Annotated in this window: 52 protein-coding genes, 4 tRNA genes and 1 riboswitch (1 of these 57 only partly in view); of the genes, 36 read left to right on the forward strand and 20 right to left on the reverse strand. The window is 63.7% G+C overall.

From position 1 onward, the window contains the following. A partial coding sequence (locus JZZ72_RS11050) for an Ig-like domain-containing protein (RefSeq protein ID WP_210014463.1) occupies nucleotides 1-4,993 on the forward strand: 4,993 nt, incomplete at its 5' end. Between the two features lie 124 nt (nucleotides 4,994-5,117). Here the strand turns inward: JZZ72_RS11050 and JZZ72_RS11055 are convergent. Both JZZ72_RS11055 and JZZ72_RS11060 read right to left on the reverse strand, forming a co-directional pair. After that, on the reverse strand, nucleotides 5,118-5,540 hold the full coding sequence (locus tag JZZ72_RS11055) for a YbaN family protein (RefSeq protein ID WP_370409172.1): 423 nt from the start codon (nucleotides 5,538-5,540) through the stop codon (nucleotides 5,118-5,120). Next, nucleotides 5,494-6,081: a UPF0149 family protein gene (locus JZZ72_RS11060; RefSeq protein ID WP_054916593.1), complete on the reverse strand. Its 588-nt coding sequence runs from the start codon at nucleotides 6,079-6,081 to the stop codon at nucleotides 5,494-5,496. The genes JZZ72_RS11055 and JZZ72_RS11060 overlap by 47 nt, the downstream gene beginning before the upstream one ends. A gap of 245 nt (nucleotides 6,082-6,326) precedes the next feature. Between JZZ72_RS11060 and recQ the strand changes: the two genes are divergently transcribed. Together recQ and JZZ72_RS11070 are read left to right on the forward strand one after the other, a co-directional pair. After that, complete coding sequence (gene recQ / locus JZZ72_RS11065) at nucleotides 6,327-8,459, forward strand: DNA helicase RecQ (RefSeq protein WP_043864126.1); 2,133 nt, start codon at nucleotides 6,327-6,329, stop codon at nucleotides 8,457-8,459. 118 nt (nucleotides 8,460-8,577) lie between these two features. Continuing rightward, complete coding sequence (locus JZZ72_RS11070; RefSeq protein ID WP_043864125.1) at nucleotides 8,578-9,012, forward strand: MarR family transcriptional regulator; 435 nt, start codon at nucleotides 8,578-8,580, stop codon at nucleotides 9,010-9,012. Here JZZ72_RS11070 and JZZ72_RS11075 read toward each other — a convergent pair. After that, entirely contained in the window at nucleotides 9,009-11,198 is a 2,190-nt protein-coding gene (locus JZZ72_RS11075; RefSeq protein ID WP_043864124.1) for a patatin-like phospholipase family protein, read from the reverse strand. The two genes, JZZ72_RS11070 and JZZ72_RS11075, sit on opposite strands and share 4 nt — an antisense overlap. 70 nt (nucleotides 11,199-11,268) lie before the next feature. Here JZZ72_RS11075 and JZZ72_RS11080 point away from each other — a divergent pair, with 70 nt between their 5' ends. After that, complete coding sequence (locus JZZ72_RS11080) at nucleotides 11,269-11,553, forward strand: SelT/SelW/SelH family protein (protein ID WP_054916592.1); 285 nt, start codon at nucleotides 11,269-11,271, stop codon at nucleotides 11,551-11,553. A 1-nt stretch (nucleotide 11,554) separates the two neighbouring features. Here JZZ72_RS11080 and JZZ72_RS11085 read toward each other — a convergent pair whose 3' ends face one another. Continuing rightward, the gene (locus JZZ72_RS11085) at nucleotides 11,555-12,439 is read right to left on the reverse strand and encodes a DMT family transporter (RefSeq protein WP_210014464.1); all 885 of its coding nucleotides are present in this window, start codon (nucleotides 12,437-12,439) and stop codon (nucleotides 11,555-11,557) included. A gap of 139 nt (nucleotides 12,440-12,578) precedes the next feature. Here JZZ72_RS11085 and JZZ72_RS11090 point away from each other — a divergent pair, with 139 nt between their 5' ends. Continuing rightward, nucleotides 12,579-13,397, forward strand: coding sequence for a UDP-2,3-diacylglucosamine diphosphatase (locus tag JZZ72_RS11090; protein ID WP_210014465.1), 819 nt, complete (start codon nucleotides 12,579-12,581; stop codon nucleotides 13,395-13,397). 25 nt (nucleotides 13,398-13,422) lie between these two features. Here the strand turns inward: JZZ72_RS11090 and JZZ72_RS11095 are convergent, their stop codons facing one another. Continuing rightward, nucleotides 13,423-13,734, reverse strand: a complete 312-nt coding sequence (locus JZZ72_RS11095; protein ID WP_043864120.1) for a DUF962 domain-containing protein — start codon at nucleotides 13,732-13,734, stop codon at nucleotides 13,423-13,425. 159 nt (nucleotides 13,735-13,893) lie between these two features. Here JZZ72_RS11095 and JZZ72_RS11100 point away from each other — a divergent pair, with 159 nt between their 5' ends. Beyond that, on the forward strand, nucleotides 13,894-14,979 hold the full coding sequence (locus JZZ72_RS11100; RefSeq protein ID WP_043864119.1) for an AraC family transcriptional regulator: 1,086 nt from the start codon (nucleotides 13,894-13,896) through the stop codon (nucleotides 14,977-14,979). Here JZZ72_RS11100 and JZZ72_RS11105 read toward each other — a convergent pair. Next, the gene (locus JZZ72_RS11105) at nucleotides 14,936-16,390 is read right to left on the reverse strand and encodes a TrkH family potassium uptake protein (RefSeq protein ID WP_043864118.1); all 1,455 of its coding nucleotides are present in this window, start codon (nucleotides 16,388-16,390) and stop codon (nucleotides 14,936-14,938) included. The two genes, JZZ72_RS11100 and JZZ72_RS11105, sit on opposite strands and share 44 nt — an antisense overlap. A 100-nt stretch (nucleotides 16,391-16,490) precedes the next feature. On the opposite strand from JZZ72_RS11105, the gene JZZ72_RS11110 reads away from it, so the two are divergent. Next, nucleotides 16,491-17,054 (forward strand): nitroreductase family protein, encoded by a 564-nt coding sequence (locus JZZ72_RS11110; RefSeq protein WP_210014466.1) that lies wholly within the window; start codon nucleotides 16,491-16,493, stop codon nucleotides 17,052-17,054. Between the two features lie 128 nt (nucleotides 17,055-17,182). Here JZZ72_RS11110 and JZZ72_RS11115 read toward each other — a convergent pair whose 3' ends face one another. The 6 genes from JZZ72_RS11115 to JZZ72_RS11140 all read right to left on the reverse strand — a co-directional run bounded on the left by JZZ72_RS11115 (nucleotide 17,183) and on the right by JZZ72_RS11140 (nucleotide 21,344). Next, complete coding sequence (locus tag JZZ72_RS11115; protein ID WP_043864116.1) at nucleotides 17,183-18,520, reverse strand: sensor histidine kinase; 1,338 nt, start codon at nucleotides 18,518-18,520, stop codon at nucleotides 17,183-17,185. A gap of 57 nt (nucleotides 18,521-18,577) precedes the next feature. Further along, on the reverse strand, nucleotides 18,578-18,994 hold the full coding sequence (locus tag JZZ72_RS11120; protein WP_043864115.1) for a Spy/CpxP family protein refolding chaperone: 417 nt from the start codon (nucleotides 18,992-18,994) through the stop codon (nucleotides 18,578-18,580). 163 nt (nucleotides 18,995-19,157) lie between these two features. Continuing rightward, nucleotides 19,158-19,835 carry a response regulator transcription factor gene (locus JZZ72_RS11125; RefSeq protein WP_043864114.1) on the reverse strand — a complete coding sequence of 226 codons (678 nt, stop codon included), beginning with the start codon at nucleotides 19,833-19,835 and terminating at the stop codon, nucleotides 19,158-19,160. Between the two features lie 7 nt (nucleotides 19,836-19,842). Further along, a complete protein-coding gene (locus tag JZZ72_RS11130; protein ID WP_043864113.1) occupies nucleotides 19,843-20,244 on the reverse strand; it encodes a translation initiation factor 2 in 402 nt (133 codons plus the stop codon). A 202-nt stretch (nucleotides 20,245-20,446) separates the two neighbouring features. After that, nucleotides 20,447-20,746 (reverse strand): YciI family protein, encoded by a 300-nt coding sequence (locus JZZ72_RS11135; protein WP_088514522.1) that lies wholly within the window; start codon nucleotides 20,744-20,746, stop codon nucleotides 20,447-20,449. A gap of 1 nt (nucleotide 20,747) precedes the next feature. Then, nucleotides 20,748-21,344 carry a septation protein A gene (locus JZZ72_RS11140; protein ID WP_043864111.1) on the reverse strand — a complete coding sequence of 199 codons (597 nt, stop codon included), beginning with the start codon at nucleotides 21,342-21,344 and terminating at the stop codon, nucleotides 20,748-20,750. Between the two features lie 66 nt (nucleotides 21,345-21,410). On the opposite strand from JZZ72_RS11140, the gene JZZ72_RS11145 reads away from it, so the two are divergent. From JZZ72_RS11145 to rluB, 5 genes are all read left to right on the forward strand, one after another. Next, nucleotides 21,411-22,274: a PHP domain-containing protein gene (locus tag JZZ72_RS11145; RefSeq protein ID WP_210014467.1), complete on the forward strand. Its 864-nt coding sequence runs from the start codon at nucleotides 21,411-21,413 to the stop codon at nucleotides 22,272-22,274. A 13-nt stretch (nucleotides 22,275-22,287) separates the two neighbouring features. Continuing rightward, nucleotides 22,288-22,917: an L-threonylcarbamoyladenylate synthase gene (locus tag JZZ72_RS11150; RefSeq protein ID WP_043864297.1), complete on the forward strand. Its 630-nt coding sequence runs from the start codon at nucleotides 22,288-22,290 to the stop codon at nucleotides 22,915-22,917. A 128-nt stretch (nucleotides 22,918-23,045) separates the two neighbouring features. Next, a complete protein-coding gene (locus tag JZZ72_RS11155; RefSeq protein WP_162484885.1) occupies nucleotides 23,046-23,744 on the forward strand; it encodes a segregation and condensation protein A in 699 nt (232 codons plus the stop codon). Nucleotides 23,745-23,762: 18 nt separating this feature from the next. Then, on the forward strand, nucleotides 23,763-24,527 hold the full coding sequence (gene scpB / locus JZZ72_RS11160) for an SMC-Scp complex subunit ScpB (protein WP_058540764.1): 765 nt from the start codon (nucleotides 23,763-23,765) through the stop codon (nucleotides 24,525-24,527). Nucleotides 24,528-24,680: 153 nt separating this feature from the next. Then, nucleotides 24,681-25,745 carry a 23S rRNA pseudouridine(2605) synthase RluB gene (gene rluB, locus JZZ72_RS11165; RefSeq protein ID WP_043864107.1) on the forward strand — a complete coding sequence of 355 codons (1,065 nt, stop codon included), beginning with the start codon at nucleotides 24,681-24,683 and terminating at the stop codon, nucleotides 25,743-25,745. Between the two features lie 4 nt (nucleotides 25,746-25,749). On the opposite strand, the gene JZZ72_RS11170 is transcribed toward rluB, so the two are convergent. Beyond that, entirely contained in the window at nucleotides 25,750-26,022 is a 273-nt protein-coding gene (locus JZZ72_RS11170) for a hypothetical protein (protein ID WP_152644145.1), read from the reverse strand. A gap of 426 nt (nucleotides 26,023-26,448) precedes the next feature. On the opposite strand from JZZ72_RS11170, the gene JZZ72_RS11175 reads away from it, so the two are divergent. Further along, entirely contained in the window at nucleotides 26,449-27,870 is a 1,422-nt protein-coding gene (locus tag JZZ72_RS11175) for an amino acid permease (protein ID WP_043864106.1), read from the forward strand. A 100-nt stretch (nucleotides 27,871-27,970) separates the two neighbouring features. Continuing rightward, entirely contained in the window at nucleotides 27,971-28,384 is a 414-nt protein-coding gene (gene arfB, locus JZZ72_RS11180; protein ID WP_210014468.1) for an alternative ribosome rescue aminoacyl-tRNA hydrolase ArfB, read from the forward strand. Here arfB and JZZ72_RS11185 read toward each other — a convergent pair. From JZZ72_RS11185 to phhA, 5 genes are all read right to left on the reverse strand, one after another. After that, a complete protein-coding gene (locus JZZ72_RS11185) occupies nucleotides 28,378-29,577 on the reverse strand; it encodes an MFS transporter (protein WP_058540765.1) in 1,200 nt (399 codons plus the stop codon). The two genes, arfB and JZZ72_RS11185, sit on opposite strands and share 7 nt — an antisense overlap. 137 nt (nucleotides 29,578-29,714) lie before the next feature. Then, on the reverse strand, nucleotides 29,715-29,846 hold the full coding sequence (locus JZZ72_RS28000) for a hypothetical protein (protein ID WP_255002693.1): 132 nt from the start codon (nucleotides 29,844-29,846) through the stop codon (nucleotides 29,715-29,717). A 203-nt stretch (nucleotides 29,847-30,049) separates the two neighbouring features. Next, nucleotides 30,050-31,243: an amino acid aminotransferase gene (locus JZZ72_RS11190; protein ID WP_210014469.1), complete on the reverse strand. Its 1,194-nt coding sequence runs from the start codon at nucleotides 31,241-31,243 to the stop codon at nucleotides 30,050-30,052. Then, nucleotides 31,243-31,599 (reverse strand): 4a-hydroxytetrahydrobiopterin dehydratase, encoded by a 357-nt coding sequence (locus JZZ72_RS11195; protein WP_036994257.1) that lies wholly within the window; start codon nucleotides 31,597-31,599, stop codon nucleotides 31,243-31,245. The genes JZZ72_RS11190 and JZZ72_RS11195 overlap by 1 nt, the downstream gene beginning before the upstream one ends. A gap of 44 nt (nucleotides 31,600-31,643) precedes the next feature. Further along, nucleotides 31,644-32,432, reverse strand: coding sequence for a phenylalanine 4-monooxygenase (gene phhA, locus JZZ72_RS11200; protein ID WP_043860279.1), 789 nt, complete (start codon nucleotides 32,430-32,432; stop codon nucleotides 31,644-31,646). A 272-nt stretch (nucleotides 32,433-32,704) separates the two neighbouring features. Between phhA and JZZ72_RS11205 the strand changes: the two genes are divergently transcribed. Continuing rightward, entirely contained in the window at nucleotides 32,705-34,264 is a 1,560-nt protein-coding gene (locus JZZ72_RS11205; RefSeq protein ID WP_043860280.1) for a sigma-54-dependent phenylalanine hydroxylase transcriptional regulator PhhR, read from the forward strand. Nucleotides 34,265-34,351: 87 nt separating this feature from the next. Here JZZ72_RS11205 and JZZ72_RS11210 read toward each other — a convergent pair whose 3' ends face one another. After that, a complete protein-coding gene (locus JZZ72_RS11210) occupies nucleotides 34,352-34,612 on the reverse strand; it encodes a DUF2790 domain-containing protein (protein WP_043860281.1) in 261 nt (86 codons plus the stop codon). 414 nt (nucleotides 34,613-35,026) lie between these two features. On the opposite strand from JZZ72_RS11210, the gene acs reads away from it, so the two are divergent. The 13 genes from acs to astE all read left to right on the forward strand — a co-directional run bounded on the left by acs (nucleotide 35,027) and on the right by astE (nucleotide 49,643). Beyond that, a complete protein-coding gene (gene acs / locus JZZ72_RS11215; protein ID WP_043860282.1) occupies nucleotides 35,027-36,988 on the forward strand; it encodes an acetate--CoA ligase in 1,962 nt (653 codons plus the stop codon). 535 nt (nucleotides 36,989-37,523) lie between these two features. After that, nucleotides 37,524-38,306: an ABC transporter substrate-binding protein gene (locus JZZ72_RS11220; protein WP_043860283.1), complete on the forward strand. Its 783-nt coding sequence runs from the start codon at nucleotides 37,524-37,526 to the stop codon at nucleotides 38,304-38,306. Nucleotides 38,307-38,396: 90 nt separating this feature from the next. Further along, entirely contained in the window at nucleotides 38,397-39,086 is a 690-nt protein-coding gene (locus JZZ72_RS11225) for an ABC transporter permease (RefSeq protein ID WP_054916585.1), read from the forward strand. Beyond that, nucleotides 39,083-39,781 (forward strand): ABC transporter permease, encoded by a 699-nt coding sequence (locus tag JZZ72_RS11230; protein ID WP_054916584.1) that lies wholly within the window; start codon nucleotides 39,083-39,085, stop codon nucleotides 39,779-39,781. Before JZZ72_RS11225 ends, JZZ72_RS11230 begins: the two co-directional genes overlap by 4 nt. A 65-nt stretch (nucleotides 39,782-39,846) precedes the next feature. After that, a complete protein-coding gene (locus JZZ72_RS11235; RefSeq protein ID WP_043860285.1) occupies nucleotides 39,847-40,611 on the forward strand; it encodes an ABC transporter ATP-binding protein in 765 nt (254 codons plus the stop codon). Between the two features lie 107 nt (nucleotides 40,612-40,718). Continuing rightward, nucleotides 40,719-41,699 carry a transcriptional regulator ArgR gene (gene argR, locus JZZ72_RS11240; protein ID WP_043860286.1) on the forward strand — a complete coding sequence of 327 codons (981 nt, stop codon included), beginning with the start codon at nucleotides 40,719-40,721 and terminating at the stop codon, nucleotides 41,697-41,699. A 318-nt stretch (nucleotides 41,700-42,017) separates the two neighbouring features. After that, nucleotides 42,018-43,238, forward strand: a complete 1,221-nt coding sequence (locus JZZ72_RS11245) for an aspartate aminotransferase family protein (RefSeq protein WP_210014470.1) — start codon at nucleotides 42,018-42,020, stop codon at nucleotides 43,236-43,238. A gap of 128 nt (nucleotides 43,239-43,366) precedes the next feature. Further along, nucleotides 43,367-44,386: an arginine/ornithine succinyltransferase subunit alpha gene (gene aruF / locus JZZ72_RS11250; RefSeq protein WP_043860288.1), complete on the forward strand. Its 1,020-nt coding sequence runs from the start codon at nucleotides 43,367-43,369 to the stop codon at nucleotides 44,384-44,386. A gap of 62 nt (nucleotides 44,387-44,448) precedes the next feature. Continuing rightward, a complete protein-coding gene (gene astA, locus JZZ72_RS11255; RefSeq protein WP_043860289.1) occupies nucleotides 44,449-45,477 on the forward strand; it encodes an arginine N-succinyltransferase in 1,029 nt (342 codons plus the stop codon). Beyond that, entirely contained in the window at nucleotides 45,474-46,940 is a 1,467-nt protein-coding gene (astD, locus tag JZZ72_RS11260; protein ID WP_201023442.1) for a succinylglutamate-semialdehyde dehydrogenase, read from the forward strand. The genes astA and astD overlap by 4 nt, the downstream gene beginning before the upstream one ends. A 25-nt stretch (nucleotides 46,941-46,965) precedes the next feature. Next, nucleotides 46,966-48,315 (forward strand): N-succinylarginine dihydrolase, encoded by a 1,350-nt coding sequence (gene astB, locus JZZ72_RS11265; protein WP_058540769.1) that lies wholly within the window; start codon nucleotides 46,966-46,968, stop codon nucleotides 48,313-48,315. Nucleotides 48,316-48,329: 14 nt separating this feature from the next. Then, a complete protein-coding gene (locus JZZ72_RS11270; RefSeq protein ID WP_043860292.1) occupies nucleotides 48,330-48,620 on the forward strand; it encodes a hypothetical protein in 291 nt (96 codons plus the stop codon). Nucleotides 48,621-48,632: 12 nt separating this feature from the next. Beyond that, entirely contained in the window at nucleotides 48,633-49,643 is a 1,011-nt protein-coding gene (gene astE / locus JZZ72_RS11275) for a succinylglutamate desuccinylase (protein WP_058540770.1), read from the forward strand. Between the two features lie 89 nt (nucleotides 49,644-49,732). Here the strand turns inward: astE and JZZ72_RS11280 are convergent, their stop codons facing one another. After that, the gene (locus tag JZZ72_RS11280) at nucleotides 49,733-50,239 is read right to left on the reverse strand and encodes a 6,7-dimethyl-8-ribityllumazine synthase (protein WP_043860294.1); all 507 of its coding nucleotides are present in this window, start codon (nucleotides 50,237-50,239) and stop codon (nucleotides 49,733-49,735) included. 93 nt (nucleotides 50,240-50,332) lie between these two features. Continuing rightward, a riboswitch (FMN riboswitch) is annotated at nucleotides 50,333-50,484 on the reverse strand. 213 nt (nucleotides 50,485-50,697) lie between these two features. Here JZZ72_RS11280 and alaS point away from each other — a divergent pair. The 8 genes from alaS to mgtE all read left to right on the forward strand — a co-directional run. Continuing rightward, complete coding sequence (gene alaS / locus JZZ72_RS11285) at nucleotides 50,698-53,316, forward strand: alanine--tRNA ligase (RefSeq protein ID WP_210014471.1); 2,619 nt, start codon at nucleotides 50,698-50,700, stop codon at nucleotides 53,314-53,316. Nucleotides 53,317-53,406: 90 nt separating this feature from the next. Next, entirely contained in the window at nucleotides 53,407-54,642 is a 1,236-nt protein-coding gene (locus tag JZZ72_RS11290; RefSeq protein WP_043860296.1) for an aspartate kinase, read from the forward strand. Nucleotides 54,643-54,824: 182 nt separating this feature from the next. Next, nucleotides 54,825-55,013, forward strand: coding sequence for a carbon storage regulator CsrA (csrA, locus tag JZZ72_RS11295; RefSeq protein WP_010226667.1), 189 nt, complete (start codon nucleotides 54,825-54,827; stop codon nucleotides 55,011-55,013). A 72-nt stretch (nucleotides 55,014-55,085) separates the two neighbouring features. Beyond that, nucleotides 55,086-55,176: transfer RNA gene (locus tag JZZ72_RS11300), tRNA-Ser, on the forward strand. Nucleotides 55,177-55,284: 108 nt separating this feature from the next. Continuing rightward, nucleotides 55,285-55,361: transfer RNA gene (locus tag JZZ72_RS11305), tRNA-Arg, on the forward strand. A 77-nt stretch (nucleotides 55,362-55,438) separates the two neighbouring features. After that, nucleotides 55,439-55,515: transfer RNA gene (locus tag JZZ72_RS11310), tRNA-Arg, on the forward strand. A 77-nt stretch (nucleotides 55,516-55,592) separates the two neighbouring features. Beyond that, nucleotides 55,593-55,669, forward strand: a tRNA-Arg gene (locus JZZ72_RS11315). Nucleotides 55,670-56,051: 382 nt separating this feature from the next. Then, nucleotides 56,052-56,328, forward strand: the 5' end (the start) of a protein-coding gene (mgtE, locus tag JZZ72_RS11320) for a magnesium transporter (RefSeq protein ID WP_043860297.1). The gene runs 1,166 nt beyond the window's last position; the window shows 277 of its 1,443 coding nt (coding positions 1-277); its start codon is at nucleotides 56,052-56,054; the stop codon falls past the right edge of the window.

Consider the following 56,328-nt stretch of genomic DNA (forward strand, 5'->3'; position numbering starts at 1 on the left):
CTGGGACCTGGCGCCTGGCACGGTAGAAGGCAGCGCGCCGACCAGGGCCACGGAAACCTCGGTCGGCAACCTTCAAGGCCGGGTGGGCGGTGGCTCCGGTGCCCTGACCTACAGCCTGGAAGGCAGCGCCATCGGTAACTACGGGCAGATTCAGATCAACGCCGACGGCAGCTACAAGTACACCCTGACCTCGGCGCCGCATATCGGCAACGGCAACGACGGCGCCAACGTCGTGAGCACCGAGACCTTCACCTACAAGGCCACCGATGCGCTGGGCAACAGCGTTACCAGCACCATCGTGATCCATATCGTCGACGACATGCCCATCGCCGAATCGGACAGTGCCACGGTGATGGAAGGCGGTACGGTCACCGGCAACGTGCTGCTCAACGACATCCTGGGTGCAGACGGCGCAGCCCAGGGCGGTGCGGTGGTGGGTGTACGGGCAGGCTCCGATACCTCGACCTCGGCCATCGGTTCGCTGGGCGTGAGCATCGCCGGCACCTATGGCACGCTGATCCTGAACGCCAATGGCGAGGCGATCTACAAGGCCGACCCCAACTCGGTAGCGCCAACCGGCGCCAAGGACGTGTTCACCTACACCATCCGCGATGCGGACGGTGACGAAAGCACCACGACCATCACCATCAACGTCACCGACAGCAAGCTCGTCGCTTGCCCGGACGATGACATCAAGGTGTACGAGCGCGGGCTGGACCTGATGCAGGACGCTTGGGACCTGGCGCCTGGCACGGTAGAAGGCAGCGCGCCGACCAGGGCCACGGAAACCTCGGTCGGCAACCTTCAAGGCCGGGTGGGCGGTGGCTCCGGTGCCCTGACCTACAGCCTGGAAGGCAGCGCCATCGGTAACTACGGGCAGATTCAGATCAACGCCGACGGCAGCTACAAGTACACCCTGACCTCGGCGCCGCATATCGGCAACGGCAACGACGGCGCCAACGTCGTGAGCACCGAGACCTTCACCTACAAAGCCACCGATGCGCTGGGCAACAGCGTTACCAGCACCATCGTGATCCATATCGTCGACGACATGCCCATCGCCGAATCGGACAGTGCCACGGTGATGGAAGGCGGTACGGTCACCGGCAACGTGCTGCTCAACGACATCCTGGGTGCAGACGGTGCAGCCCAGGGTGGTGCGGTGGTGGGTGTGCGGGCAGGCGCCGACACCTCGACCTCGGCCATCGGCTCGCTGGGCGTGAGCATCGCCGGCACCTATGGCACGCTGATCCTGAATGCCAATGGCGAGGCGATCTACAAGGCCGACCCCAACTCGGTAGCGCCAACCGGCGCCAAGGACGTGTTCACCTACACCATCCGCGATGCGGACGGCGATGAAAGCACCACGACCATCACCATCAATGTCACCGACAGCAAGCTGGTGGCCTGCGCCGATACCGAGGTGAAAGTCTACGAAAAAGCGCTGGACCTGACCCAGGACCCGCAGGACCTGGCCCCGGGCACGGTGGTGGGCAGCAACCCTACCTCGCCTGGCGAGACGGGTACCGGCACCCTGGTCGGCTCGGTCACGGGCGGTTCCGGCGCGCTCACCTACACGCTGGTGGGCAGCACTACAGGTGCCTATGGGCAGATTCAGCTCAATGCCGACGGCAGCTACAAGTACACCCTGACCTCGGCGCCGCACATCGGCAACGGCGACGACGGGGCGAATATCGTCACGTCCGAGACCTTTACCTACAAGGCGACCGACCAACTGGGCAACAGCGTCACCAGCACCATCGTGATCAAGATCGTGGATGACGTGCCAAGGGCGGAGTCCGACAGCACCACGGTGGTGGAGGGCGGTACGGTCACCGGCAATGTGCTGGATAACGACACATTGGGGGCAGACGGCCCGGCCCAGGGCGGTGCGGTGGTGGGTGTACGGGCGGGCGCCGACACCTCGACCTCGGCCATCGGTTCGCTGGGCGTGGGCATCGCCGGCACCTATGGCACCCTCATCCTGCATGCCAACGGCGAGGCCGAGTACAAGGCCAACCCCAATGCGGTGACGCAGGACGGTGCCCAGGACACCTTCACCTACACCATTCGTGACGCGGACGGCGACGAAAGCACCACCACCATCACCATCAATGTCACCGACAGCAAGATCGTCGCCTGCACTAACAACGAGGTCACGGTGTACGAGAAGGCCCTGGACCTTAGTCAGGATCCGAACGACCTCGCCCCCGGCACTGTGACCGGCAGCGACCCCGGCTCAGCGGGTGAAACCGCGACCGGCAGCCTGGTGGGCTCGGTCAGCGGAGCCAGCGGCGCGATCACCTATACGCTGGTGGGCAGCAGCACGGGCGCCTATGGGCAGATTCAGCTCAACGCCGACGGCAGCTTCAAGTACACCCTTACGTCCGCACCCAAAACCGCAGGCGGGCTCAACGACGGCCCCAACGTGGTCACCAGCGAGACCTTCGTCTACAAGGCCACCGATGCGGCCGGCAATTCGACCACCAGCAACATCGTGATCAATATCGTCGATGACGTGCCCACAACGGCTGACGCCGTGCGCTCGACCACGCCGGGGCAGGTGGACACCAACGTCATGCTGATCATCGATGTGTCCGGCAGCATGGCCGACAATTCCGGGGTGCGCGGCCTGTCGCGCCTGGAGCTGGCCAAGGAGGCCATCGGCGCACTGCTGGACAAGTACGACGACATGGGCGATGTGAAGGTGCAGGTCGTCACGTTCTCCACCGGTGCCAGTGATCGCACCGACGTGTGGGTGACGGTGGCCGAGGCCAAGGCCCTGATCAAGGACCTGACCCCGGGTGGCTCGACCTATTACGACTCGGCAGTCAACGTGGCGCAGACGGCCTACCAGACGCCGGGCAAGCTGGAGGGCGCGCAGAGCGTCAGCTACTTCTTCTCGGACGGTGCGCCGACCTCGGGGCATGCCCTGACCGAAACGCGCACCGGCAACTGGGAGAACTTCCTGGGCGACAACGGCATCAAGTCGTATGCGATCGGGCTGGGCAGCGGCGTCAACACCGGCAATCTCAACCCGGCTGCCTATGACGGCAGTACCCACACCAATACCAACTCGGTGGTGGTCACCGACCTGGCGCAACTGGACAACGTGCTGTCGGGCACCGTGCAGGGCGCGCCGATCACCGGCAGCCTGATGAGCGGTGGCGACTTCGGTGCCGATGGTGGCTTCATCAAGTCGCTGTTGATCGACGGCACCACCTACACCTTCGACCCCAAAGGCAACGCCAACCAGCCCAGCTATGCAGCCAGTGGCGGCGCAGACCGCGGCACCTTCGACGCGAACACCCACAGCATCACGGTCAAGACCGCGCTGGGCGGGACGCTGGTGGTGGACATGGACAACGGCCAGTTCACCTATACGCCGCCCAAGGACAGCGGCAGCAATCAGGTGGAGACCATCCGCTTCGTGGCCAGCGACAACGACGGCGACCTGAGCGGTGCCAACCTGGTGATCAACGTCAACACCAATGCTGCGCCGGTGGCCGGTGCCGATCATGTCATCACCAATATCCTTGCGCCGAGCATCAGCGTGCCGGCCGCCGCCTTGCTGGCCAACGACAGCGACGCCAACCACGATCGCCTGAGTGCGGCGCCGATCACCTTCAACACCGGCTGGACCAAGGGGGCGGATTTCACGGCCGGCAACGGCAAGACGGTCATCACCTTCACCGGCCAGGACGACACGCTGGCCAATCAGGAGCGGGTTCTGGCGCGCAGTGCCTTTACCGGCGCAGCCGGGTCGATGACCGCGGCGCTGGTGGTCAGTGGCTACCTGGGGGCGGTGAGTGCTGCCAATGGCAATGACGAAGACGTGATCAAGGTAAGCCTGCGCGAGGGCGAAACCCTGACCCTGGACCACAACCGCACCGCTGATCGCAACTTGCTGATGCAGTGGAAGGATGAGGGCGGCACCTACCACACCATCGCCGATGGCGGCAGTTTCACCGCCAGCCATGATGGGGTGTACAGCATCCATCTGGTCAACCAGGTCAATGACGACGGCGGCAAGGGCGCAGAAAGCTACCAGCTGAACATGTCGATCAACTACGCCGGGGCGCATGACTACACGCCCACCTACAACGGCACCTATACCGTCAGCGACGGCCATGGCGGCAGCGCCACGGGGGCGGTGGACATCACCTACCAGGCCGGCAGTACCCTGGAAGGCACCAGCCACGACGACGTGCTGCTGGCCGGGAGCGGTGATGACGTTCTCAATGGCGGTGCAGGCAACGACGTGCTGATTGGCGGCGATGGCAACGACAAGCTCTACGGGGGGGATGGCAACGACCTGTTGATCGGCGGCAACGGCAACGATCTGCTCGACGGTGGCGCTGGCAACGACACCGCCAGCTACGCCGGGGCGAGCGCTGGGGTGACGGTGAGCCTGGCGCTGACCGGTGAGCAGAACACGATCGGCGCCGGGCTCGACAAGCTGGTGTCGATCGAGAACCTGATCGGCTCCGACCACGACGACAAGCTGACCGGCGACGACAACGCCAACACGCTGATCGGCGGCCTTGGCAACGACATCCTGATCGGGGGCGGTGGTGACGATCTGCTGATCGGCGGGCCGGGCAACAATACCCTGACCGGTGGCGCGGGCAGCGATACCTTCCTGTGGCAACAGGGCAATACTGGCCACGACAAGGTGACCGACTTTACCCCGGGTACCGATCGGCTGGACCTCTCGCAATTGCTGCAGGGCGAGAACGCGACGTCGGCGTCGCTGGACGATTACCTGCACTTCACTGTGACGGGCACGGGCAACGGCGTGATATCGACCATCCAGGTGAGTGCGGTGGCCGGCGCGGCGCCGACCCAGACCATCGAACTGGCCGGCGTGGACCTTGCCCATCACTATGGGGTGACGGCGGGCGCGGGTGGGGTCATCTCGGCGGGCGCGGATACAGCCACGGTGATCAACGGGATGCTCAATGATCATTCGTTGAAGGTGGATACGGTGTGACATGAGGCGTAGATGGCGCAGCTGACCTGCCGCTGCCATCGCGGGCCAAGCCCGCTCCCACAGGAGCAATGAAGTAGCTGTGGGAGCGGGCTTGGCCCGCGATGGGGTGGGCGCGTGGTTGCGCCTAGGTACGCTTGCGCAAGGTCTTCTGCCGCGCGATGTACACGGTCACCAGTACCGCACTGGTGAGCATGAACCCGCGTGCCCACGGCAAGGGCACCAGGTAGCACGAAAAACCTATGCTCAGCCACATCAGCCCGATGGCGTATACCTTGGCCTTGAGCGGAATGCCCTCACCGCCCAGGTAGTCGCGAATCCACGGCCCAAGCCGCGGGTGATTGACCAGCCATGCGTGAAAGCGGGGCGAGCTGCGCGCAAAGCAGGCTGCCGCCAATAACAGAAAAGGGGTGGTCGGCAGCACCGGGAGGAAGATGCCGATCACCCCCAGCGCGACGCTGAGCCAGCCGATGGCCAGCAGCAGGTAGCGCATGGATGCAGACTCAGTGGTGGCGAGGCTTGAGCAGCGCAGGTTTCTCGTCCGGGGCATGGCACAGCAGGTACAAGGCCGTCAGCGCCTCGGGGATCTGCACGATCATGTCGTCCATCAGGTTGGCGTCGCTGGCGATGTCGGCGAACTCGGCCTCTTCGTCGAACAGGCCGGAACCGACCATGATCGGCAGCAGCATTTCGCTGACCTCTTCCTCGGCGCTTTCGAACCAGGCCGCTTCACGCAGGAACACCCCTTCCATGAAGCCGATGCACCAGCCGCGCAGCTCGGAGTCGTCCGGCTCGTCGCCAAGGTCCAGGTCGCACGGCAGCTCGAACTCCTCATCGCTGGCCAGTTGGCGGGCGATGTGATCCTTGAGCTTGATCAGTGTGCTTTCGATTTCTTCGCGCTGGGCCTCGTCCTTGTAGTGCGGCGGCTCGGCGAACAGGGCGTCGATCCATTCACGCTCGGGAACGGCTTCGGAGCAGATCGACAGCGCGGTCAGGTAGCCGTGTGCGGCAACGTAGTCCAGCGCTTCTTCGTGCAGCTCGTCAGCGTCGAGGAAGGCTTGCAGGCGGGTTAATTGCTCAGCGAAGGACATTACAGGGCTACCTTGGGAATAAACGATGCTGGAATTCTAGCATCTTGCGGCGCCTGCGAGGCAAAGGATGACGCCTATCGCAGAGCCCCCTGCACGGGCGCCGTGTCCGGTATAATGCCCGGCTTTTGCGCCCGGTCACGCCAGCATGCGGCCCCGGCAAAAGCCGCTTACGCAATTTCAGGTGTGGCGGGGAAGCTTTTCATCCAGCCTGTGGCCAGGATGGTTCTGCGATTTATGGAGTTTTTATGCTCGAACAGGCTCAGCGCGTCCTCAAGGACATCTTCGGCTACGACAGCTTTCGCGGGCGCCAGGGGGCGATCATCGAATGCGTGGCCAAGGGCGGCGATGCGCTGGTACTGATGCCCACCGGCGGCGGCAAGTCGCTGTGCTTCCAGGTTCCGGGGCTGCTGCGCGAAGGCCTGGCAGTGGTGGTGTCGCCGTTGATCGCGCTGATGGACGACCAGGTGGCGACCCTCGACGAGCTGGGTGTCGCCGCGGCTTCGCTGAACTCCACGATGAGCGCCGACCAGCAGCGCGAACTGGCCATGCGCATTCGTCGCGGCGAGCTCAAGATGCTGTACCTGGCCCCGGAACGCCTGGTGCAGCCACGCATGCTGGATTTTCTGCGCAGCCTGGACATCGCGCTGTTCGCCATCGACGAGGCGCACTGCGTGTCGCAATGGGGCCATGACTTCCGCCCTGAATACCTGCAACTGGGGCAACTGGCCGAACTCTTCCCCAACGTGCCGCGCATTGCCCTGACCGCCACCGCGGACATGCGTACCCGCGAAGAGATCGTCACCCGCCTGCACCTGCAGAACGCCGAGCGCTTTCTGTCGAGTTTCGACCGGCCGAACATCTTCTATCGCATCGTGCCCAAGGAACAGCCGCGCAAACAGTTGCTGGCGTTCCTCAACGAGCGGCGCGGCAACGCCGGCATCGTCTATTGCCTGTCGCGCAAGAAGGTCGACGATGTGGCCGCGTTTTTGTGCGAGCAGGGGTTCCCGGCGCTGCCCTATCACGCCGGCCTGCCTGCCGAGACCCGCGCCAGCAATCAGCGCCGCTTCCTCAACGAGGAAGGCCTGATCATGGTCGCGACCATCGCCTTCGGCATGGGCATCGACAAGCCCAACGTGCGTTTCGTGGCCCACCTGGACCTGCCCAAGTCGCTGGAAGCCTACTACCAGGAAACCGGTCGCGCCGGCCGTGACGGCCTGCCCGCCGATGCCTGGATGGCCTACGGCCTGCAGGACATGGTGATGCTCAAGCAGATGCTGCAGAACTCCGAAGGTGACGAGCGTCACAAACGGGTCGAGCAGCACAAGCTCGATGCCATGCTGGCACTGTGCGAAGAGACCCGCTGCCGTCGCCAGACCCTGCTCAACTATTTCGACGAAGAACTGCCCCAGCCCTGCGGGCACTGCGACAACTGCGTCGACGGCGTGCAGACCTGGGACGCCACCGAGCCTGCGCGCCAGGCGCTGTCGGCCATCTACCGTACTGGCCAGCGCTACGGCGTGGGCCATCTGGTGGACGTGCTGCTGGGCAAGGACAACGAGAAGATCCGCAGCTTCGGGCACGAGAAGCTTGCCGTGTATGGCGTGGGCAAGGCTCGCGCAGAAGGCGAGTGGCGTTCGCTGTTCCGCCAGCTGGTGGCGCGTGGCCTGGCCGATATCGACCTGGAAGGCTATGGCGGGCTGCGCCTGTCCGATACGTGCCGGCCCTTGCTGCGTGGCGAAGTCACCCTTGAGCTGCGCCGCGACCTCAAGCCGCAGACCAGCAGCAAGAGCAGCAGCTCGGGCAGCCCGGCCAGCCAGCTGGTGCGCGGCGAGGAACGCGAACAGTGGGACGCCTTGCGCGCCTTGCGGCGCAAGCTGGCCGAGGAGCATGGCGTGCCGCCGTATGTCATCTTCCCCGACTCGACCCTGCTGGAGATGCTGCGCAGTCAGCCCGGCAGCCTCAGCGAGATGGCCCAGGTCAGTGGCGTGGGGGCACGCAAGCTGGAGCGCTACGGCCAGGCCTTCCTCGAGGTGCTGGGCGGCGCTGCAGAGGCCCCGGCCCCGGTCGCCGACCTGCGCCACGAGCTGATCAGCCTGGCCCGCGCGGGCATGACTCCGCTGCAGATCGCCGGCCAGCTGCAATGCAGTGAAAAGAATGTTTACAGCCTGCTGGCCGAGGCCATCGGTCGCCAACAGCTGTCACTGGAACAGGCGCTGGACCTGCCCGAGGACCTGATGGGCGAGATCCAGGACGCGTTCCTCGACGGCGAAGGCGAGTTGCCGCCGGTGTCGGCGATCATCGAGCAGTTTGGCGGACGCGTGCCTGAGGGCGTGCTGTATTGCGTGCGCGCCGCACTGGCGGCCGAGTTCGAGATGTAGAAAGGTTGTTTGTCATCATTTATGACGATTATGCAGCGCCTGCCGACGGCATGAGCCTTGCCTAAGGCCCAAGGGCATGATTAGCTGCCTATTAATTAGTTCTGATGATGAGTTTCCTATGCCGTTGACCGATCACCACCGTTTCGGGATGCAGTTGGCCCATATGTCCCGGGGTTGGCGCGCCGAGCTGGACCGCCGCCTGGCCGGGCTCAACCTGTCGCAGGCGCGCTGGCTGGTGCTGCTGCACCTGGCGCGCTTCGACGAGGCCCCCACCCAGCGTGAACTGGCGCAGAGCGTGGGGGTTGAAGGGCCGACCCTGGCCCGTCTGCTCGACAGCCTCGAGGCCCAGGGCCTGGTCAAGCGCCAGGCCGTGCTGGAGGACCGGCGCGCCAAGAAGATCGTGTTGTGCCCGCCCGCCAAGCCGTTGATCGACCAGATCGAGACCATTGCCAACGCCTTGCGCGTCGAGCTGTTCGAAGGCATCGACGAAGAAGAGCTGCGCGTGTGCATGCGGGTGCACGCGCGCATCCTGGGCAACCTGGAGAAGTCCTAGAAGGTCTGCCCCAGGTTGAGGTAGAACGCCTTCTGGTTCTCGGTGTTCATGCCGTAGCTGAAGTTCAGCGGCCCCAGCGGCGTTTCGAAGCCCAGGAAGATGCTCGCGGCGTTGATGTAGCCGCTGTCGAACTCGTTGTCGTTGTTCCAGGCGCGGCCGCGTTCCAGCGAGCCGCCCAGATACAGCGGGAAGTCCAGCGGCAGGTAGGAGCGCGGGGTCAGGCGCCGGTAGTAGACCATGCGCATCAGGCTCAGGTTCTGGCCTGACACCGAGTCCTGGCGAAAGCCCGACAGCTGCCGGGCGCCGCCCATCACGAAGCTCGAGGTGACCACCTCGGCATCATCCAGAGTCCGCGCATAGCGACCGCCGAATACCCAGGTGTTCGGCCCGCTGCTCAGGGCCTTGTCCAGTTTCATGTCCCATTGGCGATAGCGCTGGTCGGAGCCCAGGCCCGGCTCGAACTGGCGCAGGGTCAGGCTGACGTCTTCGCCGCTGTGGGGGAAGTAGACATTGTCCAGGGTGTCGAACGAATACTTGAGGTCATAGAAGCCTTCGTTGAAGTTCACCTTGGGCAGGCCCTGTTCGCCGATGCGTACCTCGGCCTGCCCCCAGGCCTGGCCCACCCCCAGGCGCACTTCGCCGTTGTTGCCGATCTGGCGGCCCAGGTTGAGCCCGAAGCCATAGCGTTCGAGGCGGTACTCGGCGATGGGGTCGTTGTCCAGGGTGGCCTCGATGTTCTGCGAGCCGATGTCCAGGTAGGGCGCCACGAAGTAGCGCGACCCGGTATCCAGCGGCTGGTAGAACTCGCTGTAGAGCTCCTGCTTGTCGCCGATCTGGGCTCGGGTGAGCCACTCGGCGCCCAGGCGGTTGATGCCGTTGACGCGGTAGCTGGCGCCCAGGTTGAAGGCGCTGTCGCCACGCAGGTCATCGGACAGGTTCAGCCCCAGCCGCAGATAGTCGGTGCCGCCACGTCGGCCCCGGGCGTTGATCACCAGGGTGTTCTCGTCGCCCTTGTGCACCACGCGGTACTGCACCCGGTCGAAGTAGTCCAGGCCGTACAGGGTGCCCATGTCGGTGCGCAGGCGGTCGAGCTCCAGCGGTTCGCCGATGGGCTGGCGAATGTAGTAGCGGATCACGTCGTCACTGACCTTGGAGTCGTTCTCGACCTTGATGGCGGTGATCACCGGAGTGCGTTGCCCGGCCGAGCGCGCCTCGGCCAGTTGCACCGCCGTGTCGTTGACCCGGCGCAGGCTGGCCAGGCGCGGGTCGAGCAGGCGGGTGGCGCGGTAGCCGGCGTCGATCATGTCCTGGGCCCGGCCGAAGTCGGTGACGCCAAAGCTCGACAGCGGCGGCTGTACCAGGATGTCGTCGCGGTGCAGCGAGGCCAGTTGCTCTTCGGAGTTGCGCCGGGTCATCAGGGTGATCGACTGGTTGAGCACATCGACCACCGTGGCCAACTGCTTGCGATTGCGCAGCGGCGTGCCGATATCGACGACGATCGCCATGTCCACACCCATCTCACGCACGATATCCAGCGGGATGTTGTCGACCATGCCGCCGTCGACCAGCAGGCGGCCGTCCAGCTCGACCGGGGCGAACACCGCCGGGATCGACATGCTGGCGCGGATCACCTGGGGCAGGTGGCCCTTGCGAAACACCACTTTCTCGCCGCTGGCGATATCGGTGGCCACTGCGCGGAACGGGATCGGCAGCTTGTCGAAGTCACGGGTGTCACTGGCGTGGGCCAGCAGGCTTTCGAGCAGCAGCGCGAGGTTCTGCCCCTGGATCACCCCCAACGGCAGGCCCAGGCTGCCGTCGTCGCGAAAGCTCAGGCGCTGTTTGACCAGGAAGTCGCGGTCGTCCTGCTTACGCCTGAAGGGGATGTCCTTGCGCGGCGGTGCATCGGACAACGCCTGCTGCCAGTCGATGGCCAGGGCCAGCTTCTCCAGCTCGTCGATCTTGTAGCCCGAGGCGTACAACCCGCCGATCACCGCGCCCATGCTGGTGCCGGCGATGGCGTCGATCTTCACCCCCTGTTCTTCCAGCGCCTTGAGCACACCGATGTGGGCCAGGCCGCGCGCCGCGCCGCCGGACAGCACCAGGCCGACCTTGGGCCGGGCGGCCTCGGCGGCGCAGAGGGCAAGGGAGGTAAGGGACAGCAACAGGCACAACAGCAGACGACGCATCGCGGCTCTCGGAGCAAAGGCTAAAGGTGGCTAGTATAAGCGCGACCACCTATCAGGAGACCGTTACCCCATGTCCGTATCCAAACCCGAAATTGTCATCACCTATTGCACGCAGTGCCAATGGCTGCTGCGCGCCGCCTGGCTGGCCCAGGAACTGCTGAGCACCTTCAGTGACGACCTGGCCCGGGTGGCCCTGGAACCGGCAACGGGCGGCAACTTTCGCATCACCTGCGATGGCGTGCAGATCTGGGAACGCAAGGCCGATGGCGGTTTCCCCGAGGCCAAGGTGCTCAAGCAGCGGGTCCGCGACCAGATCGACCCGCAGCGCGACCTGGGCCACAACGACCGCGCCTGACTCAGCCGCCGGAGGTGGCGGGTGCGGTGCGTGGTGCGCCGGCGGCCAGACGGCTTGAAATCACGATGGCCAGAATGATCAGCACCCCGCCCATCAGCATGCGCAAGGTGGGCTGCTCGGCGAAGATCACCCAGGCCATGGCGATGCCATAGACCGGCTCCATGGCAAACACCACGGCGGCGGTGCGGGCCTTGATCACCGCCAGGCTGGCCACGAACAGGCTGTGTGCCACGCCGGTGCAGAACACCCCCAGCAGCCCCAGCCACAGCCAGTCCAGCGCGCTCACCGAAGGCAGCAGCGGGCCCGCCACCGGCAGCAGACACAGTGCCACCACGGCGTTCTGGCACAGCGCCGCCTGTACCGCCGGAATGTGCCGGGAGCCTGCACGGTTGAGCAGTGACAGCAGGGCGAACAGCAACCCGGAGAACAACGCCCACAGCAGCCCGCTGGTGGCCTGGCTGGCGAGGTCGAAGTCGGGCGTCACCAGCACCAGGCCGATGCTCACCAGCACTACCAACAAGGCTTCGTTGCGACGGATGCGTTCACGGAACAACAGCCCTTCCAGAATGACCGTGAACGCCGGGAAACTTGCAAAGCCCAGGGTCGCGATGGCCACGCCGGCCACCTTGACCGCGACGAAAAAGCTGACCCAATGGCCGGCCAGCAACATCCCGGCCAATGCCAGCCCGCGCCAGTCCCGTGCCTTCAGGGGTTGCCAGTGTTGTCGGGCAACGCCGACGAAGATGGCCAGGGCCAGCACGGCGAAGGCCGCACGGCCGAACACGATGACCGACGGGCCGGCACTGGCCAGTTTGCCGAACACGCCGGTCAGGCCGAACAACAGCGCGCCTGCATGCAGGGCGCCCAGGGCGGTACGAGGGGTCATGGCGGGCGGTTGCCTTGGATCGGGGTACAGGCCACGCAGTGTACATGCGCCGACGGCCTGTCACAGGACTGCCGCACAACGTTCATGGTCGATTCACTGCCCACAGGCAAGCTCGCACAAACTCTCCCGGAGCCTGCCCATGACCCATGCCGAGCTTGGCAAACCTTCGCGCAAGCAGCGCGTGCGCACGCTGTGGATCTCGGACGTGCACCTTGGCACCCGCGACTGCCAGGCCGAGCATCTGTCGCAGTTTCTCAAGGGCTACCAGGCCGATCGCATCTACCTGGTGGGCGACATCATCGACGGCTGGAAGCTGCGGGGTGGCATGTACTGGCCCCAGGCCCATACCAACGTGATCCGGCGCCTGCTGACCATGAGCAAGCGCGGCACCGAGGTGATCTATGTGACCGGCAACCACGACGAGTTCCTGCGTCGCTACTCCAAGCTGGTGCTGGGCAATATCCAGCTGGTGGACCAGGCCGAGCACCTCACCGTCGACTGCAGGCGGCTACTGGTGATCCATGGCGACCAGTTCGACGTGATAACCCGCTATCACCGCTGGCTGGCCTTCCTGGGTGACTGGGCCTATGAACTGACCCTCACCCTCAACCGCTGGCTCAACCACTGGCGCGCGCGGTATGGCTATGGCTACTGGTCGCTGTCGGCCTACCTCAAGCACAAGGTCAAGACGGCGGTGAGCTTTATCAGCGACTTCGAGGAGGCGATTGCACGCGAATGCGTCAAGCGAGGGTTTCACGGGGTGGTGTGCGGGCACATCCACCACGCCGAAATCCGCAAGGTGGGGGAGGTGGACTACCTCAATTGCGGCGACTGGGTGGAGTCGTGCACTGCCTTGATCGAGCACTGGGACGGCACGATCGAGCTGTACCGCCTGGTCGACGCCCAGGCCCGTGAGGCCCTGCGCCAGGCCCGGGCGGTGGGTGAGCCCAGCCTCTAGGCCACGCGCAGGGGGCGGGCGATGGTCAGAACTGCACCTTGCCGCGCAGCATGTCGCGGTACAGGACAAAATCGCCCAGCAGGCTGTAGAAGGGGTAGGTGAAGGTGGCGGGGCGGTTCTTCTCGAAAAAGAAGTGGCCTGCCCAGGCAAAGCCGTAACCGGCCACCGGGACCGCCAGCAGCAGCCAGCCGTTGGCACTGGCCAGGGCGTAGGCCAGCAGGGCGATCACCAGGCTGGTGCCGACGAAGTGCAGGCGGCGGCAGACAGGGTTGCTATGCTCACCCAGATAATACGGATAGAACTCGGCAAAGCTGTTGAAGCGTGGGGGGCTGTTCACTGCGTCGCTCCCGTATCGGTCGAAGGTGGCGAAACATGCACGGCGTGGAGCCTGAACCGAGTCTAGAATTGTGTCGCAGTATCAGTCAGTGACAATAAGCGCCACTTTAGTATCCTTTGCGTTCACCGCAGGAGCGGTCTTACCCAAAAGAAGCCAGCCATGAGCGAAAGAACCACGTCAGCAAGCTGGGCCTCGGGGATCGTCAAGGCACTTGAATTCGAAGGGCTCGATTGCCCTGCGCTGTTCAAGCAGCTCGGCCTGGACTTCGCCGCGCTGGACGACCCCGACGCACGTTTCACCCAGGACTCCATGACCCGGTTGTGGCAACTGGCCGAAGAGTTGTCGGGCAACCGTGCCATCGGCCTTAACATGGCGCGGGTGGTGCGCCCGGCATCGTTTCACGTGGTCGGCTATGCCTTGATGTCCAGCCGCACCCTGGCCGAGGGGTTCGAGCGCCTGGTGCGTTACCAGCGCATTATCGCGGAGAGTTCCGACCTGAGCTTTCGCCTGGGGCCGGAAGGCTACTCGCTGGTGCTGACCGTGCATGGCGATCACCTGCCGCCCACCCGGCACAGCGCCGAGGCCTCGCTGGCCTGCGCCCTGGCGCTGTGCTGCTGGTTGAGCGGGCGCACCATCCAGCTGCGCCGGGTGCTGGTACAAGGCCCGCAGCCTCAGGATATAGAACCCTACAAGCAGGCGTTTCGTGCCCCGCTGGTGTTTGGCGCGCCCCACGATGCGCTGGTGTTCGAGCGCGCCGACATGGAGGCGCCGTTGCCCACGGCCAACGAGGCCATGGCAATTCTGCACGACCGTTTTGCCGGCGAGTACCTGGCGCGTTTTTCCGAAAGCCGGGTGACCCACCGTGCACGTCAGGTGCTGTGCCGCATGCTGCCCCAGGGCGAACCCAAGCGCGAAATGGTCGCCCAGGCTCTGCACCTGTCGCAGCGCACGCTGCAGCGGCGCCTGCAGGAGGAGGGCACCAGCTTTCAGACCCTGCTCGATGATACCCGTCGCGAACTTGCCGAGCAGTACCTTGCGCAGCCGAACATGACATTGCTGGAGGCTGCCTACCTGCTGGGTTTTGCCGACCCGAGCAACTTCTTCCGGGCTTTCCGGCGCTGGTTCGACCTCACCCCCGGGGAATACCGCACACGCATGGAGCTGGCGCGCAGTGCCGGCCCCGAGGCGTCGGCCCAGGGCGTCAGTGCCGCCAGAACGCCGGCATGCACAGAACCAGCACCGTAATGATTTCCAGGCGGCCCAGCAGCATGCCGCCGGCCAGGATCCACTTGGCGGCGTCGGGCAGGGTGGCGAAGTTGCCCGCCGGGCCGATGGTTTCGCCCAGGCCCGGGCCCACGCCGGATACGGTGCTGGCCGCGCCGGTCAGGGCAGTCATCCAGTCCACGCCCAGCAGCGAAAGCAGCAGCGCGATGATGCAGATGGTGATGGCGAAGAAGAACGAGAAGGTCAGGATCGACCGCACGATCTCTTCGTCGAGGCGGTGACCGTTGTATTTCTGCTTGATCACCGCACGTGGGTGAATCAGCTGGTTGAGGCTGGCCTTGAGCAGGATGTAGGCCACCTGGAAGCGGAAGATCTTGATCCCGCCCGCGGTCGAGCCCGAACAGCCGCCGATGAAACCCAGGTAGAAGAACAGCATCAGCGAAAAGTTGCCCCACAGGCTGTAGTCGCCCAGGGCGAAGCCGGTGGTGGTGACCACCGAGGTCACGTTCAGCGCCACGTGGCGCAAGGCATCGAACCACGGCAGGCTGGTGGTGGCCCAGTACCAGGTACCCAGCACCACCCAGGTGGCCACCAGCAGGCCGAGCAGGCCCTGTACCTGCTGGTCCTTGATCAGTGCCTTGCGATTGCCACGCATCGTGGCCACGTAGAGGGTGAACGGCACACTGCCCAGGATCATCACCACCACCGCCACCCAGTGCACGGCCGGCTGGTCCCACTTGGCCAGCGACTGGTCGGAGGTGGAGAAACCGCCGGTGGAAATCGCCGACATGGCGTGGTTGATTGCATCGAACGGGCTCATGCCGGCCAGCCAGAACCCCAGCCCGCCGATGGTGGTGATGCCCACGTACACCGCCACGATCGACTTGGCGACCATGTGCGAGCGGGGCATGACCTTTTCGGAGCGGTCCGAGGACTCGGTCTGGAACAGGCGCATGCCGCCAATGCGCAGCAGCGGCAGGATCGCCACCGCCATGCCGATGAAGCCGATGCCGCCCAGCCAGTGCAGCAGCGAGCGCCATATCAGGATGCCCGGCGACATGCTGTCCAGGCCACTGAGCACGGTGGCGCCGGTGGCGGTGATGCCCGACATGCTCTCGAAGAAGGCATCGGTGTAGCTGATGTGCTGGGTCAGCAGGAACGGCAGGGCGGCGAAGATGCACACCACCAGCCAACTGCTCACGGTGAGCAGGTACATGTCGCGCGGGCGCAGGTGCACGTGCTCGGGGCGCCCGGGTATGACCAGGGCCAGGCCGGCAATGAAGGTGATCAGGCTGGCCCACAGAAACGACGGCAGGTCGCCGGTGCGCTCGTAGATGACCAGGGTGGCCATGGGCACGGTCATGCTGATCGCCAGGGTAATCAGGAAGATGCCGATAATGAAACCGATGATCCTTAAGGTCGGCAACGCCATGTGATCTGCTCTGGGTTGAAACGGAGGGGCGCCATTCTACCTATGGGCCTCTTTAAGTAAACGGTAGAATAGCCGCACATTTCTCGACAGGGGGTAGCCGATGGAGGCTCTCGACGCATTGCTCAACCGTGTTTCCGTTCCTCGCCTGGTAGAGCCGGCACCTGATGCTGCGCAGCGCGAGTTGCTGTTTCGGGCGGCCTCGCGTGCGCCGGACCATGGCCAATTGCGGCCCTGGCGGTTCCTGACCATCGAAGGCGCGGCCCGCGAGCAATTGGGGGCGCTGCTGGCCGAGGCGGTGAAGGAGCAGGGCGAAGCCACCGAGGCAGCGCTGGAAAAGGCCCATGCCATGCCGCTGCGGGCGCCGTTGCTGATTGTGGTGATCGCGAACGTGCAGGATCACGTCAAGGTGCCCAAGTCCGAGCAGCGGCTGGCGGCCGCGTGTGCGGCGCATGCCATTCTGCTGGCGGCATATGCCCAGGGGATCGGCGCGGTGTGGCGTACCGGCGAGCTGTCCTACAGCCCGCAGGTGGCCAAGGGCCTCGGGTTGGCGGATACCGAAGAGTTGATCGGCTTCCTGTATGTGGGCACGCCGCTTAACCCGCCGCGTACGGCGCCGGTGGTGTCTGTCGAGGCGTTTGTCAGCGCCTGGGAGCAGCCCCGCTAAGCTATACAGGCATCAGATGGCCCTTTCGCTGGCAAAGCCAGCTCCCACAGGTGCGCACTTGCCCTGGAGGACGGTGACATGCCTGTGGGGGCCGGCTTGCCAGCGAAGAAGCCACCACCCGTCTTTATTCAGGCGCTAGCCGGCCCCGCCACCGGCAACTCCAGCGTCGCCACGAACCCGCCCTGCGCATGGTTGCCCAGCACCAGGCTGCCACCATGACGTTCCGCCGCCTTGCGCGCGATCGCCAGGCCCAGGCCATGCCCGGCCGTGGTCTGCCCCGGGGCGCGGAAAAACGGCTCGCCCAACTGCGCCAGGTGCTCGTCGGCCACCCCCGGCCCGTGATCGCGCACCGTCAGCACGATACGCTCGCCTTCACGCTGTGCACTCATCTCGATCGGTTGCCCCGGCGGATTGAAGCGCACGGCATTGCGCAGCAGGTTGTCCAGCGCACGTTCGATCAGTGTCGGCCAGCCCTGCAGGCTCAGCCCTGGCGTGTCGTGCAGCTGGATGTCCTGTTCCGGCGCTGCGAGCTGAGCATCCTTGCGCACGCTGGCCAGCAGCGCATTGAGGTCGACCGGTTCTGCGCTGGCGCTTTCGGCATCCACCCGCGCCAACACCAGGATTTCGCTGATCAACGCCTCGAGGCGGTCGCACTCGCGGGTCAGGCGCGGCCAGTAGGCCTGCTGCTGTGCAGGCTCTGCCCGCTCGGCCAGGGCCAGGGCGATCCGCAGGCGTGCCAGGGGTGAGCGCAGTTCATGGGACACGTCACGCAGCAGTTGGCGCTGGCTGGCAATCAGGCTCTGCAGGCGCGCGCCCATGCGGTTGAAGTCATTGGCCAGCACACCGAACTCGTCGCGCCGGTTGGCCAGGCGTGCCAGGCTGTTCTGCTGGTAGGTGGTCTGCCCCAGGTCATGTACCGCGCCACGCAGGCGACTGAGGGGGCGGGTGATCGACAGGGTTACCAGCAGGCTGAACAGGGTCAGTACCACCAGGGCAATGCCCAATGCACTCAGCGGCCACAGCAGGCTGTCGCGGTGCCAGGCGTCGAGTTCGGGGTGAGGGATGCGGTAGATCAGCAGGTAGGTGTCGCCCGTGCCGGGGCTGGTGTACTCCTCGGTGAGGCGTCGCCAGGGCAGCGGCTCGCCGTTGTGCCGGCGCGCCTCGAAGGCTGCTGCGCGGCGCGGGAACGTGCCTGGCACCACCGCCTCGCCGCTTTCGTTGAGCACCTGCACGTCGATGTTGTAGCGCCGCTTGCGCAGCTCCAGATAACGCTGCGCGGCCTCGGGCCCTTGCTGTTCGTAGCGCGCCGACCAGTTCATGGCCAGGGTATTGAGCCCCGGGTGGCGGCTGAGGATCCAGGCGTCCTGATTGAGCATGTGGCCGAGCAGGATCGACAGCCCGGCAACCAGGGTGATGGCCAGCCAGAAGCTGGCCAGGATGCGCCAGAACAGTGAACGCAAGGGCATTACCTCAAACGAAAGAAGCCCGACCTGCGGGGGCAGGTCGGGCGGGGTGTGGACAGCTTACTGGGCCTTGCTGGCTTTTTCAGCTTTCCAGGCTTTGAACTCGGCCCACTCGGCCTTGCGCTCTGCCTGCTTCTTCTTCATTTCATCGAACTGCTTCTGCTGCTCTGGCTTGAGCATGCCGCGGATCTGGGTGTCGACCTTGTCGTGGCTTGCCTTGAGTTCGTCCTTGAGTGCCTTCTGGTCGGCTGCCGGCAGCTTGGCCAGGTAGCGCTGGGTGATTTCGTGGCGGCTCTTCATCTGCTCGCCCATCAGTTGACGGATCTGCTGGCGCTGCTCGCGGGTCAGGTCCAGCTGGGCGAAAGGCGCTCCACCGCGTTGGTGCTCGGCGCCGTGACGGGGGCCGCCATCGGGCATGGCCATGGCTACGGTTGGCAGGGCGGCAGCGAACATCAGGGCGATAAGGGTCTTGCGCATGGTGACTCTCCTTGTTGAGGCCGGTCGTTACCGGATGTGCCCAGTCTAGGGAGATCAAGGTCAGCGGCGGTCAGGCAAGGGTAAAGCTTGGGTAAAGACGGTGGGCGAGGGTGTTTACACGGTGGGGCGTTGGCGTGCGCCCCTTCGCCAGCAAGGCTGGCGCCTACAGGCTGTAGTAATAGCCGCGGCTGCGCAGGGCGACGATGCGCGGCCTGCCATCGGGATGCGGGCCGATCTTCTTGCGCAGGTTGCTGACGTGCATGTCCAGGCTACGGTCGTACAGGGTCAGCTTGCGGCCCAGGGCGAGCTGCGCCAGTTCCTGTTTGTCCAGCGGCTCACCCGGCTGGCCCAGCAGGGCTTCGAGAATGCGGCTTTCGGAAAGGGTCAGGGTCAGCTCGCGTTCGTCGATGTCGACCACGCCACGGGCGGGGCTGAAGCGCAGGTCGCCCACTTCCATCTGGGTGGGTGTGGCGGCCGGGTGGCTGCGGCGCAGCACGGCGCGCAGCCGCGCGGTGAGCTCGCGGGGGTCGCAGGGCTTGGCCAGGTAGTCGTCGGCGCCCAGTTCTAGGCCCAGGATACGGTCCAGCGGCTCGCCGCGAGCAGACAGCATCAGCACTGGCAGTTCGGCGTGGTCGCTGCGCAATTGCTTGAGCAGTTCCAGGCCGCTGCCGTCGGGCAGCATCACATCCAGCACCACCGCTGCCGGGGCATGCTCGGCCAGGGCCTTGCGGGCGCTCTGGCCATCATGGCAGGCACGCACCTGAAAGCCTTCCTGGGTCAGCCAGCTGCTCAGCAGCTCACACAGTTCCTGGTCATCATCAATCAGTAGCAGCTCGCTCATGTCTCACTCAATTCAACCATTGCCGGCGCCGTCTGTGGCTGCCACTGGCAAAGATACCGCAGAGCACGGCCAACAGGGCAACTCCGGCACCAATCACGAACCATTGCTGCTGATCGGTGAGCAGCTTGGGCAGCGGGTTGGCCTGGTGTTGCTCGAGCTGCTGCTTCAGGCGCTGGTTCTCCTGGCGCAGGCGGGTCAGCTGGGCGCTTTCGCGCTCGTTCTCGGCATTTTTCAGCTGCTGCTTGAGCGCTTCGTGCTGGCGCTCACTTTCCTTGAGGCGTTGCTGCAGCTCGGAGATCTGGCTACCCGCACTCAACGACAAAGGGGTGCTGGCGGAGGCTTCGGCGGCCTTGGCGAGCGGGGTCAGCAGCAACAGGCACAGCAGCATGGACAACGGACCTTGACGCATCGGAACTCCTTGATTCCAATCGGGTGTTGCGTAGGTTGTCGGCAGGTGGACGAGAATGATGAACATTCGAGTGGATTTTAAGGCGTAGCACTACAGGCCCGCTGTAGTGGGCAAAGCCAGGAAGGGGAGCAGCGAGTGTGTGCGAAGGTGCGCAGAAGGTGAGGCGAACCGGCGCGACGATGGGCTCGTCGCGCCGATCAGGTTACGGCAGGACCTGCTTGAATGGCTTCACCAGCACTTCGGCATATACACCCGCCGCAATGTAAGGATCCGCATCTGCCCAGGCCTTGGCAGCCTCGAGCGACTCGAACTCGGCGACGATCAGGCTGCCACTGAACCCGGCCGCGCCAGGGTCGTTGCTGTCGATCGCCGGGTGCGGGCCGGCCAGTACGATGCGGCCTTCGGCCTTGAGCTGCTGCAGGCGCTCAAGGTGCGCCGGGCGTGCAGCCAGGCGGGCTTGCAGCGAATCGGCAACGTCTGTGGCGATGATGGCGTAGAGCATGTCAGTCCTCGGTCTTGGGGGTAGTAGGGTCGCTGTCGTGCAGGTGACGGGACAGGTAGACACCCTGGCCCACCAGGAACAGTACGGTCATGCCCAGGCTGCCGAATACCTTGAAGTCCACCCAGATGTCCTGGAAGGTGAAGGCAACGAACAGGTTGGCCGCGCCGCAGAACAGGAAGAACGCGATCCACGCCAGGTTCAGGCGTGTCCACACCGGCTCGGGCAAGGTCAGCGCATGGCCCATGATGCGCTTGATCAATACACGGTCACCAATGAAGTGACTGCCCGCAAAAGCGGTGGCGAACAGCCAGTTCACCGCCGGGGCCTTCCACTTGAGGAAGGTCTCGCTGTGGAAGGCCAGGGTCAGGCCGCCAAATACCAGGCATGCCACCAGGGTCAGCCACTGGCCCTTCTCCAGCTTGCGCTGGCGGATCAGCAATGCGCCATACACCACCAGCGAACTGATGATCAGCACCGCCGTGGCGCTGTAGATGCCGCCCAGCTCGAACGACTGGCCGGCAACGTCGACCGTGCGCGGGTCGAGCTTGTAGACGATGAAAAACAGGAACAACGGGATGAAATCGATGAATTGTTTCACAGTGGCAGCCAGAAGCAGGATGTGACGGCATAATAACAAACATCAATGAGAGCGTATGCGCCACCTATGAATGTTGATCTGCACTGCCACAGCACCGCTTCCGATGGCGCCCTGTCGCCCACGGCGCTGGTCGCTCGCGCCCATGAACACGGCGTGCGGATGCTTTCGCTGACCGACCACGACACCCTCGAAGGCCAGCTCGAAGCCCAGGCTGCCACCCAGGCGCTGGACATGCAGTGGGTCAGCGGGGTCGAGCTGTCCTGCGCCTGGGGCGGGGCGACGATTCACATCCTGGGCTACAACTTCCCGCTCGATGCCGAACCGCTGCAGCGCGCCGTCGAGTCGCTGCACCGTGGACGCTGGCTGCGCTCCGAGGAAATCGACCGGCGGCTGGCGCTCAAGGGCATGCCCGGCGCGCTGGACGGCGCCCGTGCCATCCAGCAGGAGCTGGGCGACAGCGGCAATGCGCCGGCCCGTCCGCACTTTGCCGAGTACCTGGTGCGTGCCGGCCACGTCAAGGACCGCGGCGAAGCCTTTCGCAAGTGGCTGGGCGCCGGCAAGCTGGGGGATGTGAAGCTGCACTGGCCAAGCCTGGAAGACACCGTGCAGACCCTGCGCCAGTCCCACGCATGGGTCAGCCTTGCCCACCCGATGCACTACGAATTAACCCGCAGCAAGCGTCGACGCCTGATTGCCGACTATATTCAAGCAGGTGGCCAGGCGCTGGAAGTGGTGAACGGGATGATGCCCGCCGAACAGGTGGGCACGATGTCGATCCTGGCCCGTGAGTTCGGTCTGCTGGCCAGCGCCGGCAGCGATTTCCATGGCCCGGGCGCCTGGTCTGAGATCGGTGTCTACCGGCCGTTGCCGGAGGACCTGCCACCCCTGTGGCGTCGATTCAAACATGAGCAGCCCACTGCACCCGTCTGAACAGGTAGAAAACGTGAGTCAATTTTTCCAGATTCATGCGGAAAACCCGCAACCGCGCCTGATCAAGCAGGCCGTCGAGATCATCCGCAAGGGTGGGGTGGTGGTCTACCCTACCGATTCGTCCTACGCCATGGGTTGCCAGATCGGCGACAAGTCTGCCGTGGAGCGCGTGCGCCGCTTGCGCGGGCTGGACAAGAGCCACAACTTCACGCTGATCTGCTGCGACCTGTCGCAGATGGGCCTGTTCGCCAAGATCGACACCGCCACGTTCCGCCTGCTCAAGGCGCATGTGCCGGGGCCCTATACCTTCATCCTCAATGGCACCCGCGAAGTACCGCGCCTGCTGTTGCACGAGAAGCGCCGCACCATCGGCCTGCGCGTGCCGCAAAACCCCATTCTGCTGGCCTTGCTCGAAGAGCTGGGCGAGCCGTTGATGAGCGTCAGCCTGATCCTGCCAGGCGACGACGAACCCATGACCGACCCGTACGAGATCCGTCAGCGCCTGGAAAAACAGGTCGACCTGATCATCGACGGCGGTTACGGCGACCTCAAGGCCTCCACCATCATCGACCTGACCGGGGAGGAGGCGGTGCTGGTGCGTGAAGGCTGCGGCGACCCGGCGCCCTTCATGGCCGAAGCGTGAACCAGGTCGCTGCGGTCGAGCCGGCCCTGGACCCACAGGCCGGCGCCCAGCAGGAGCTGCCACTGGTGATGGTGTATGGCGAAGCCATGACCGAGATGCCGGTGGACCTGTACATCCCGCCCGATGCGCTGGAAGTGTTCCTCGAAGCCTTCGAGGGCCCGCTCGACCTGCTGCTGTACCTGATTCGCAAGCAGAACGTGGATATTCTCGACATCCCGGTGGCGGAGATCACGCGCCAGTACATGGGCTATGTCGAGCTGATGAAGACCGTACGCCTGGAACTGGCCGCCGAGTACCTGGTGATGGCCGCGATGCTGGCCGAGATCAAGTCGCGCATGCTGCTGCCGCGCTCTGCCGAAGTGGAGCAGGAAGAGGACGATCCGCGTGCCGAACTGATTCGCCGGCTGCAGGAGTACGAACGTTTCAAGGCCGCCGCCGAAGGCATCGACGGCCTGAGCCGGGTTGGCCGCGAGGTGATCGTACCGCGCCTGGAGGCACCCCAGGCCAAGGCGCGCAAGCTGTTGCCCGACGTTGCGCTGGAAGAGGTGCTGATGTCGATGGCCGAGGTGCTGCGCCGCGGCGACATGTTCGAGAGCCATCAGGTCAGCCGCGAGGCGCTGTCGACCCGCGAGCGCATGAGCGATGTGCTCGAGCGCCTCAAGGGCGGCGGCTTCGTGCCCTTCGTCGAGCTGTTCACGGCCGAGGAGGGCAAGCTGGGGGTGGTGGTGACCTTCATGGCCATCCTCGAACTGGTCAAGGAATCTCTCGTCGAACTGGTGCAGAATGAGCCCTTCGCTCCCATCCATGTCCGCGCCCGGGCCGAATAACCGTACACGAGCACCCCAATGAACCTGACCGACCCCCGTGACCTGGCGCCGCTGCTGGAAGCCTTCCTGCTCGCCTCTGGCAAGGCGCAATCGCTGGAGCGCCTGTACGAGCTGTTCGAAGAGGCCGAGCGCCCTGAGCCCGGCGTGTTCAAGAAGGCCCTCGAGGTGCTGCGCAAGTCCTGTGCCGGGCGCGCGTTCGAGCTCAAGGAGGTGGCCTCGGGCTACCGCCTGCAGATCCGCGAGGACTACGCGCCCTGGGTCGGGCGGCTGTGGGAAGAACGGCCGCAGCGCTATTCGCGTGCGTTGCTCGAAACCATTGCGCTGATCGCCTATCGCCAGCCAATCACCCGTGGCGAGATCGAGGATGTGCGGGGCGTGGCGGTGAACACCAATATCATCAAGACCCTGCTCGAGCGCGAGTGGGTGCGCATCGTGGGCTACCGCGAAGTGCCCGGCAAACCGGCGATGTTCGCCACCACCAAGGCCTTTCTCGACCACTTCAACCTGAAGAACCTCGACGAGCTGCCCTCGCTGGCCGAGTTGCGCGAGATGGAGCCCGAGCCATTGCTGGAAGTGGATGACGCACCGGTGCCAGCCCACCTGCAGGCCCTGGCCGACGAGAGCGCCGAGCCCGAAGCACCGGTCGAGGAGACCAGCTTTCACAGCCTGTTGCTGGAGCTGGACTCGATGGAGCAGGGGCTCAAGACCGACTTCGACGACCTGCTCGAGGAGGCCGATGAACCCGATGAGGGCCAGGCAGCGCCCGGTTCGCCGCAGGGCTGAGCAGCCTTCGAGCGGAAAACAGCGTCCTGGGGTGCAATATCGGCTAGTCTGTGGTGCGTTTGTCGTCGGTTCGGCGTATGATTCGCGACCTTTTTTGGCGCTTGTTTGGCCAATTCAATGATTTTCAGCAGCACTACACCGGGAGGTGCCCAGATGAGTGAACAGGATCTGCACGATAGCCCGCCGCGTCCAGCCGGCGAAAAACTGCAAAAGGTACTCGCGCGCATCGGCGTGGGTTCGCGCCGCGACGTCGAGGCCTGGATCAGCCAGGGTCGCATCAAGGTCAATGGCGTGGACGCCACCCTTGGCCAGCGCGTCGACATGCACGACGCGATTTCGGTCGACGGCCGCCTGATCAAGCGTGAAGAAGCCGCAGAGACCGTGCGCCGCGTCATCATGTACAACAAGCCCGACGGCGAGATCTGCACCCGTGACGACCCGGAAGGTCGTCCGACCGTGTTCGATCGCCTGCCGCGCCCGAAAGAGGGCCGCTGGATCAACGTCGGTCGCCTGGACATCAACACCACCGGCCTGCTGATGTTCACCACCGATGGTGAGCTGGCCAACCGCCTGATGCACCCGTCGTCCGAAATGGACCGTGAATACGCAGTGCGTGTACGCGGCGAAGTGGACGAAGACATGATCGCGCGCCTGAAGGCGGGCGTGGTGCTCGAAGACGGTCCGGCGCGTTTCACCGACATTCAGGAAGCCCCGGGCGGTGAAGGTTTCAACCACTGGTACCACTGCGTGGTGATGGAAGGCCGCAACCGTGAGGTGCGTCGCCTGTGGGAATCCCAGGGCCTGGTGGTCAGCCGCCTGAAGCGTGTGCGCTTTGGCCCGGTGTTCCTCAACAGCGACCTGCCGATGGGCCGCTGGCGCGAAATGAGCCAGGGCGAAGTGGACATCCTGGCTGCCGAAGTGGGGCTCAAGCCGGTGGCGATGCCAGCGATGAAGGCCAAGGTCAAGGACAAGCTCGAGCGCATGCAGCGCAAGTCGTCCAAGCCGGTGGGCCGTGGCGAGCGCGTGCGCACCCTGCGCCCGGCCAAGGAAGGTGGCGCGCCCACCGAGCGCGCAGCGCGCCAGCCGCGTGACGACTCGCCACGCAAGGGCCGCAGCACCGTGGCCGAGCGTCCGAGCGACATGAACAAGCGCAAGCCGGCCGGCTCCGCACCCAAGCGGCCGGGCAGCAGCCGTGGCAAGCCGCCGCGGGCTGAGTAAGCGCTCACACAAGCCAACCTTCGGGTTGGCTTTTTTGTGCCTGTGGTGTTTTCACGTGCCCTTCGCCGGCAAGGCCGGTTCCTACAGGCATTGCACTCGCAGTGTAGGAGTCGGCGTTGCCGGCGGAGGGCCGGCGCAGACACTCCAAGGCAACCAGTGGAAACTTTTTGAACCACGTCGTAAATAATTCGTTACGACTTGTGGCGTACTGATTGGGCAAGCCAGCCCATCCTTCAGGCTGTAAACAAACCTTGCCGAAAACGTCGGCGACGCTCACCTTCCGTCCACGTCAACCTCTTGCCCAACCCCCGCAACCACGGTGTGATAGCCGCCATTGCCAAGTGCAAAAGCCCCGCCGCAGAGCTGGGCAAGCCATAACAAGAAATGGAGGCGCCATGCACGCCGTACACTCCCCCAGGCTCCAGAACCCCCGCCGGACCGCTGCGTCTTGTCATCCGACAGTCACGCAACGTGTTGACCCCTGCGCCAAAGCAAGGGTATACAATGCGCCGCGTTTTAACTGTGACCCAACTGCGTACCGCGCAACCTTGCTGACTCCGGGCTGATTCGCCTCGGGCTGCCGCCCGTGCCGAAGGCTCTGGTCCAAGACTCCTCAAGGTATACCACCTTGTTAATTCCGCTGCGCCACGAGCGCGGTGGGTCCGATTCCGTCACAGATAAAAACAAACAGGTGACTCCGTTCATGAGTGGACAAAACTCGCATTCAGGTGAGCTCAAGCGTGGCCTGAAAAACCGCCACATCCAGCTGATCGCCCTCGGTGGCGCCATCGGCACCGGCCTGTTCCTGGGTTCGGCCGGGGTGATGCAATCGGCCGGCCCGTCGATGATCCTGGGCTATGCGATCTGCGGCTTCATTGCCTTCCTGATCATGCGCCAGCTGGGCGAGATGATCGTCGAAGAGCCGGTGGCCGGCTCCTTCGCCCACTTCGCCCACAAGTACTGGGGCGGTTTCGCCGGCTTCCTGTCGGGCTGGAACTGCTGGGTGCTGTACATCCTGGTGGGGATGTCGGAGCTGACCGCGGTCGGCAAGTATGTCCACTACTGGTGGCCGGAGATCCCCACCTGGGCCTCGGCAGCCGCATTCTTCATCCTCATCAACGCGATCAACCTGGCCAACGTGAAGGTGTTCGGCGAGGCGGAGTTCTGGTTCGCGATCATCAAGGTGCTGGCCATCGTCGGCATGATCGGCCTGGGCAGCTACCTGCTGGTCAGTGGCAGCGGCGGCCCTGAAGCCTCGGTCACCAACCTGTGGGCCCACGGCGGTTTCTTCCCGCACGGCGTCGGCGGCCTGGTGATGGCCATGGCGATCATCATGTTCTCCTTCGGCGGCCTGGAAATGCTCGGGTTCACCGCAGCCGAGGCCGACAAGCCGAAGACCGTGATCCCCAAGGCGATCAACCAGGTCATCTACCGCATCCTGATCTTCTACATCGGTGCCCTGGTAGTACTGCTGTCGCTGACCCCGTGGGACAGCCTGGTCAGCAGCCTGACCAGCTCGGGCGATGCCTACAGCGCCAGCCCGTTCGTGCAGGTGTTCTCGCTGCTGGGCAGCAACACCGCAGCGCATATCCTCAACTTCGTGGTGCTGACCGCGGCGCTGTCGGTGTACAACAGCGGCACCTACTGCAACGCGCGCATGCTCTACGGCATGGCCGAGCAGGGTGATGCGCCGGCCAGCCTGGCCAAGATCGACAAGCGTGGCGTGCCGGTACGCTCGATTCTGGCGTCGGCAGCCGTTACCGTGGTGGCGGTGCTGCTCAACTACCTGATGCCGCACAGCGCCCTGGAGCTGCTGATGTCGCTGGTGGTGGCGACCCTGGTGATCAACTGGGCGATGATCAGCTATTCGCACCTCAAGTTCCGCCAGCACATGGACCGTACCGGTCAGAAGTCGCTGTTCCGCGCGCTGATCTACCCCTACGGCAACTACCTCTGCCTGGCGTTCGTGGTGTTCATCCTGGGCATCATGCTGCTGATGCCGGGCATCCGTGTATCGGTGTACGCGATTCCGGTATGGCTGGTGGTGATGTGGGGCTTCTACTGGCTCAAGAGCAAGCGCAGCGCCAACGGCGCCCCTGCAGTGCCGAGCGCCGCCCTCAAGTAAGCGCAGGATGCTGCAATGAAAGCCCGGCCTTGTGCCGGGCTTTTTGGTTTTGTGCACCAGGGCGGGTATCCTGAAGGCCAATTCGCGCAAAGCCAGGCCCATGCTGATCATTTCCAACGCCGTGCACATTCCCGATGACGAGATCGAATTGAACGCCATTCGCGCCCAGGGCGCCGGTGGGCAGAACGTCAACAAGGTCTCCAGCGCCGTGCACCTGCGCTTTGACATCAATGCCTCGTCACTGCCGCCGTTTCACAAGGAACGGTTGCTGGGCCTGCGTGACAGCCGGATCACCAGCGACGGGGTGATCGTGCTCAAGGCCCAGCAATACCGTACCCAGGAGCAGAACCGGGCCGACGCCCTGGAGCGCTTGCGCGAACTGATTCTGGCGGCGGTGAAGGTCGAGAAGGCGCGGCGGCCTACGCGCCCGACCCTGGGCTCCAAGACCCGTCGCCTGGAGTCAAAGAGCAAGCGCAGGGCGATCAAGGCCGGGCGCGGCAAGATCGACTACTGAAGCGTGTGGCGTACCGGGTTCAGTCGTGCCTGGCGGTACAGGTAAAGGCTGAGCAGCAGGCCGCACAAGGCGGCGATTGCCGCAAACAGAAAGATCGAGGCAAAGCCGAAACCTGCCGCCACGGCCCCCGCCAGTGGTCCAGTTATACCCAGCGACAGGTCAATGAACAGTGAGTAGGCCCCCACCGCGGCACCGCGGTTGGCCGCCGGCACCAGATTGACCGCCTCTACCCCCAGCGCCGGGAATACCAGCGAAAAGCCGAAGCCGCTCAGTGCCGCACCGGCCAGTGCCAGTTCGGCGCTGGGGGCCAGCCACAGCAGCAACAGGCCGATCGTCTCCACGCTCAGGCAGGCAATGGCGACACGGTAGCCGCCCAGACGGTTGATCAGGTTGCCGAACAGCAGGCGTGCGCTGATGAAGCTGGCGCCGAACAGGCTCAGGCACAAGGCGGCGTTGTGCCAGGACTGGCTGGCGTAGTACAGGGTAATGAAGGTGGCGATGGTGCCAAAGCCGATCGAGCCCAGCGCCAGCCCCGAGCCATGCCCGAACACCCGCCCCAGCACATGCAGAAACGGCATGCGCACGCCACTGACGATCGGCGCCGCCTGCTTGGGCCAGGCCAGCGCCAGGCCTGCCGCGCACAGCAGCAGGATGCTCACGCCCATGCTCCACAGCCCCAGCTGCTGTACCAGCACCACCCCCAGCGGTGCGCCGATGGCCAGCGCGCCGTAGCTGGCGATGCCGTTCCAGGAGATCACCTTGGCGGTGTGCTGCGCGCCCACCCGGCCGATGCCCCAGCCGATGGCGCCCGAACCCACCAGGCTTTCGGCGCTGCCCAGCACCAGGCGCCCCACCAGCAGGCTGGTCAGGCTCATCCAGGGCGTGGCCTGCAGCCAGGCGGCCAGCAACATGAACACGCCGCTCAGGCCGCAGCCGGCCAGGCCGTACATCACCGCACGCTTGCAGCCCTGATTGTCGATGAGGCGGCTGGCATAGGGGCGGCTGAGCAGGGTGGCGAGGTATTGCACGCTGATCACCAGGCCGGCGACCACGGCGCCGAACCCCAGGGTGTCGTGCACGAAGCCGGGCAGCACGGCCAGGGGAATGCCGATGTTGAGGTAGCCGATGAAGGTGAACAGCACGATGGAGACGACTTGCAGGGTGACCGCCAGGGGGCGCGGTGTGACAGGCATGGAAGGTCCGGGAGGTGACGGGCTGGAGTGCCTATCATAGACCTGTGGAGCGCGGGGAGGGTTCTTGGCGGTGTGAAAACCCGTTGCCGGGGTCGTCCCCTGTCGTAGTGGTTTTCACACGCCGGATAGTGCGCGGTTTATTCCTGTTCGGCGCTCGGGGTTTCGTCGCCATCGGAATCTGCCACGTGGGCAGGTTCGGCGCTGAGAGGAGCAGCAGGCTGCTCGGCTTGGTTCAGGCTTGGGAAGGGAAGATTCGGGATTTCATGCATCTCGTCGTTCCTCGCAAGTTTATAAGGTGGAAAGGCTGCGCAAGGCGCGCTTGGCTTCGATAAAGCCTGGGCAGGATACAGGAGTCTGGATGACAGTATGAATTTTCCTGCTGATTGGTGGCCTTCAGCGGCTTCGCCGGCACGGCCAGCGCCTACACGGATCGACGTCGTCCCTGTAGGAGCCGGCCTTGCCGACGAAGGCTTCAGCGACAGACGTCCGCGATGGCCGCCGCCAGCACCTGCAGCCTGGCCGCATCCGCCCCGGCGATGTTCGCCCGCCCGGTACCGACCATGTACACACTGTGCTTCTCGCGCAGTTGCGTCACTTGCTGCGGTGAGAGGCCGGTGTAGGAGAACATTCCGCGTTGCGCAGCGATATGCGCGAACCGCTCGCTCAGCCCATGGGGCTGCAGCGCCTCGACCAGGCCGACCCGCAGCATGGCGATGCGCTGGCGCATGGCGTCGACTTCATCGGCCCACAGGCGCTTGAGCGCCGGATCGCCAAGAATCGTCGCCACCACCGCCGCGCCATGGTCTGGCGGCGTCGACCACAAGTTGCGTGCAATGGATGCCAGCTGACTGCGCACATCCTGCAGCTTTTCGGCGCTGTCGGCGCATACCAGCAGCGCACCGGTGCGCTCGCGGTACAGGCCGAAGTTCTTCGAGCACGAACTGGTCACCAGCAGCTCCGGCAGGGCCTGGGCAAACAGCCTCACGGCCCAGGCATCCTGCTCCAGCCCGTCACCGAAGCCCTGGTAGGCGAAGTCGATCAGCGGCAGCAGTTCGCGGCGCTTGACCACTTCCAGCACCGCCTGCCAGTCCTGCTGCGACAGGTCGAAGCCGGTGGGGTTGTGGCAGCAGGCGTGCAGCAGCACCACGTCGCCCGTGGGCACCGATTCCAGTGCCGCGAGCATGCCGGTCACGTTCAGGCGGTTGTCTGCGCCCACATAGGGGTAGTGGCTGACCTTCAGGCCGGCACTGGCGAACAGCGTTTCGTGGATCGGCCAGGTCGGGTCGCTCAGCCAGATGCCACGCCCTGGCAGGCACTGGCGGATGAACTCCGCCGCCAGTCGCAGTGCGCCGGTGCCGCCCGGGGTTTGCGTGGCGCCTGCGCGCCGGGCTGCGAGCAGTGGCGCGTCGTCACCGAGTACCAGTTGCGCGATCAGTTGTCCGAAGGCTGCATCCCCGTGACCGCCTACGTAGCTTTTGCTGGTCTGGGCGTCGAGCAGGCGCTGTTCGGCCAGCTTGACCGCCTTGGGCACCGGGGTAAGGCCCTGGGCGTCCTTGAACACGCCAACCCCCAGGTCGAACCTGTCGGGGTTGGTGTCCCTGGCGTACGCCTCCATCAGCCCCAGAATCGGGTCGCCTGGCACGCGCGCGATGGCGCCGAAGTGCATTACTTGCGACCTTCTGCGGTGCTGGCGACCTCATCGGTGCGCGCGGCCATGATGAAGTCGTTGCGGTGCAGGCCCTTGATCGAGTGGCTCCACCAGGTCACGGTGACCTTGCCCCACTCGGTCAGCAGGCCAGGGTGATGGCCTTCGGCTTCGGAGATTTCGCCCACTGCGTTGGTGAACGCCAGGGCATGTTTGAAATTCTTGAACAGGAACACTTTTTCCAGCTGCATGATGCCGTCGCGCACTTCGATGTTCCAATCCGGGATCTGCTTGATCAGTACCGGCAGTTCTTCGTCGCTGACCTGTGGGGCGTCGGCACGGCAGGCTTCGCAATGGGCTTGGTTCAAGGCGTTCATAGGTGATTCTTCCGCAAGTGGTTGTTATAGGTGTACAGGGTGGCTCAAGCGGCCACCTTGGGGGGGAATTTGGGGGCGTGCAGGCCCAGCTGCATGGCGCGTTGAACCATGCCCATGATGTCTTCGTGGGCCAGGTCGAACAAGCGCTTGAGCTGCGGCAGGGCGAAGTACACCGGCTGCAGGATATCGATGCGATACGGCGTGCGCATGGCCTCGAGCGGATCGAAGGCCTGGTGTTCCGGTTCGTCGGACAGGCTGTAGACGGTTTCCTTGGGCGAGGAGAGGATGCCGCCGCCGTAGATCCTGCGGCCCTGCGGGGTGTCCACCAGACCGAACTCGATGGTCATCCAGTACAGGCGGGCCAGGTAGACGCGCTGTTCCTTGGTCGCGGCCAGGCCGAGTTTGCCGTAGGTGTGGGTGAATTCGGCAAACCAGGGGTTGGTCAGCAGCGGGCAGTGGCCGAAGATCTCGTGAAAGATGTCGGGCTCTTGCAGATAGTCGAGTTCTTCTTCGGTGCGAATGAAGGTGGCCACCGGAAAGCGCTTGCTGGCCAGCAGTTCGAAGAAGGTCTGGAAGGGGATCAGGGCCGGCACGCGGGCAACTTGCCAGCCGGTGGTGGCGCCCAGTACCTGGTTTATCTCGCTTAGTTGCGGAATGCGGTCATGAGGCAGGTTCAGTTGTTCGATGCCGTCCAGGTACTCCTGGCACGCGCGCCCCTCGATCACCTTCAGCTGGCGGGTGATCAGGGTATTCCACACCGCATGTTCCTGCGGCGGGTAATCGATAAAACCCTGCGCATCGGGCTCGCGGGCCACGTAGTGCGTCTGTTTCATGCTGCTCTCCTGATGAGGGCCTTTATTGTTATAGGGTGGCTTTCGCCATGCCCTAGGAATACCCCCTCACCCTGGTGTTTGCATCCCGTTGCCTCGTGCCCGGCGGGCGGTTCAACCGTATTTTTGTAACGCAGATTTTACGGTGGTGCCGAAGTGCCGAAAAAACGCAGGTGCTGGTAGCTGTGAATCCGCCTTTTTGTAACGTATTCTTTACGAGAATTCATGCCGTTGTGCAGATAGTTGGCCTCGTCTTCTTGTTTGTAGGACCTTTCATGCGTATCAAAGTGCACTGCCAGAACCGCATCGGTATCTTGCGCGACATGCTCAACCTGCTGGTCGAGTACGGGATCAACGTGGCCCGCGGCGAGGTGGGGGGCGAGCATGGCAATGCCATCTACCTGCACTGCCCGAACCTGATCAACCTGCAGTTCCAGGCGCTGCGCCCCAAGTTCGAAGCCATTACCGGCGTGTTCGGGGTCAAGCGGGTGGGCCTGATGCCCAGCGAGCGCCGGCACATGGAGCTCAATGCCTTGCTGGGTGCGCTGGATTTTCCCGTGCTGTCGATCGACATGGGGGGCTCGATCGTCGCGGCCAACCGTTCGGCGGCGCAGTTGCTCGGGGTGCGGGTGGACGAAGTGCCGGGCATTGCATTGTCGCGGTATGCCGAGGATTTCGACCTGCCGGAGTTGGTGCGGGCCAACAAGTCACGCATCAACGGCTTGCGGGTGAAGATCAAAGGCGATGTGTTCCTGGCCGATATCGCACCGCTGCAGTCCGAGCACGATGACAGCGAGGCGCTGGCAGGGGCCGTGCTGACCCTGCACCGGGCTGACCGCATCGGCGAACGCATCTACAACGTGCGCAAGCAGGAGCTGCGTGGGTTCGACAGCATTTTCCAGAGCTCCAGGGTGATGGCGGCGGTGGTGCGCGAGGCACGTCGCATGGCGCCGCTGGATGCGCCACTGCTGATCGAGGGCGAGACCGGTACCGGCAAGGAGCTGCTGGCCCGTGCCTGCCACCTGGCCAGTCCGCGTGGGCAGGCGCCGCTGATGGCGCTCAACTGTGCCGGGCTGCCCGAGTCGATGGCCGAGACCGAGCTGTTCGGCTACGGGCCGGGGGCGTTCGAAGGCGCCCGCGCCGAGGGCAAGCTTGGCCTGCTGGAACTGACCGCGGGCGGCACGCTGTTTCTCGACGGCGTGGGTGAGATGAGCCCGCGCCTGCAGGTGAAGCTGTTGCGCTTTCTGCAGGACGGTTGCTTTCGCCGGGTGGGCAGTGACGAGGAGGTGTACCTGGATGTGCGGGTGATCTGCGCGACCCAGGTGGACTTGTCGGAGTTGTGCGCCCGCGGCGAGTTTCGCCAGGACCTGTATCACCGCCTCAACGTACTGTCGCTGCACATTCCACCGCTGCGCGAGTGCCTGGACGGCCTGGCGCCGCTGGTGGAGCATTTTCTCGACCAGGCCAGCCGTCAGATTGGCTGCCCGTTGCCGAGCCTGGCACCGGCGGCGATGGAGCGCCTGAGCCAATACCATTGGCCGGGCAACGTGCGGCAACTGGAGAACGTACTGTTCCAGGCGGTTTCATTGTGCGACGGCGGGGTGGTCAAGGCCGAGCATATTCGCCTGCCCGATTATGGCGCGCGCCAACCTTTGGGCGAGTTTTCCCTGGAAGGTGACTTGTCGCAAATAGTCGGTCGTTTCGAAAAAGCCGTACTTGAAAGTTTGCAGGGTGAATTCCCCAGTAGCAGAGCACTGGGTAAACGCCTGGGCGTTTCGCATACCACCATTGCCAACAAGTTGCGTGATTACGCAATCGGTAAAGTTGTGGAGTGACTTTAAAGGCGGGGAAGTTACTGTTTGCAGCGAGGGTGCGCCTCGTCGACACAAGGCCCGAGGCGCAACTACCGTCAGTGTGCTCTATCAGCCGTTGGAGCACCCGTTACCCATGACGCGGTATTCGAGAATGTGCTTCTGGCCTTGGGAGTCCTCGTAGGTCATGCGGGCCGGAACCACTTCGCAGACGTTCGGGACTTCGGTCATGGAAATGACTTTGGCGATGTCCAGATGTTGCGAGTAACTGTATTGTTCAACCGGAATCTGCTCGGCGGAAACATCTGCAACTTCAGCCGCCATGGCCGATGCGCAAAAACTACCGAGTGCCAATACCAGTAAAGCTTTCATCTTCAAGTTACCTGTCTAAGGTCGTAAGGGGTCACGCTGCGCTTGTGGCGCGGCGTGTGCAGCAAGTTGAAACTTTCAGGGTTATCGCGGGATTAACATGCCTTCGTGGGGGCTGTTACCAGTTAATTCGCGTTGCCGTTGCTGGCGAGGTGAATTCTAGGAGTGTGGCGGGCCCCGAAACAGAGCCCGTTTTGATAAACACTGTTGGCGGAAACTGTAACAATCAGTTGAAATTTCACCTCGGGATTTATTTTTCTATCTGTTGCCGCGCTGGAACGCCCGTGCCAGAGCGGTCGACGCGCAGTGTTGGACCAAATGCAGGTCCCGTTACTACCAACGTCGAATGGCCCTTGGCGCTCTGGTACAGTTAAAACGAGGTCATACAAAAACAACTATTACACCGAGGTAACAAAGATGAGTGCGGCTCCCCTGTATCCCGTGCGTCCCGAGGTTGCGGCCAACACGCTGACCGACGAGGCGACCTACAAGGCCATGTACCAGCAGTCGGTGATCAACCCTGACGGCTTCTGGCGCGAGCAAGCTCAGCGCCTCGAGTGGATCAAGCCCTTCACCAAGGTCAAGCAGACCTCGTTCGACGACCACCATGTCGACATCAAGTGGTTTGCCGACGGCACTCTGAACGTTTCCTACAACTGCCTGGACCGTCACCTGGCCGAGCGTGGCGATCAGCTGGCGATCATCTGGGAAGGCGACGACCCTTCCGAGCACCGCAACATCACCTATCGCGAACTGCACGAGCAGGTCTGCAAGTTCGCCAACGCCCTGCGTGGCCAGGACGTGCACCGCGGCGACGTGGTGACCATCTACATGCCGATGATTCCCGAAGCCGTGGTCGCCATGCTGGCGTGCGCGCGTATCGGCGCGATCCACTCGGTGGTGTTCGGCGGCTTCTCGCCCGAGGCGCTGGCCGGGCGCATCATCGACTGCAAGTCCAAGGTCGTGATCACCGCCGACGAAGGGCTGCGTGGCGGGCGTCGTACCGCACTCAAGGCCAACGTCGACCTGGCGCTGACCAACCCGGAAACCGCCAGCGTGCAGAAGATCATCGTGTGCAAGCGCACCGGTGGCGACATTGCCTGGCACCAGCACCGCGACATCTGGTACGAAGACCTGATGAAAGTGGCTTCTGCCCACTGCGCGCCGAAAGAGATGGGCGCCGAAGAAGCGCTGTTCATCCTCTATACCTCCGGCTCCACCGGCAAGCCCAAGGGCGTGCTGCACACCACTGGCGGCTACCTGGTGTACGCCTCGCTGACCCATGAGCGCGTGTTCGACTATCGCCCTGGTGACGTGTACTGGTGCACCGCCGACGTGGGCTGGGTAACCGGTCACAGCTACATCGTCTATGGCCCGCTGGCCAACGGCGCCACCACCCTGCTGTTCGAAGGCGTGCCGAACTACCCGGACATCACCCGTGTGGCGAAGATCGTCGACAAGCACAAGGTCAACATCCTCTACACCGCGCCCACCGCCATTCGCGCGATGATGGCCGAAGGTCAGGCGGCCATGAAGGATGCCGACGGTTCGAGCCTGCGCCTGCTGGGCTCGGTGGGCGAGCCGATCAACCCTGAAGCCTGGAACTGGTACCACACCACCGTGGGCAAGGAGCGTTGCCCGATCGTCGACACCTGGTGGCAGACCGAGACCGGCGGCATCCTGATCAGCCCGCTGCCGGGCGCCACTGCGCTCAAGCCGGGCTCGGCCACCCGTCCGTTCTTCGGCGTGGTGCCGGCGCTGGTGGACAACCTGGGCAACCTGATCGACGGCGCCGCCGAGGGCAACCTGGTGATCCTCGATTCGTGGCCGGGCCAGTCGCGTTCGCTGTACGGCGATCACGACCGTTTCGTCGACACCTACTTCAAGACCTTCCGCGGCATGTACTTCACCGGTGACGGCGCGCGCCGCGACGAAGACGGCTACTACTGGATCACCGGCCGGGTCGACGACGTACTCAACGTCTCGGGCCACCGCATGGGGACCGCCGAGATCGAGAGCGCCATGGTTGCGCACCCGAAGGTCGCCGAGGCGGCGGTCGTCGGTGTGCCGCATGATCTGAAGGGGCAGGGCATCTATGTCTACGTCACGCTCAACGGTGGCGAGGAGCCGAGCGAAGCATTGCGTCTGGAGCTGAAGAACTGGGTGCGCAAGGAGATCGGGCCGATCGCCTCGCCAGACGTGATCCAGTGGGCGCCAGGGCTGCCTAAAACCCGCTCGGGCAAGATCATGCGCCGTATCCTGCGCAAGATCGCCACGGCCGAGTACGACGGCCTGGGCGACATCTCGACGCTGGCCGACCCGGGTGTGGTGCAGCACCTGATCGACACGCACAAGTCGATGAACCTGGCGTCGGCCTGAGTCATCGCCGGCAGGCCGGCCCTTGTAGGGGTCGGCCTGCCGGCGATAGGGCCGGTTGGCTGTCAGCACAAAGCCCCGCACTGCGGGGCTTTTTCATGCCTGTTACGCCGACTTTCATCGGTAACCTTTTCTGTCACCGGTTTCGCACACAAACGGGGCATTGGGAAACGCCGCCGCCCGATCCGGGCGCATCCACCACGCCAATTTTGCATGGCTGCCACGCTGCACTTGCCGGATTACAAGGCTTTGCCAATAATGGGCGCGGTTATTGCTTGATTGATAGGTTATTTGTCTCTCGCTTTTGCATATTCCGCGAAAGCTGTCAATATCTCCGGCCCTGACTTCCGGCGCTTCTGTAACTAGTTGTCGCATTGAAGAAATATCGGGTTCGGAGCTGTCGCTAAAATGCCAATCACTCGCTCGTGATGCCTCGACCCTGTTTCGTCGAGCCCTGCGCAGCTCGCGTTGTACCCATTCGCAACGTCGACGGCCAATCGGCCTGTCACGTATTGCCCTTTACCGATGGAGTTCCCAGATGAAGAAACTCGCACTGCTTGGCGCCCTGGCGCTGTCCGTGTTTTCCCTGGCATCGCTGGCTGATGAAAAACCACTGAAGATCGGCATCGAGGCCGCCTACCCACCGTTCGCTTCCAAGGCGCCGGACGGCAGCATCGTGGGCTTCGACTACGACATCGGCAACGCGCTGTGTGCAGAGATGAAGGTCAAGTGCGTTTGGGTCGAGCAGGAGTTCGACGGCCTGATCCCGGCGCTCAAGGTGCGCAAGATCGACGCCATCCTGTCGTCCATGTCGATCACCGATGATCGCAAGAAGTCCGTGGACTTCACCAAGCGCTACTACCTCACGCCGGCCCGCCTGGTGATGAAGGACGGTACCACCGTCAGCGACAGCCTGGACGAACTCAAGGGCAAGAAGATCGGCGTTCAGCGTGGCTCGATCCACGACCGTTTCGCCAAGGAAGTGCTGGCCCCCAAAGGCGCCACCATCGTTCCCTACGGCACCCAGAACGAAATCTACCTGGACGTTGCCGCCGGTCGTCTGGATGGCACCGTGGCCGATGCGACCCTGCTCGAAGACGGCTTCCTCAAGACCGACGCCGGCAAGGGCTATGCATTCGTAGGCCCGTCCTTCACCGACGCCAAGTACTTCGGTGACGGTATCGGTATCGCCGTGCGCAAGGGCGACGCCCTGAAGGACAAGATCAACACCGCCATCGACGGCATCCGTGCCAATGGCGAGTACAAGAAGATCCAGGACAAGTACTTCAACTTCGACATCTACGGCCCTGACGCGCAGTAATCCGTCGACGTTTCACCTGTTCAATGGTGCAAGCAGCAGAAGCGCTGAGGTTTGCACCATTTTTTCATCCCTAAGGTCGAGGACCTCAACATGTTGAAAGGCTACGGGGCAGTCATCCTCGATGGAGCATGGCTGACGCTACAGCTCGCCTTGTCGTCCATGGCCCTGGCCATCGTACTGGGCCTGATCGGCGTGGCGCTGCGGCTGTCGCCGGTGCGCTGGCTGGCCTGGCTGGGCGACCTGTACGCCACGGTGATCCGCGGGATCCCCGACCTGGTGCTGATCCTGCTGATCTTCTACGGCGGTCAGGACCTGCTCAACCGCGTCGCACCCTTGCTCGGTTTCGACGATTACATCGACCTCAATCCGCTGATGGCGGGTATCGGTACCCTGGGCTTCATCTTTGGTGCATACCTGTCCGAAACCTTCCGCGGCGCTTTCATGGCCATCCCCAAGGGGCAGGCCGAAGCCGGCATGGCCTATGGCATGAGCGGCCTGCAGATCTTCTTCCGGGTGCTGGTGCCGCAGATGATTCGCCTGGCGATCCCTGGCTTCACCAACAACTGGCTGGTACTGACCAAGGCCACCGCACTGATTTCGGTGGTGGGCCTGCAAGACATGATGTTCAAGGCCAAGCAGGCGGCGGACGCGACCCGCGAGCCGTTCACGTTCTTCCTGGCGGTCGCGGCGTTGTACCTGGTGATCACCAGCGTCTCGTTGCTGGCCCTGCGTTACCTCGAGAAACGCTACTCGGTTGGCGTAAAGGCGGCTGATCTATGATTTTCGATTACAACGTCATCTGGGAAGCCATGCCGCTGTACCTGAGCGGCATGCTGACCACGCTCAAGCTGCTGGCGCTGTCGTTGCTGTTCGGCCTGCTGGTGGCAGTGCCGCTGGGCCTGATGCGGGTGTCCAAGCAGCCGCTGGTGAACATGAGCGCCTGGCTCTACACCTACGTGATTCGTGGCACGCCGATGCTGGTACAGCTGTTTCTGATCTATTACGGGCTGGCCCAGTTCGAGGCGGTGCGCGAGAGCTTCCTGTGGCCGTGGCTGTCCAGTGCGACCTTCTGTGCGTGCCTGGCCTTTGCCATCAATACCAGTGCCTACACCGCCGAGATCATCGCCGGCAGCCTCAAGGCCACGCCCCACGGCGAGATCGAGGCGGCCAAGGCGATGGGCATGTCGCGGGTCAAGATGTACCGCCGCATCCTGCTGCCCTCGGCCCTGCGCCGGGCACTGCCGCAATACAGCAATGAAGTGATCATGATGCTGCAGACCACCAGCCTGGCGTCGATCGTGACCCTGATCGACATCACCGGTGCGGCGCGCACGGTCAATGCCCAGTACTACCTGCCGTTCGAGGCGTACATCACCGCCGGTGTGTTCTACCTGTGCCTGACCTTCATTCTGGTGCGCCTGTTCAAGCTGGCTGAACGCCGCTGGCTCGGCTACCTGGCGCCGCGCAAGGGCTGAGCCCGGCGGCAACTTTTTCGCCCCGGGCGCAGGCCCGGGACTGACGCTTTGTGAGAACCGACAGCATGTACAAACTCGAAGTCCAAGACCTGCACAAACGCTATGGCAGTCACGAAGTGCTCAAGGGTGTGTCCCTGGCGGCCAAGGCGGGCGATGTGATCAGCATCATCGGCTCCAGCGGCTCGGGCAAGAGCACCTTCCTGCGCTGCATCAACCTGCTCGAGCAGCCGCATGCCGGCAAGATCCTGCTCAACAACGAAGAGTTGAAGCTGGTGGCGAACAAGGACGGCGCGCTGAAGGCGGCCGACCCCAAGCAGTTGCAGCGCATGCGCTCGCGCCTGTCGATGGTGTTCCAGCACTTCAACCTGTGGTCGCACATGACTGCGCTGGAGAACATCATCGAGGCACCGGTGCACGTGCTGGGCATGAGCCGCAAGGACGCGCTGGAAAAGGCCGAGCACTATCTGGCCAAGGTCGGTGTGTCCCATCGCAAGGATGCCTACCCGGGCCATATGTCCGGTGGTGAGCAGCAGCGTGTGGCGATTGCCCGTGCACTGGCGATGGAGCCTGAAGTGATGCTGTTCGACGAGCCGACCTCGGCGCTGGACCCGGAGCTGGTGGGCGATGTGCTCAAGGTGATGCAGGCGCTGGCCCAGGAAGGCCGCACCATGGTTGTGGTGACCCACGAGATGGGCTTCGCCCGCGAGGTGTCCAACCAGCTGGTGTTCCTGCACAAGGGTGTGGTCGAAGAGAGCGGCAACCCGCGTGAAGTGCTGGTCAACCCGCAGTCCGAGCGGTTGCAGCAGTTCCTGTCCGGCAGCCTGAAATAATCGACCGTGCTACAGTTCGAGGCTGCCGCTTTGCACCAGAATAGGGCATGCTGCGCCTCGATCGAGGCTTTTCTCCCAGACTCCTCTCAGGTTTCGGACCTTACCCAATGACCACCCAGCGAATCGGTTTTCTCCTCTGGCCCAGCACCAAGGCCTTGACCCTGGCGCTGGCCGAAGAGGTCTTGCGGGTGGCCCAGAAGGTGCACCCCGAAGTGGTCTACGAGCTGCTGTTCCTGCAGGCCGAACCTGCGCCGGAGGGCGCCTGGCGCTTGCCTGGCGAAGCCTGGGTGGGGCGGCTGGAAGGTTGCCAGAAGCTGTTTCTGCTGGCCGATGAGCCGCCGCAGGCGGTAGGCGCGGCGCTGGGCAGCGCGCTCAAGCAACTGGTGCGCTCGGGGTGCGTGGTGGGCGGTCTTTCGGCAGGTGTGTATCCGCTGGCCCAGCTGGGCCTGCTGGATGGTTATCGCGCCGCGGTGCACTGGCGCTGGCAGGATGACTTCGCCGAGCGCTTCCCCAAGGTCATCGCCACCAGCCACCTGTTCGACTGGGATCGCGATCGGCTGACCGCCTGTGGTGGCATGTCGGTACTGGACCTGCTGCTGGCCGTGCTGGCCCGTGACCATGGCGCCGAGCTTGCCGGTGCGGTGTCCGAAGAGCTGGTGGTCGAGCGCATTCGCGAGGGGGGCGAGCGTCAGCGCATCCCGCTGCAGAATCGCCTGGGCTCCAGCCATCCGAAGCTGACCCAGGCGGTGCTGCTGATGGAGGCCAATATCGAAGAGCCGTTGACCACCGACGAGATTGCCCAGCATGTGTGCGTATCGCGCCGGCAGCTGGAGCGGATCTTCAAGCAGTACCTCAATAGGGTGCCCAGCCAGTATTACCTGGAGCTGCGCTTGAACAAGGCGCGCCAGATGCTGATGCAGACCAGCAAGTCGATCATCCAGATCGGCCTGTCGTGCGGGTTCTCGTCGGGGCCGCATTTTTCCAGCGCGTACCGCAACTTCTTTGGCGCAACGCCACGCGAAGACCGCAACCAGCGCCGCAGCAACAGCCCGTTCGAGTTGTCGTCGGCGCCTGCCGAGCGCGGCTGATTCGGTAGCGCAGCGCGACCTTCGGCGGCAAACCAGCGCCCGCAGCGTCGAAGGGGGCTGCACCGGCCCGAGGGCGCTGGCTTGCCAGCGAAGAAGCCCCCGCAAATCCGTGCGTGACACAATCTCCCCGCCAGCACCGCGCACCGTTTAAACTGCGCCTTTGCGACCCTATTTGTCGCATTGCCGAAAGCCTTGGCAAAACAGGGTTTGGCGCTATAAGAAGTTGTCGCTTGGCGGCAAGGCCGGGCGTTCATCAGTCCTTACAATCCCCCCATCGCTCGCCAGTTCCAGGCAGGCGTTCCTCTTCAGGAGACTCCGATGTCCGTTGAGCAAGCTCCGGTGCAACGCGCCGATTTCGACCAGGTAATGGTCCCCAACTATGCGCCGGCCGCTTTCATCCCCGTGCGTGGCCAGGGCTCCCGTGTATGGGACCAGGCGGGGCGCGAGCTGATCGATTTCGCTGGCGGCATCGCCGTAAACGTCCTGGGGCACGCCCACCCGGCGCTGGTCGGTGCGCTGACCGAGCAGGCCAACAAGCTGTGGCACGTGTCCAACGTGTTCACCAACGAGCCAGCCCTGCGTCTGGCCCACAAGCTGGTCGACGCCACCTTTGCCGAGCGTGCGTTCTTCTGCAACTCCGGCGCCGAGGCCAACGAGGCCGCCTTCAAGCTGGCCCGTCGTGTCGCCCACGACCGCTTCGGCCCTGAAAAGCACGAGATCATCGCTACCGTGAACAGCTTCCACGGTCGCACCCTGTTCACCGTGAGCGTCGGTGGCCAGCCCAAGTACTCCGACGGCTTCGGCCCTAAGATCACCGGCATCAGCCATGTGCCGTACAACGACCTCGAAGCGCTCAAGGCGCAGATCAGCGACAAGACCTGCGCGGTGGTGATCGAGCCGATCCAGGGCGAGAGCGGCGTGGTGCCGGCCGACAAGGCCTATCTGCAAGGCGCGCGCGAGCTGTGCGACAAGCACAACGCACTGCTGATCTTCGACGAAGTGCAGACCGGCGTCGGCCGTACCGGCGAGCTGTTCGCCTACATGCACTACGGCGTGACCCCCGACATCCTGACCAGCGCCAAGAGCCTGGGCGGTGGTTTCCCGATTGCCGCGATGCTGACCACCGAAGCGCTGGCCAAGCACCTGGCCGTGGGCACCCACGGCACCACCTATGGCGGCAACCCGTTGGGCTGCGCCGTGGCCTCTGCGGTGCTGGATGTGGTCAATACCCCTGAAGTGCTGGCGGGCGTCAAGGCCAAGCACGAGCGCTTCAAGGCGCGCCTAGAGAAGATCGGCCAGCAGTACGGCCTGTTCACCCAGGTCCGCGGCCTGGGCCTGCTGATCGGTTGCGTGTTGTCCGATGCCTGGAAGGGCAAGGCCAAGGACGTGTTCAACGCTGCCGAGAAAGAAGGCCTGATGGTTTTGCAGGCCGGCCCGGACGTGGTGCGTTTCGCCCCCAGCCTGGTGGTGGAAGATGCCGACATCGATGAAGGCCTTGACCGCTTCGAACGCGCTGCCGCTGCACTGACCAAGGTCTGATACCGGCCTGCGGTCCTTCGCTGGCCCCGGTGGCCAGCGAACCGATTCTGGTGGCCCGTGCCCGTGGCACGTGCCGCTTCTTCTGCGCCGGCAGCTGTCGGCCCGATTTTCCCTAAAGGAGTGACACCATGCTGGTGATGCGCCCCGCGCAAATGGCTGACCTGGGTGAAGTGCAGCGTCTGGCCGCGGACAGTCCCATCGGTGTCACGTCCCTGCCGGATGATGCCGGTCGCCTGGGCGACAAGATCGCCGCGTCCGAAACCTCCTTTGCCGCCGAAGTCAGCTTCAATGGCGAGGAGAGCTACTTCTTCGTGCTCGAAGACAGCGAGACCGGCAAGCTGGTCGGCTGTTCGGCCATCGTGGCCTCGGCCGGCTATTCCGAGCCGTTCTACAGTTTTCGCAACGAGACCTTCGTGCACGCCTCGCGCGAGCTGAAGATCCACAACAAGATCCATGTGCTGTCGCAGTGTCACGACCTGACCGGCAACAGCCTGCTGACCAGCTTCTACGTGCTGCCCGAACTGGTGGGCACCGGCTGGGCCGAGCTCAATTCCCGCGGCCGGCTGCTGTTCATGGCAGCGCACCCGGAGCGGTTTGCCGATTCGGTGGTGACCGAGATCGTCGGCTACAGCGACGAGCACGGCGACTCGCCGTTCTGGGATGCCATCGGGCGCAACTTCTTCGACCTCAACTACGCTGCCGCCGAGCGCCTGTGCGGGCTCAAGAGCCGTACATTCCTTGCCGAGCTGATGCCGCATTACCCCATCTATGTGCCCCTGCTGCCGGATGCCGCGCAGGAGGCCATGGGCCAGGTGCACCCGCGCGCGCAGATCACCTTCGACATCCTGATGCGCGAAGGCTTCGAGACCGATCACTACATCGACATCTTCGACGGTGGGCCGACCCTGCATGCGCGAGTGTCCGGCATCCGCTCCATCGCCCAGAGCCGGCTGGTGCCGGTCAAGCTGCAGGAGCAGGCCGTCAAGGGTGGGCGCCCGTACCTGGTATCCAACGGCCAGTTGCAGGATTACCGCGCCGTGATGCTGGAGCTGGACTGGGCCCCTGGCAAGCCGGTGCAGCTGGACCTGGCCGCCGCCGAGGCGCTGGGAGTGGGTGAGGGCGCCAGCGTGCGCCTGGTCGCGGTCTGATTGCCTGGCTACCCCAGGTCGAGTTTCGCAGGGGCCAGCAGGCACCTGCCCGAGGAGATAGCATGATTGTTCGTCCCGTACGCAGCAGCGACCTACCGGCGCTGATCGAGCTGGCGCGCAGCACCGGCACCACCGGCCTGACCACTCTGCCGGCCAACGAAGAGCGCCTGGCCCACCGGGTGGGCTGGGCCGAGAAGACCTTCCGCGGCGAAGCCGAGCGTGGCGATGCCGACTACCTGTTCGTGCTCGAGAACGACGAAGGCGAAGTGGTGGGCATTTCGGCCATCGCCGGTGCCGTTGGGCTGCGTGAACCCTGGTACAACTACCGGGTGGGCCTGACCGTCAGCGCGTCCCAGGAACTGGACATCTACCGCGAGATCCCCACGCTGTTTCTGGCCAACGACCTGACCGGCAACTCCGAGTTGTGCTCCCTGTTTCTGCGCAGCGACTACCGCAGTGGCCTCAATGGTCGCCTGCTGGCCAAGGCTCGCCTGCTGTTCATTGCCGAATTCAGCGAGCTGTTCGGCAACAAGATCATTGCAGAAATGCGCGGCATGTCCGACGAGCAGGGCCGTTCGCCCTTCTGGGAGAGCCTGGGCCGACACTTCTTCAAGATGGAGTTCAGCCAGGCCGACTACCTGACGGGGGTCGGCAACAAGGCGTTCATCGCCGAGCTGATGCCCAAGTTCCCGCTGTACACCTGCTTTCTGTCCGAGGCGGCGCGCAATGTGATCGGGCGCGTGCACACCGATACCGAACCGGCGCTGGCCATGCTGCAGAGCGAAGGCTTCAGCTATCAGGGCTACGTCGACATCTTCGACGCGGGCCCGGCGGTCGAGTGCCAGACCAGCAAGATTCGCGCGGTGCACGACAGCCAGGCCCTGGTGCTGGCGATCGGCACGCCGGGCGACGATGCCACCCCTTTCATCATCCACAACCGCAAGCGCGAGGACTGCCGTATCACCGCAGCGCCCGCGCGCTTGGCTGCGGGCACCCTGGTGGTCGACCCGCTTACGGCCAAGCGCCTGCGCCTGAGCGCCGGTGACCAGGTACGTGCGGTGCCACTGTCCGCAGCACGGGAGGCCAAATAATGACCACGCACTACATTGCCGGTACATGGCAGGCCGGCCAGGGCGAGGCCCTGCAGTCGCTGAACCCGGTCAGCCAGCAGGTGATCTGGCAGGGCCAGGGCGCCGACGCGGGGCAGGTCGAGGCCGCAGTACAGGCTGCGCGTCAAGCCTTTGCTGGCTGGGCTCGCCAACCGCTGGAGGCGCGTATCAGCGTGCTCGAAGCCTTTGCCGCGAGCCTCAAGGCCCACGCCGATGAACTGGCCCGCTACATCGGCGAAGAAACCGGCAAGCCGCTGTGGGAGGCCACCACCGAAGTGACCAGCATGGTCAACAAGGTGGCCATTTCGGTGCAGAGCTACCGCGAACGTACCGGCGAGAAGAGCGGCCCGCTGGCTGACGCCACGGCGGTACTGCGGCACAAACCCCACGGTGTGGTGGCGGTGTTCGGCCCGTACAACTTCCCGGGCCACCTGCCCAACGGGCATATCGTGCCGGCGCTGCTGGCCGGTAACAGCGTGGTGTTCAAGCCCAGCGAGCTCACGCCGAAAGTGGCCGAGCTGACGCTCAGGTGCTGGATCGAGGCCGGGCTGCCGGCTGGCGTGCTCAACCTGGTGCAGGGGGCGCGGGAAACCGGGGTGGCCCTGGCGGCCAACCCCGGCATCGACGGCCTGTTCTTCACCGGCTCCAGCCGCACCGGCAACCTGCTGCACCAGCAGTTTTCGGGGCGCCCCGACAAGATCCTGGCCCTGGAGATGGGGGGCAACAACCCCCTGGTGGTCGACCAGGTGCAGGACCTGGACGCTGCGGTATACACCATCATTCAGTCGGCCTTCATTTCCGCCGGCCAGCGCTGCACCTGTGCACGCCGCCTGCTGGTACCCCAAGGCGAATGGGGCGACACCCTGCTGGCGCGGCTGGTGGCCGTCAGCCGGAACATTTCGGTGGGCGCGTTCGATCAGCAGCCGGCGCCGTTCATGGGCTCGGTGATCTCCCTGGGGGCAGCCCGCGCGCTGCTCGATGCCCAGGCCCAGTTGCTGGCCAGCGGCGCACAGTCGCTGCTGCCGATGACCCAGCCACAGGCCGATGCGGCGTTGCTGACCCCGGGCATCATCGACGTGACCTCGGTGGCCGAGCGCCCGGACGAGGAGTTCTTCGGGCCGCTGCTGCAGGTTATCCGCTACAGCGATTTCGATGCCGCGATCCGCGAAGCCAACAACACCCAGTACGGCCTGGCCGCAGGGCTGTTGTCCGATTCCGAGGCGCGCTACCAGCAGTTCTGGCTGGAAAGCCGCGCCGGTATCGTCAACTGGAACAAGCAACTGACCGGTGCCGCCAGCAGCGCACCGTTCGGTGGTGTCGGGGCCAGTGGCAACCATCGGGCGAGCGCCTATTACGCGGCCGACTACTGCGCCTACCCGGTGGCGTCGCTGGAGGCATCCAGCCTTGTGCTGCCCGCCACGCTGACGCCCGGCGTCACCCTATAACAACAGCTTCACGGAGCCTTAGCCGATGAAATCATTTGAAGTGAATTTTGATGGCCTGGTGGGGCCGACGCACAACTACGGCGGGCTGTCCTACGGCAACGTTGCTTCGCAGAGCAACAGCCAGCAGGCATCCAACCCGCGTGAAGCGGCGCGCCAGGGCCTGGCGAAGATGAAGGCGCTGATGGAGATGGGCTTTGTGCAGGGCGTACTGGCCCCGCAGGAGCGTCCGGATGTGGCTGCGCTGCGTCGCCTGGGCTTTAGCGGCAGCGATGCGCAGGTCATCGAGCGGGCGGCCAGGGAGGCGATGCCGTTGCTGGTCGCCAGTTGCTCTGCGTCCAGCATGTGGGTGGCCAACGCCGCCACGGTCAGCCCGAGCGCCGATACGGCCGACGGACGCGTGCACTTCACGGCGGCCAACCTGAACTGCAAGTACCACCGCAGTATCGAGCACCCGACCACCAGTCGTGTGCTGGGCGCGATGTTCGCCAATACGCAGCACTTTGCCCACCATGCCGCGTTGCCGGCGGTGGCGCAGTTCGGTGACGAAGGTGCTGCCAACCACACGCGCTTCTGCCGTGCCTATGGCGAACCGGGCGTGGAGTTCTTCGTGTTCGGGCGCAGTGCATTCGATGCGCGCTACCCGGCGCCGCACAAATACCCGGCCCGCCAGACCCTGGAGGCTTCCCAGGCGGTTGCCCGGCTGCATGGCCTGAGTGCCGACGGCGTGGTCTATGCTCAGCAGAACCCTGCCGTGATCGACCAAGGCGTGTTTCACAACGATGTGATCGCGGTAGGCAACGGCGAGGTGCTGTTCTATCACGAGGATGCTTTCCTCGACACCGAAGCGGTGCTGGCCGAGCTGCAGGCTAAACTGGCCGGATGTGGCGGCAAGTTCAAGGCCATCTGCGTGCCGCGGGCCCAGGTGACGGTCGAGGACGCCGTGCGTTCGTATCTGTTCAACAGTCAGTTGCTGTCCCGTGAAGACGGTTCGATGCTGCTGATCGTGCCGGAGGAATGCCGCAATAACGAGCGGGTCTGGGCCTATCTGTCGGCCTTGACCGGCCAGGGCGGGCCGGTGACCGAGGTCAAGGTCTTCGACCTCAAGCAGAGCATGCAGAATGGCGGCGGCCCCGCGTGCCTGCGTTTGCGCGTGGCGCTCAACGATACGGAGCTGGCGGCCGTCAACCCAGGGGTTATCATGACCGCGCCGCTGTACGACACCCTGACCCAATGGGTCGACAGGCACTACCGCGACAGCCTGAGCGAACGCGACCTGGCTGACCCGCAGCTGTTGCTGGAATGTCGCACGGCACTGGATGAGCTGACCCAGATCCTCAAGCTGGGTTCGGTGTATCCGTTCCAACTCCAACCTTGAAAGAGAACTCGATTATGTCCGACGCCCTGCAGCTGATCCTCGAAGATGAAGATGGCACCCAGCTGGAAACTTCCTGCACCCGTTTTGCCGTGCTGTGGCAAGGCAAGGAAGTATGGATTCAGCAGGATGGCCGCGGCCAGCTGCTGATCGGTGTCGATGTTGAAGAAGGCGACGCCGAGTATGCCAACCTGCTGCTGCGCCCGCTGGCCACCAACCTGGTGAGCCTGCAGCTGGAAATGGAGCCGGCCGATGCTGGCGAAGATGACGACCACGTCCACGGCCCCGATTGCGGGCATCACCACTAAGGAACACCGCCCATGCTCGCCCTCGGCAAACTGCTTGAACTGACCCTTGCCGGTCGTGAACCGGCAGAGAAGACCCAGCTGACTGTCGAAGGCGTGCGCATGCGCTGGCTCGACGAGGGGGCGCTTGAAGTGACCCCGCCCGAGGGGCGTGACGATGGCATGGACCTGCTGCTGTCTGCGGGTATTCATGGCAACGAGACTGCACCGATCGAGTTGCTCGACGAACTCCTGCATGGCATTGCCAGGGGGGAGATCAAGCCGCGGGCGCGTGTGCTGTTCCTGTTCGGCAACCCCGAGGCGATGCGCACGGGCGCGCGGTATATCGAGCACGACGTCAACCGTCTGTTCAACCGGCGTCATGAGCAGTCCAGTGGTGTCGAGGCATTGCGTGCCTGTGCGCTGGAGCGTCTGGCAACGGCCTTTTTTTTCTATAAAGAGGGCCGTACCCGCCTGCACTATGACCTGCACACCGCCATTCGCGGCTCCAAGATCGAGCAGTTTGCGCTGTATCCCTACAAGGAAGGCCGTCAGCACTCGCGTCGGGAACTGGCTCGCTTGCGCGCCGCCGGCATGCAGGCTGTGCTGCTGCAGAGCAAGCCTTCGATCACCTTTACCGCATTCACCTACGAAACCCTGGGGGCCGAAGCGTTCACCCTCGAGCTGGGCAAGGCGCGGCCGTTCGGCCAGAACGGCGAGATCAAGCTCGGCAAGCTCGAAGCGCGGCTCAGGGCGATCATCGAGGGTAACGAGCCGGCTGAAGATGAAGGGATCGGCGGGCTGCAACTGTTCAGCGTCGCGCGCGAGATCATCAAGCACAGCGACAGCTTCCACCTGCACCTGCCGGCGGATATCGAGAACTTTTCCGAGCTTTCCAGAGGGTATCTGCTGGCCGAGGACCTGGCCGAGACGCGCTGGGTTGTCGAGGAGGAGGGCGCGCGGATCATTTTCCCGAACCCCAAGGTGAAGAACGGGCTGCGTGCGGGGATGCTGATCGTGCCTGCGTCGGATGAGCAGTTGGTCTGAAGATGAAACACCTTCGCCGGCAAGGCCGGCTGCTACAGGTGTCGCGCATCCCGTAGCAGCCGGCCCTGCCGGCGAAAGGGGCAGTGCAATCAGCCCGCCATCTTCTGCGGTACTTCATTGCGGCGCAGCGAGCGCAGCTTGAGCAGGGTGTCGGCGCAGGTCACTGCCGCTTCGGCGCCCTTGTGCACGAAGTGATCGAAGAAGAACTTCTGGTGCTCGTCGCCGGCATGGAAGTGATGCGGGGTCAGTACCACCGAGAACACTGGCACTTCGGTTTCCAGCTGCACCTGCATCAGGCCGCTGATCACCGACTGGGCGACGAATTCATGGCGGTACAGGCCGCCGTCCACCACCAGGCCTGCAGCCACGATGCCGGCGTAACGGCCGCTGCGGGCCAGCAGCTTGGCGTGCAGCGGGATTTCGAAGGCACCGCCGACTTCATAGAAGTCGATATCGCTCAGCTGATAGCCTTGCTTGGCCATCTCTTCGACGAAACCCTTGCGGCTCTGGTCAACAATATCCTTGTGCCAGCAGGCCTGGACGAAGGCGATGCGATCGTTGTGATGGCCTTTGCTGTCGATTGGGGTAGCTTGCATTGAAACGAACTCCTGTTTGTATGAGAAACAGGGCAGTGGATCGAAGGGGATTGTCGTTGCGCAGATGTGCAGACGCAGGCACTCGCGTGCCTATCCCGCTCTCTCTTTATCCGGACTATGACCGTCGGCCCCGGAATCACACCGGGTCTGCTGACCTTGCAGGGTTGCCTGCAAGCGCTCGCGGGCTATGCGCAATGGGCGCAATTACCGCCGGTGGGGAATTGCACCCCGCCCTGAGAACGTGCCGCCAGTGGCTGGCGACGCACACGTTGTAGCATAGATGTCGGCAGAACGTATAGCCTGCTAAGCAAACCGCGCCGGATGAAGGTCATTTCATCCTCAAATGGCGGTTGGCGATGTATAAACTCACTGCACCTCGTGTTAAGGCTCGATATAATGCGGCCCTTTGCCGTCGTTTCGTCAATTTGACGCAGGCCGCCGTTTCCGTGGAAGAACCTATGAAAAGCGCAGAAATCCGTGAAGCCTTCCTTCGCTTCTTCGAAGAGCAGGGCCATACCCGAGTTGCCTCCAGCTCCTTGATCCCGGGCAACGACCCGACCCTGCTGTTCACCAACGCGGGGATGAACCAGTTCAAGGACTGCTTCCTTGGCCAGGAAAAGCGCGCGTACACCCGCGCCACCAGCAGCCAGAAGTGCGTGCGCGCCGGCGGCAAGAACAGCGACCTGGAAAACGTCGGGTATACCGCGCGTCACCATACGTTCTTCGAAATGCTGGGCAACTTCAGTTTCGGCGACTATTTCAAGCGTGACGCCATCACCTACGCCTGGACCTTCCTCACCGGCGTGCTGCAACTGCCCAAGGAAAAGCTCTGGGTCACCGTGTATGCCACCGATGACGAGGCCTACGACATCTGGACCCAGCACATCGGTGTGCCGGCCGAGCGCATGGTGCGCATTGGCGACAACAAGGGCGCGCCCTACGCCTCGGACAACTTCTGGACCATGGGCGATACCGGCCCGTGCGGCCCCTGCACCGAGATCTTCTATGACCACGGCGCCGACATCTGGGGTGGCCCGCCAGGCTCGCCGGAAGAAGACGGTGACCGTTACATCGAGATCTGGAACAACGTCTTCATGCAGTTCAACCGCACTGCCGACGGCGTGCTGCACCCGCTGCCTGCACCGTCGGTGGACACCGGCATGGGCCTGGAGCGCATCAGTGCGGTGATGCAGCATGTGCATTCGAACTATGAAATCGACCTGTTCAAGAACCTGCTGAGCGCGTCGGCTGCCGCCATCGGCTGCAGCAACGAAGACCAGTCGTCGCTCAAGGTAGTGTCGGACCACATTCGTTCGTGCAGCTTCCTGATTGCTGATGGCGTGCTGCCTTCCAACGAAGGCCGTGGCTACGTGCTGCGTCGCATCATTCGTCGCGCCTGCCGTCACGGCAACAAGCTCGGTGCCACCGGCAGCTTCTTCTACAAGATCGTTGCGGCGCTGGTTGCCGAGATGGGCGAGGCGTTCCCGGAACTCAAGCAGCAGCAGGCCAACATCGAGCGCGTGCTCAAGGCCGAGGAAGAGCAGTTTGCCAAGACCCTGGAGCAGGGCCTGAAGATCCTCGAACAGGACCTGGCCGAACTCAAGGGCAGCGTGGTGCCCGGTGACGTGGTGTTCAAGCTGTATGACACCTACGGTTTCCCGATGGACCTGACGGCCGACATCGCCCGTGAGCGCAGCCTGACCATCGACGAAGTCGGTTTCGAGCGCGAGATGGAGGCGCAGCGTGAGCGCGCGCGTTCGGCCAGCGCCTTCGGCCTGGACTACAACACCCTGGTCAAGGTCGATGTGGCCACCGAATTCACCGGTTATGCCACCACCGAAGGCGCTGCCAGCGTCGTTGCACTGTACAAGGACGGCAAGGCCGTCGAGCAGCTGGGTGAAGGCGAGGAGGGTGTGGTGATCCTCGACCGCACGCCGTTCTACGCCGAGTCCGGCGGCCAGGTGGGTGACTGCGGGTACCTGCAGGCCGGTGCCGTCCGCTTCGATGTCCGTGACACCACCAAGACCGGCGGTGCCTTCCTGCACCACGGTGTGGTTGCCAGCGGCAAGCTGAGCGTCGGTGCCCAGGTTGAAACCCGGGTCGATGCGCAGGTTCGTCATGCCACCTCGCTCAATCACTCGGCCACCCACCTGCTGCACGCGGCATTGCGTCAGGTGCTGGGCGAGCACGTACAACAGAAAGGCTCGCTGGTCGACAGCCAGCGCCTGCGTTTTGACTTCAGCCATTTCGAGGCGGTCAAGCCAGAGCAGCTCAAGGCGCTGGAAGACATCGTCAACCGCGAAGTGCGCAACAACACCGAGGTCATGACCGAAGAGACCGACATCGAGACTGCCAAGCAGAAGGGCGCCATGGCGCTGTTCGGCGAGAAGTATGGCGACAGCGTGCGCGTGCTGAGCATGGGCGGTGATTTCTCCGTCGAGCTGTGCGGCGGCATCCATGCCAAGCGCACCGGCGATATCGGTCTGCTCAAGATCATCAGCGAAGGCGGTGTGGCCTCCGGGGTGCGTCGTATCGAAGCGGTCACTGGCGCCGCCGCACTGGCCTACCTGAACGCTGCCGAAGAGCAGCTCAAGGAAGCTGCCCAGCTGGTCAAGGGCAGCCGCGAGAACCTGGTCGACAAGCTGTCGGCGGTGCTCGAGCGCAACCGTCAGCTGGAAAAGCAACTGGAGCAACTGCAGGCCAAAGCTGCCAGTGCTGCCGGCGATGACCTGTCTGCCAGCGCAGTCGACGTCAAGGGCGTCAAAGTGCTGGCCGCACGTCTGGACGGGCAGGACGGCAAAGCCTTGCTGGCCCTGGTCGACCAGTTGAAGAACAAACTCGGCCGCGCAGTGATCCTGCTCGGCAGTGTCCACGAAGAAAAGGTCGTACTGGTTGCAGGCGTGACCAAGGACCTGACCGGCCAACTCAAAGCCGGTGATCTGATGAAGCAAGCCGCTGCAGCGGTGGGCGGCAAAGGCGGTGGTCGTCCGGACATGGCGCAAGGCGGTGGCGTGGATGCCGCAGCGCTGGGCGGTGCACTGGCTCTGACCGTGCCATTCGTAGAACAGGGTGTCTGAAGCGCCCGGTGGCCCGCCATCCGATGGCGGGCCCTGGCGTTGGGTAATTGTGTTTATTGGGTGCCCTTCACGGGCTGAGGCGGCTTTGAAATGGCGTTGATCGTACAGAAATTTGGCGGCACCTCGGTGGGCACGGTCGAGCGCATCGAACAGGTTGCCGACAAGGTGAAGAAGTTCCGCGAGGCTGGCGACGACCTGGTGGTCGTGCTGTCGGCAATGAGCGGGGAAACCAATCGTCTGATCGAGCTGGCGAGGCAAATCAGCGATCAGCCGGTTCCGCGCGAGCTGGACGTGATCGTGTCCACCGGCGAGCAGGTGACCATCGCGTTGCTGGCCATGGCGCTGATCAAGCGGGGTGTGCCTGCGGTGTCCTACACCGGCAACCAGGTGCGTATTCTCACCGACAGTGCGCACAACAAGGCGCGCATCCTGCAGATCGATGATCAGAAGATTCGTGCCGACCTCAAGGCAGGTCGCGTGGTCGTGGTAGCCGGTTTCCAGGGCGTTGACGAGCACGGCAGCATCACCACGCTGGGGCGTGGCGGTTCCGATACCACCGGCGTGGCCCTGGCGGCTGCATTGAAGGCTGACGAGTGCCAGATCTACACCGACGTCGATGGTGTCTATACCACCGACCCGCGCGTGGTGTCCCAGGCGCAGCGGCTGGACAAGATCACTTTCGAAGAGATGCTGGAAATGGCCAGCCTCGGGTCCAAGGTGCTGCAGATTCGGGCCGTGGAGTTTGCCGGCAAGTACAACGTACCGCTGCGTGTACTGCACAGTTTTCAGGAGGGTCCGGGTACCCTCATTACTATTGATGAAGAGGAATCCATGGAACAGCCGATCATTTCCGGCATCGCCTTCAATCGCGATGAAGCCAAGCTGACCATTCGCGGTGTGCCGGATACCCCGGGCGTGGCATTCGGGATTCTGGGCCCCATCAGTGCAGCCAATATCGAAGTCGACATGATCGTGCAGAACGTTTCGCACGATAACACCACCGACTTCACCTTCACCGTACACCGCAACGATTACGAAAAGGCCCAGAAGGTACTGGGTGAAACCGCCCTGAAGCTCAATGCCCGCGAAGTGGTGGGTGATACCAAGATCGCCAAGGTATCGATCGTGGGTGTGGGCATGCGCTCGCATGCGGGCGTTGCCAGCCGCATGTTCGAATCGCTGGCCAAGGAGAGCATCAACATCCAGATGATCTCCACTTCGGAAATCAAGGTGTCGGTGGTTATCGAAGAGAAGTACCTGGAACTGGCTGTGCGTGCCTTGCACACCGCTTTCGAACTCGACGCGCCTTCCCGTCAGGGCGAGTAAGCGTTGTGCTCACTGGGGCGCGGCCTGGCCGCGCCCTTCGTGTTTTTGAACGGCATAAGAAACCTGTGGGTTGTCGGGTGTCGGTCAACGTTCAGGCGTAGGTCCGCCGCTGTTCTGGCGGCGGGTTGAAGCCCTTTTTTGCAGACTGTTATCCCTGAACTGAATTGCGTGAGGAGAAAGGTATGTTGATTCTGACTCGTCGGTGCGCAGAGAGCCTGATAATTGGCGACGGCGAAATCACCGTGACCGTGCTCGGCGTGAAAGGAAACCAGGTACGGATTGGGGTGAACGCGCCCAAGGAAGTGGCCGTGCACCGTGAGGAAATCTACCTGCGGATCAAGAAAGAGAAGGACGAAGAACCAACCCATTAATTTTTATCGATATTTTTTCAAAAAAGGGTTTGCAAACGGGGAAGGCTCTGGTTATTATACGCCCCGTGTTGCGGAGAGGTGGCCGAGTGGCCGAAGGCGCTCCCCTGCTAAGGGAGTATACCTCACAAGGGTATCGGGGGTTCGAATCCCCCCTTCTCCGCCATTATTCATGTAGGGCGCTGTAATCTTGCTTGAATCGCTAAGTAGTTGAAATTAAACGAAAAAGTGGTTGGCAAATCGATTAAGCGGTCTATAATGCGCGGCAACAAATGCACTCGTAGCTCAGCTGGATAGAGTACTCGGCTACGAACCGAGCGGTCACAGGTTCGAATCCTGTCGAGTGCACCATACGACGAAGTAGTTTCCAGTCTGGAAGTTGCCTCAGTTTCAACCAGAGGTGATCTGGTCCATCAAGTACCAACCCTGCACTCGTAGCTCAGCTGGATAGAGTACTCGGCTACGAACCGAGCGGTCACAGGTTCGAATCCTGTCGAGTGCACCATACGACGAAGCAGTTTCCAGTCTGGAAGTTGTTTCAGCTTCAACCAGAGGTGATCTGGTCTATCAAGCGCCAACCCTGCACTCGTAGCTCAGCTGGATAGAGTACTCGGCTACGAACCGAGCGGTCACAGGTTCGAATCCTGTCGAGTGCACCATACAACAGAAGGCCCGCTTTTAAGCGGGCCTTCTGCTTTTCGGCTTTTCACTTTTCCGTAAGGCGCGATGAATAAACTGTCATCGATGCGTTTACCGGCCTCTGCTAACTTTTGCGTCTTCAATGTGTTCTTTGGGGTGTGCCAGCCGTCGCACTGTCAGAGCTGTACGTTGTCACAGCTTTATCTCGCAAGCGATTGTTCTGGCCAATATTTTCAGTCCGAGCAGCCCAAGCCGTGTATGATTGCGCCCGTCAGCTCCGCCGGGGCTTGTGGAATACCACCATGGACTTACCCAGTAGTTACTCAATAGCTTGTTTTGCCAATCACGATCTGACTGATTGATTCTCCTGGCGTGCTCCGCTGCTGGGAGTGGAGTACGCGTATGACCGAAAGTGAAGTAAAAAAATCGCAAGAAAGCCTGCAGGATCGCCTGGCCCAGGTGGTCGAATTGCTGCAGCGCCAACGAGTGGTCGAAGACCTGACACATCGTCAGGAAGGGCACCATAACGATCGGGTCGAAAATCTCGTACACCGCCAGAATCTGGTCGAGCTGCAACGCAAGCTCGATGATCTGCACTCCGCTGACGTTGCCTACATTCTCGAAGCCCTGCCGCTGGATGATCGTCTGACGGTCTGGCAACTGGTCAAGGCCGAGCGTG

The sequence above is a fragment of the Pseudomonas palmensis genome (assembly GCF_017848315.1).
In the GTDB taxonomy this organism is placed as follows: domain Bacteria; phylum Pseudomonadota; class Gammaproteobacteria; order Pseudomonadales; family Pseudomonadaceae; genus Aquipseudomonas; species Aquipseudomonas palmensis.

Bases quoted from the DNA above. Each gene is read 5' to 3' on its own strand.
- JZZ72_RS11055 (WP_370409172.1), bottom strand. From the start codon at position 5,540: ATGCCCCGGACGAGAAACCTGCGCTGCTCAAGCCTCGCCACCACTGAG.
- JZZ72_RS11060 (WP_054916593.1), bottom strand. From the start codon at position 6,081: ATGTCCTTCGCTGAGCAATTAACCCGCCTGCAAGCCTTCCTCGACGCT.
- recQ (WP_043864126.1), top strand. From the start codon at position 6,327: ATGCTCGAACAGGCTCAGCGCGTCCTCAAGGACATCTTCGGCTACGAC.
- JZZ72_RS11070 (WP_043864125.1), top strand. From the start codon at position 8,578: ATGCCGTTGACCGATCACCACCGTTTCGGGATGCAGTTGGCCCATATG.
- JZZ72_RS11075 (WP_043864124.1), bottom strand. From the start codon at position 11,198: ATGCGTCGTCTGCTGTTGTGCCTGTTGCTGTCCCTTACCTCCCTTGCC.
- JZZ72_RS11080 (WP_054916592.1), top strand. From the start codon at position 11,269: ATGTCCGTATCCAAACCCGAAATTGTCATCACCTATTGCACGCAGTGC.
- JZZ72_RS11085 (WP_210014464.1), bottom strand. From the start codon at position 12,439: ATGACCCCTCGTACCGCCCTGGGCGCCCTGCATGCAGGCGCGCTGTTG.
- JZZ72_RS11090 (WP_210014465.1), top strand. From the start codon at position 12,579: ATGACCCATGCCGAGCTTGGCAAACCTTCGCGCAAGCAGCGCGTGCGC.
- JZZ72_RS11100 (WP_043864119.1), top strand. From the start codon at position 13,894: ATGAGCGAAAGAACCACGTCAGCAAGCTGGGCCTCGGGGATCGTCAAG.
- JZZ72_RS11105 (WP_043864118.1), bottom strand. From the start codon at position 16,390: ATGGCGTTGCCGACCTTAAGGATCATCGGTTTCATTATCGGCATCTTC.
- JZZ72_RS11110 (WP_210014466.1), top strand. From the start codon at position 16,491: ATGGAGGCTCTCGACGCATTGCTCAACCGTGTTTCCGTTCCTCGCCTG.
- JZZ72_RS11115 (WP_043864116.1), bottom strand. From the start codon at position 18,520: ATGCCCTTGCGTTCACTGTTCTGGCGCATCCTGGCCAGCTTCTGGCTG.
- JZZ72_RS11120 (WP_043864115.1), bottom strand. From the start codon at position 18,994: ATGCGCAAGACCCTTATCGCCCTGATGTTCGCTGCCGCCCTGCCAACC.
- JZZ72_RS11125 (WP_043864114.1), bottom strand. From the start codon at position 19,835: ATGAGCGAGCTGCTACTGATTGATGATGACCAGGAACTGTGTGAGCTG.
- JZZ72_RS11130 (WP_043864113.1), bottom strand. From the start codon at position 20,244: ATGCGTCAAGGTCCGTTGTCCATGCTGCTGTGCCTGTTGCTGCTGACC.
- JZZ72_RS11135 (WP_088514522.1), bottom strand. From the start codon at position 20,746: ATGCTCTACGCCATCATCGCCACAGACGTTGCCGATTCGCTGCAAGCC.
- JZZ72_RS11145 (WP_210014467.1), top strand. From the start codon at position 21,411: ATGAATGTTGATCTGCACTGCCACAGCACCGCTTCCGATGGCGCCCTG.
- scpB (WP_058540764.1), top strand. From the start codon at position 23,763: ATGAACCTGACCGACCCCCGTGACCTGGCGCCGCTGCTGGAAGCCTTC.
- rluB (WP_043864107.1), top strand. From the start codon at position 24,681: ATGAGTGAACAGGATCTGCACGATAGCCCGCCGCGTCCAGCCGGCGAA.
- JZZ72_RS11175 (WP_043864106.1), top strand. From the start codon at position 26,449: ATGAGTGGACAAAACTCGCATTCAGGTGAGCTCAAGCGTGGCCTGAAA.
- arfB (WP_210014468.1), top strand. From the start codon at position 27,971: ATGCTGATCATTTCCAACGCCGTGCACATTCCCGATGACGAGATCGAA.
- JZZ72_RS11185 (WP_058540765.1), bottom strand. From the start codon at position 29,577: ATGCCTGTCACACCGCGCCCCCTGGCGGTCACCCTGCAAGTCGTCTCC.
- JZZ72_RS28000 (WP_255002693.1), bottom strand. From the start codon at position 29,846: ATGCATGAAATCCCGAATCTTCCCTTCCCAAGCCTGAACCAAGCCGAG.
- JZZ72_RS11190 (WP_210014469.1), bottom strand. From the start codon at position 31,243: ATGCACTTCGGCGCCATCGCGCGCGTGCCAGGCGACCCGATTCTGGGG.
- JZZ72_RS11195 (WP_036994257.1), bottom strand. From the start codon at position 31,599: ATGAACGCCTTGAACCAAGCCCATTGCGAAGCCTGCCGTGCCGACGCC.
- phhA (WP_043860279.1), bottom strand. From the start codon at position 32,432: ATGAAACAGACGCACTACGTGGCCCGCGAGCCCGATGCGCAGGGTTTT.
- JZZ72_RS11205 (WP_043860280.1), top strand. From the start codon at position 32,705: ATGCGTATCAAAGTGCACTGCCAGAACCGCATCGGTATCTTGCGCGAC.
- JZZ72_RS11210 (WP_043860281.1), bottom strand. From the start codon at position 34,612: ATGAAAGCTTTACTGGTATTGGCACTCGGTAGTTTTTGCGCATCGGCC.
- acs (WP_043860282.1), top strand. From the start codon at position 35,027: ATGAGTGCGGCTCCCCTGTATCCCGTGCGTCCCGAGGTTGCGGCCAAC.
- JZZ72_RS11220 (WP_043860283.1), top strand. From the start codon at position 37,524: ATGAAGAAACTCGCACTGCTTGGCGCCCTGGCGCTGTCCGTGTTTTCC.
- JZZ72_RS11225 (WP_054916585.1), top strand. From the start codon at position 38,397: ATGTTGAAAGGCTACGGGGCAGTCATCCTCGATGGAGCATGGCTGACG.
- JZZ72_RS11230 (WP_054916584.1), top strand. From the start codon at position 39,083: ATGATTTTCGATTACAACGTCATCTGGGAAGCCATGCCGCTGTACCTG.
- JZZ72_RS11235 (WP_043860285.1), top strand. From the start codon at position 39,847: ATGTACAAACTCGAAGTCCAAGACCTGCACAAACGCTATGGCAGTCAC.
- argR (WP_043860286.1), top strand. From the start codon at position 40,719: ATGACCACCCAGCGAATCGGTTTTCTCCTCTGGCCCAGCACCAAGGCC.
- JZZ72_RS11245 (WP_210014470.1), top strand. From the start codon at position 42,018: ATGTCCGTTGAGCAAGCTCCGGTGCAACGCGCCGATTTCGACCAGGTA.
- aruF (WP_043860288.1), top strand. From the start codon at position 43,367: ATGCTGGTGATGCGCCCCGCGCAAATGGCTGACCTGGGTGAAGTGCAG.
- astA (WP_043860289.1), top strand. From the start codon at position 44,449: ATGATTGTTCGTCCCGTACGCAGCAGCGACCTACCGGCGCTGATCGAG.
- astB (WP_058540769.1), top strand. From the start codon at position 46,966: ATGAAATCATTTGAAGTGAATTTTGATGGCCTGGTGGGGCCGACGCAC.
- JZZ72_RS11270 (WP_043860292.1), top strand. From the start codon at position 48,330: ATGTCCGACGCCCTGCAGCTGATCCTCGAAGATGAAGATGGCACCCAG.
- astE (WP_058540770.1), top strand. From the start codon at position 48,633: ATGCTCGCCCTCGGCAAACTGCTTGAACTGACCCTTGCCGGTCGTGAA.
- JZZ72_RS11280 (WP_043860294.1), bottom strand. From the start codon at position 50,239: ATGCAAGCTACCCCAATCGACAGCAAAGGCCATCACAACGATCGCATC.
- alaS (WP_210014471.1), top strand. From the start codon at position 50,698: ATGAAAAGCGCAGAAATCCGTGAAGCCTTCCTTCGCTTCTTCGAAGAG.
- JZZ72_RS11290 (WP_043860296.1), top strand. From the start codon at position 53,407: ATGGCGTTGATCGTACAGAAATTTGGCGGCACCTCGGTGGGCACGGTC.
- csrA (WP_010226667.1), top strand. From the start codon at position 54,825: ATGTTGATTCTGACTCGTCGGTGCGCAGAGAGCCTGATAATTGGCGAC.